Below are 56854 nucleotides of genomic sequence, written 5' to 3'. Positions count from 1 at the left end.
CGCCTGGCGGGCGTCGGCGTAGTCCGAGGTTGCCGGAATGCCGTTGGCGCCGATCGCCCAGACCGGCTCGTAGGCGAGCAGGATCGGCGCGGTCTTCTGCGCGGCGCCGAGCCTGGAGAGTGCGCCGCGCACCTGCTTGGCAAGCACCTCGCTGGCAAGGCCGGCCTCGCGCTCGGCCAATGTCTCGCCGATGCAGATCAGCGGGATGAGGCCGTGGCGCATCGCGGCTTGCGTCTTGAGGCCCACGGTTTCGTCGGTCTCGCCGAAATGCTCACGGCGCTCCGAATGGCCGAGCTCGACGATATCAAGGTTGCAATCCCGCAGCATCACCGGCGAGATCTCGCCGGTCCATGCCCCCTCGTCGGCCCAGTGCATGTTCTGCGCGCCAACCTTGACGGACGTATCCTTCAGCATCGCCTTGACCTCGCGCGCCGCCGTGAAGGGCGGGATGACGAAGCGCTGGACACGCGGGTCGCCTTCCGGATCGGTAAGCAGCCCGCCGGCAAAGGCGCGCGCCTCGGCCAGCGTCTTGTTCATTTTCCAGCTGGTCCCGATCCAGAGCTGAGGCATCTGTGTCATTGGTCAGTTCCCTGGCGACAGCGAGCCGGAGGGGCGAGAGTGCGGCACGGTGCTGTCAATTGCCGAGGCCATCACGAATGGCTGAAAAATAACGATCGGCCCCGACCTGCCCGCCCTTCAGCGCGACCTCCAGCCCGTCGATCGCGGGTATGCTCGAATGGGCGACGCAAAGCGGCGAGCCGGGAGAGGACGGCAGCGGCATTCTCATTGTCAGCGCGTCAACGCCCATCTGTCCAAGCGCGTGGCTGGAGGTATCGCCTCCGGCGATGATCACGCGCTGCAACTTCTGCTCCACGGTCAACGCGCGCAGCAGTTCGCCCAGGCCGCGTCCAAGCTTGTGGCGGGCGCCTTCCTGGCGATCGATCTCGGCGCCGCGGTCAGCGGCGGGGCCAAGTGCGGTGTAGAGAATGACGCTGCGTCCGGCCTCAAGGCTGGCCTTGCCGGCTGCAGCCGCGCGCGCCATCGCCTTCTCGGAATGCTCCGAGACCAGCTCGACCGGGTCGACCTCAATGCCGTCGAACCCGTCGCTCATCGCATGGCGGATCTGTCGCTCCGTCGTCGGCGAGCAACTCCCCGACACCACCGCGATGCGGTCGGCCGCACCCGGGGGCGGGAATATTCCATCGCCCGGAACGGTATCGCCAGCCCATTGGCAAAGAAGCGCATATTCAATGCCGGAGGAACCGACGACGAAGTGGCCGCCTGGCGTACGGGTGCGCCATATTTCCCGGCCAGCAAGCGCTTGCGTTTCGCGGCTGTCGACATCGATAAGCACGATGTTGCAGTCCCGGAGGAGGCGGTCGAGAGCCTCCGATCGAGATGGCGATTGCGCCGTCGCCAGGTCGAGCAGCCCCAACGCAAGCTTTGTCTGCCGCGACAGATGCACCAGAAGGTCGGATTCGTCCATCGGCGTTGCCGGATGGCGGCTCATCACTGGATGGCGGTCGATGCGGTAGTATTTGTCACGATAGGCCGCGAAGAGATGACCGAAGGCTGTGTAGCGCTTGAGCTGCGGCGCGCCGACCACCAGCGGCACGCAACCCTGTTCGAATACCGCGCGGCCGATCTCGATCGCGCGACCGATGCTGCCGATCGTCGGGCTGGAATCGAAGGTGGAGCAGACCTTGTAATGGCAGAGCTCGGCTTCCAGCGTTTTCAGCCAGGTGAAAGCCTCTTCCAGATGCGTATCCATCCAGGCCGGCGACTCGCTGCGGCTGGTGCCGGCGAGCCCGACGGCACGGCAATGCGCGAAGCGCGCCAGCAGTCCGGCAGCCGGCTTGCGCATGAACAGAACGGTCGGCACGCCGCCGAGCTCCAGCGCCTCCATGACGTCGGTCGAGCCGGTCAGGTCGTCGCCATAGTAGCTGAGAAGCAGCTTCTGCATGCTCACGCCGCCTTGCCGTCGGCGAATTTCTCGATCGAGTGCGCCAGTTCCGCATGGTCTTTGGCAAACTCTGTCAGCGGAATGCCCTCGACCGCTGCCTGCCATGCCTGGAGCACGGCGCGCACGCCGCCTGCTGGCCCGTCTGGATGGCTGACAATGCCGCCGCCGCATAGATAAAGCAGGTCGATCGTGCGCCCTGTGCGTCGATAGGTCTCCGGCGCCTGGCCGCCCCACTGACCGGAGCAGGCCACAGGCAGCGCGCAATCCTCTGGCGAAAACATCGGCGTCGTCACCGCCTGGAATGAGCGGATGAACGAGTCATCAGGTTCCCAGTATTTCGAGGCGATTCCATTGATCTGGAACTGGTCCACCCCGAGCAGCCGCCAGAATTGCTGCCAGACCTGGAAATCCATGCCGAGCCCCGGATGGCGGGTGAGGATATCCCAGCCATTGCGGTGTGCGTGCAGCACCAGTCCGGAGCGTTTGCGCAAGAAAGCCATGCCGCCGAAGCCGATGGAGTTGATGTTGATGACGGCGCAATTACCGCCGGCTTCAAGCACCAGATCGTGGTTGCGCATCATTTCGTCCGGATCGGCATGCGATATGCCGAAAGCGTACATCACCTTCTTGCCGGTCTTCTGCTCATGATCCAGGATCAGCGGCATGATTGCCTTCACCCGCTCCGACAGCGGCGAATATGCCGGGCTCATCAGCTTCTCGTCGTCCTTGATGAAATCGACGCCGGCCTCGATCAGTTCGCCCACCATCGCGGCCGTCTCGTGTGGTCTCAAGCCAAGCGCCGGCTTGACAATCGTGCCGATGATCGGGCGGCCTTCGACGCCGGTCAGCCTGCGGCTGCCGGAGACACCGAATCGCGGGCCGGGATGGGCGCCCCTGAATTCCTCCGGCAACTTCATGTCGACGACGCGGATGCCGGACAATCCCCTGATCGAAAAGGTGCCGCCGATCGCAATTGTCATGAGCGCCGCCAGATCGGTGCCGATGGCGTCCAAAGGGAAGGCGATGTCGATATCGGCGCGCTTGAAGGGACCGCCGCCGGCCTCTGGTATTGAAGGTTGCGCCGCGTCCGGCAAATGGCGGATCGCTAGCACGCGCGCCGCAACCCGCGTCTTCAGCTCCTCGGTTTCGCCGGGCACAGCGACGAACGTGCCGGTCGACTGGTCGCTCGCGATCTTGGCCGCCAGCGCCTCGATGCTTCCCGAGGTTTCGATCCGGTAAGTGAGAGTGATCATGGCCGGCTACTCAGTCGAAAGGCAGGAAAATAATTCCCTGCGCGTCAAATCTGGTATAATGAGTACATAAGCATTGCAAGTGTTATCATGCCCGCGCAGCGTGTGGACCGACAGGCATTCCGGTTCTTGCGCGTGCAGTGCTAAAACGGAAACTGGGTCTAGGGAGTGATTCGCGCAGATGAACCGTTCGGAGCCGATCGTCCGGCGCAAGCTGTCCGATGAAGTCTTTGTCAGGTTGAAGCGCCTCATCACCAGCGGCGAGTTGCAACCGGGCGACGACATGCCGTCCGAGCGCGAGCTGATGGAGCGCTTCGAGGTCGGTCGTCCAGCAATCCGTGAGGCGATGCAGGCGCTGAGCAACATGGGCCTGGTCGCCATCTCGCATGGCGAGCGTGCCAAGGTACTGCAGCTCACCGCCAAATCGATCATCAAGCAGGTCGACGGCGCCGCGAAGATCATCCTGTCTTCGTCGAAGGACACGCTGGAGCATTTGAAGAGCGCACGCATCTTCTTCGAGCGCGGCATGGTCAAGGAAGCGGCGGAGAAGGCTACCCCCGAGGACGTGCAGCGGCTCAAGGCAACGGTCGCCGAGCAACGTGGCGCGCGCGGCGATGCCGAGGCATTCATCTCCGCCGACATGAAGTTTCACACCCAGATCGCGGCGATCTCGGGCAATCCGATCTATGTCGCGGTCAGCGAGGCGATGCTCGGCTGGCTGAAGGAATACCACACGGAAATGCTGATCTGGACCGGCAAGGAAAAGTTCACGCTGACCGAGCACGAAGAGATCGTCAGCCGCATCGAGAAGGGCGACGCCGAAGGCGCCGAAAAGGCGATGATCAAGCACCTCGAACGCTCGCGCGCCCTCTACGCGATGAGCTCTGAGAAGTAACTTCGCTCAGCCCATTCTGGCTATGGCGTAAGCCGGCATGGTGATGTGCCTTGAACCCGCGCCGGGTTCAAGCGTGTGCTCACCTGCTGCGTCCCAGACGCTGACCGGGCCTGCCGCTTCGGCGAGGACGGACGAGGCGTCGACCGCGACATTGTGCGGCGTGAAATTTGCCAACCAGGTTGTGATGGCACCAGTCGGCGAACGTCCTGCAAGCACTGCCACGCGATTCTCATCAGTTGAGCGCATCGCAATATGCGTGTGGCCAGCCAGCGCAGCGAGGCCCTGGATCGCGTGGAACATCGGACGCGGCGTTCCTTCCTGCGCCGGTTCGCCGGCGGCGGCCAGCAGGCCGAACGACCCTGTGAAGCTGGAGAGCGTCAGCATCTCCAGCCCGGTCGACGCCACGCGCGCGGCATAGCCGATCGTCCAGGCGGCAGCGAACAGGCCGGCATGGCGCGGATCGCGGTTGGCCATGGCGATGCGCTGGCCGTCAAAATTGTCCTTGGTCGCGCCGCCATAGGGGTTCTGCCGCATGGCGATGGTCGAGGGCCCGATGCGATAGGGCTTCGCGCCGTAGATCGCCCGTGCCGACTGGGTGATGAATGGCAGCGCTTCCAGCGATTGCATGACGCTGAGATCGTCGGCCGCATGCACGATCGGGCAGGTGCAATGGCTGACGAAATCCAGCGCGCCGGCCGGAACCCGCTTGCGGTTGAGCTCGGTGAAATAGCTGAACATGCCGCCGCCGAGCCGGATGCCGGGGAAGGCGCGGCGAGCCGCGGCATAAACATCCTCGAGCGGCGGGCAGGCCGGCCAGGTGCTGCCGGGTGGCGTCGACTGCCGGTCGACCGAAGGCGAGACCGCGATGGCATCGAGCCGCAGGCCTGCCTTACGCACCATCTCGGCGACGCCGGAGAGTTCGACGTCGAGATCGCCGGCGCAGGCGACGACGCATTCGAGGGTCGTCTCGGCGGGGAATGCGGCTGCAAGGCCGGCATGAGCGTGCAAGGCCTCCAGGCCATGGCCACGCGTCGGATCGTAATGGAGGAGAAGCTGTTGGGGGCCTAGCTTGCTAAGCAGCGGCAGTTTGCCCAAAGCCGCCTCGACATCTTCCGGATAGATGACCACGCCGATATCGGGCAGCTTCGCTCCGGCCTCGCCAAGTTCGATGCATACCGGCTCGGCTGCGGTTGCCGCGCCAGCCATCTTGGAGCCGCCCGTTATGTGCAGGGTGATGGTCTGTCGATTTGTTTGTCCCGCCGGCAGCATATAAGGCCATGGCAGCGCCAGTGGCCGCACATAAGTCTTGTATGAGGCGTCCGACCAGTTGCGTTGGTCCTCCATCTCGAAAACGTCGCCTTCCATGCGGCATTCGGCACTGACCCCCGGCCGCACCTGATGGGTGATGGCGCGCATATCCTTGAACGGCTGCCATGGGTCGATCAGCAGCGGCAGCTCAGTGTGCACCGCGCTGCCGTCGGAGTGCTCGATCTTCACCGGGCTGCCGGCGAGTCCGGCAATCGGATGCAGGATGCAGAAGCCGCAGCGATTGGTCTCGAAATCCGTTTCGGAAAACGCGCTCACATCGAAAACGAGACGGCCATCGGCGTGTCCCTCGATTGTGGCGCGGAAATCGAGCCGGCTGCCGTTCGGTCCCTCGCAACCGGCCGAATAGCTTACCGAGAAACTGTCGTCGGCCTGCTCGACGAGCAGATCCGTCAGTGTCGGCTCATAGGTGCCCCAGTCGCGATCGCGCACAATATAGGCAATGGCGCGCAGCACCTCGATGCCGTCGTGACGGATCGTGCGTAGATTGCCGTTGACGAGATCGGCGCTGAGCGGGCCGGCGCTGAGTCGGACCGGTTCGGCTTCGACGGCGCGGGTGCCGTAGAGTAGGAATGGATCGTTGGTCATCTGAGCAGGTCGTTGATACGCACTGGTTCGCGGCTGGCGGCACCGGCATAAGCGGCCTCGACCAGAGCGAATGTCTTGAGATTGTCGGCGCCGGAGGTTGCCGGCTCCTTGCCGCTGGCCAGGCACGCGACCCAGTGCTTCTGGATGGCCAGGACGCTTTCCTGGATGTTGTGCCAGGGCCGGGACGCCCAGGGGAGCAGTTGCGGTGAGACATCGGTGACATGGGTGCCGCTCTTGCCGGTCACGGTGAGCTGATAGCCCAGCGATAGCCGGATCGTGCCTTCGCTGCCGTCAAGTTCGACCAGCGTCTCGGGGAACGGTTCGGTGGCAAGCTTCGTCGCATAGCTGCAATCAACCACGGAGGTTGCGCCGCTTTCATGGTCCATGAGTATCGTCGCGACGTCTTCGCCGGCGATGCTCGAATTGATCCGGGCGGTGCGGGCGGTGAGGCTCGACACGTCGCCCAGCAGGAAGCGGGCGATGTCGAGGATGTGGATGCCGAGATCCTCGATGATGAATCGTTTTCCTGTCGCAAGGTAGGGCTGGCCGGAAAAGACGTCATAGCCGGAGCGGAAGGAGATGCGGCCGAAGAACGGTTTGCCGATCTCGCCGCTGTCGAGTACGGCCCGCACGGCCTGGATCGGCGACTGCCAGCGGAAGTTCTCGTGCACCATCAGCGGCACGCCGGCGTCGGCGCAAGCTCTGACCATAGCGATTGCATCGGCAAGCGTCGGTGCGAATGGCTTCTGGCAGATCACCGGGACGCGGTTGGCGGCCGCCAGTTCCACCAGCGGCCGGTGGCTGCCGACGGTGGTCGCGACGTCGACGAAGTCGAGCTTCTCGCCGGCAAACAGCGCGGCTGCATCAGTGTAGCGCCGTGCTACACCGAACTGATCGCCGACGATCCTGAGCCGCTCGGGATCGCGGTCGCAGATCGCGACGATCGAGGCGCCGGCGATGTCGCGCCAGCCATGCATCTGGTTGATGGCGAAAAAGCCACAGCCGATCAGCGCTCCGCGCAATGCCATGATTAGCCCGCCTTCGCCATCTGTATCAGCGTCACGCGGCTCTGCAGCCGGCGCTGCGCCTGATCGACGACGACTGCGACGATGATCACAAGACCCTTGATCACCATTTGCCAGAATGAGCTCACGCCCATCATCACCAGTCCGTCTGAGAGAATGCCGATAACGAAGGCGCCCACGATGGTGCCGCCGATCGTGCCGCGTCCGCCCGACATCGAGGTGCCTCCGAGCACGGCCGCCGCGATGGCGTTGAGCTCGAAGCTCTCGCCAGTGGCGGGGTGCGATGCCATCAGTTCCGACGAGATGATGAGGCCGACGATCGCTGCGCAAAAACCGGAGAACATGTAGACGAACATCTTCACCATATTGACGCGAACGCCTGAAATCCGCGCCGCGCGCTCGTTGCCGCCAACCGCGAAGATGTGGCGGCCGAGCGGCGTAAACCTTGCGAGATAGGCCGCACCCAGCGCGACCACGACCAGGATCCAGATCGAGACAGGGAGGCCGAGCAGCCTGCCGGCACCGAGATAGCCGAAGCCGGTGGTGCCGAGTTCCGGCTTGCCGACGAGGTTGGGGAAGGTGCGGCCATCCGATGCCAGCAACGCCAGGCCGCGCGCGACATAGAGCGTGCCGAGCGTGGCGATGAAGGGCGCGACGTTCAGCCTGGTGATCAGCAGGCCGTTGACGGCGCCGATCGCGATGCCGACCGCAAGTGTGATGAGCGCGATTTCCACGACGTTGAAATAGACCGTGTAGCCGATCTCAAGGTCTATGCCGTTGAGCACCAGGTAGCCGGCGACCATGCCGCACAGGCCGACGATCGAGCCGACCGACAGGTCGATGCCACCGGTGATGATGACGAAAGTCATCCCCATGGCGAGGAAGGCGTTGAGTGCAACGTGCTTCGCCATCAGGATCAGATTGGCGGCCGAGAGAAAATTCGGCGCCGCGATCGAGAAGACCACCAGCACAGCGATCAGCGCGATGAAGGTCCGCAGCTTCATCAGCGTAAGCAGCAGCGAGCCGCTGGATGCGGAGGAGGCGGGCGCCTTGGCCGAAACGTCAGTCATGGGCGTTGTTCTCCATATTCGGGCTGGGTCCATGGCCAAGCGCCGATGCGGCGATGATCGCCGCTTCGGTCGCCTCGGCGCGATCGAACATGCCCGTCAGCTTTCCGTTACTCATCACCGCGATCCGATCCGACAGCGCCATCACCTCGTCGAGATCCGAAGTGGCGAAAAGGATGCCCAGCCCATCACGCGAAAGCTTGCGCATGGTGCGGAACACATCGGCCTTGGCGCCGACATCGATGCCGCGGCTGGGCTCGTCCATCAAAAGCACTTTCGGCCCGGTGAGCAGCGCCTTGCCGATCACCACCTTCTGCTGGTTGCCGCCCGACAGAGACGACACTTCCTGCGCCGGATCGGCGACCTTGATCGCCAGCTCGCGCACCATCTGCGCCACCGCCTGTCGCTCGGCGCCGCCGCGGATGTGGAACAGGCTGACGAAGCGCGACAGGCTGGCCAAAGTCAGATTGCTTGCCACCGACAGGATTGACACCAGACCCTCGCGCTGCCGGTCTTCCGGGATCAGAGCCAGGCCGCGCTGGATGCGCCGTGCCGTATCGCGCTCCCGGATCTGCTTTCCGTCGATAAAGATTTTGCCGCTCGCCTGCCCGTGGCGTCCCATGATGCAGTCGAACAGCTCACTGCGTCCGGCGCCCATCAGCCCGTAGATGCCGAGGATCTCGCCGGCGCGCAAGGAGAGCGAGACGTGGTCGACGGCCAGTCCCCCGCTGACGCGCGGCAGGCAGATCTCCTCGGCGCGGAACACCTCCGCGCCGGGTTGATGGCGGTCGGCCTTTGCGAAATCCTTCGCGTCCGAGCCGATCATCTGCCGCACGATCCACTGTGTGTCGACGTTTCGCATCTCCTCCTGGCCGGTGATGCGTCCGTCGCGCAGCACGGTGATGAAGTCGCCGATGCGGATCAGCTCCTCCAGCCGGTGAGAGATATAGACGATGGCGACGCCACGCGCCTTGAGATCGGCGATCACCTTGAACAGTATCTCCACTTCCGCCGCGCTCAGCGCCGAGGTCGGCTCGTCCATGATCAGGATGCGCGCGTCGAGCGAGACCGCCTTGGCGATCTCGACCAGCTGCTGCTGACCGATACGCAAATCCTCAACCAGCATGTCCGGTCGGATCCCAGCTTCCAGCTGTTCGAGGAATTCGGCGGCGCGCCGTTCTTGCTCCTTGTGGTCGATCTTGCGGAATGCGTTGGTGATCTCGCGCGTGGCAAAAATATTTTCGGCGACCGTGAGGTTGCCGAAAAGGTTCAGTTCCTGGAACACCATGCCGATGCCGCGGCTCACGGCGTCTGCGGATGACGAGAAGGAAACCTCGTTTCCGTCGAACACGATGCGGCCTGCGGTTGGCCGCTCGACGCCGGCGATGATCTTCATCAGCGTCGACTTGCCTGCGCCGTTCTCGCCGACCAGCACGTTGACTGCGCCCTTGCGCACCCCGAAATTGGCATGCTTGACCGCCACGGTACCGGCATAGACCTTGGAGATATCCTCCAGCTTGAGGATGACGTCCTGACCCGGCGAGGAACTCACGGCTTGGGCCCGATCTCGGCCTCCGCCGGCGTCACCAGCGGCAGGTCCTGCCCGCCTTCGATCGTGTAAGCGCCGAGCACCTTGGCGGTGCGGCCCTCCAGCCCGTCGCGCGGCAACTTGGACAACACCGTCTTGTCCACATAGGCATTGAAAGCCTTGCCGAACTGGGCGAAGTCGATCTGGTTGGTGAAATCGTTGAACTGTACGAAGTCGAGGCTGTCGCGCAGGGCGGTGCCGCGCATGGCCGGCCCGATCTGCACCCGCGCATCCGCCTTGCCGTCGCCATCGACGTCGACGTCGATGGTTGCCGCGCGCGACTGTGTGTTGGCGGCGACGACCTTGCCTTCGAGGCGCACAGCGAAGGTCCATGGCGAATTCGCCTGTTTCTTCGGATTGCCGTACTTGGAACCGGCAGCGGCGGGATCGATTTTGGCGAGTGCATGGACCTGTGCAAATGGGCCTGCCTTCTGCTGCAGGTAGGGGATGACTTTCGAGGCCCAGATATCTTCGACCATCTTGTCGGGATTGAAGGCAGAGCTGCTGGCGTTATCGCCGCCTTGCGCGGACGGCGTCGGCAGAATCTTACAGGCGCTGAGGCCGACGGCGGCTGTGAGCGCAATTAGCAGCCAACTCTGCTTGGTCATGGGAATCAACAATACCCGACAGTGAAATGGAGGCGAGGGACGAACGTGCGTTCGTCCCTCGCAGCTTGCATCGCGCCAGCTCAGTTCTTGAGCGCGAAGGTCTCCAGCTTGGGAGCATTGTCGCCGTTGATCAGGACGCAGTCCATGAGCTGCTTTTCCTTCTCGGGAGACTTCTTGTTCTTGATGTAGTCATTGGCCTGCTCGACGGCCATCTGCGCCTGGGCGAAGGCCGGCTGGAGCACCGTCGCCTTGATGCCGCCTGAGGTAATGGAGTCGCGAACGTCGTTCGAACCGTCGAAGCCGACGACGATGACATCCTTGCGGCCGGCGGCTGCCAACGCCGCGTAGGCGCCCATTGCCATGGTGTCGTTGCCGGAGATCACGCCTTTGACGTTCGGGTTGGCCTGCAGGATCGATTCCATCTTGGAATAGGCCTCAGTCTGGCTCCAGTTGGCCGACTGCTGCGCCACCATCTTCAGATCTGGATAGTCGTCGATGACGTCGTGATAGCCCTTGGAGCGGATGCCGGCATTGGTGTCGGATTCCTTGCCGACCAGCTCGACATAATTACCCTTCTCGCCCATCAGCTTGACGAACTCCTGCGCCCCGAGCTGGGCGCCCTGATAGTTGTTGGAGACGATCTGTGCGACGGCAACGCCGGTGGCGTTGATCTCGCGGTCGATCAGGAAAGAGGGGACCCCCGCGTCCTTGGCCTTCTGCACGGCGGCAACGGTGGCGTCGGCGCCGGCATTGTCGAGGATGATCGCCTTGGCGCCGCGGCCGATCGCCGTGTCGATCAACTGCGATTGCTTGTTGGCGTCGTCGTCATGGACCAGCACCAGCGTCTCGTAGCCGAGTTCCTTGGCCTTCGCCTCGGCGCCGACGGCCTCCGCCTTGAAGAACGGATTGTCATGCGAAGGTGTGATGATCGCGATCAGGTCCGCCGCATAGGCGGGCATCGCCGTGCCGATAGCCAGCATGCCGGCAAAAGCCGCCAGCGTCATTCTGCGAGTGAGTTTCATGATGTCCTCCCGTTGAAAAACCCTGCCTCGAAACGGTCCGAGGCGGTTGTCTGCGTTTGAATTCGTCAGGCGGGTGCAGGCTGCACCGTTCAGATTGACGACGTTCGCCGGCTTTTATCCGAACCAATCCGCGCTGCCGGCACCCCGATATTCCTCCGCTCGTCCAGCTGCGGATTCCCAGCGACCCCAAGCAGGATCAGCTAATGCCAACTGGTATAATGAGTCAACCACAAATTCAGGTGACATGTACCTGGCGATCTCAGGTGATGCGCTGAATGCTTGCGGCGATCTCCTGCGGCTCAAAAACGCGCTTCCAGTCGTCGCGCATCAGCGCCGGCTTGCCGAACTCGATCGCCTTGTTGCAGGCGTCGGAGAACACGCCCTTGGTTTCGCCGAAGATGACGGCGCCGAGCACGTTCATATGGCCAAGCAGGAAATCCAGCGCCGCCTGCCGGTCGACGCCGCGCGCCACAACCTCGTCGAGGGCCTCCTTCATGACGACGAGCAGCGAAGCGCACACCGTTTCGGAGAGCCCCGGCTCAAGCAACGCCATCTGCTCAACGGTCACGCGGTGCGAGCGCATCACCGGGGCCCAAATGATCCGGGCGATCCTTTCGCCCTTGGCGTAGTCCTCTTCCGGTCCCTGCAGCAGGGCGCTCACGAAATGCTGCTTGGCCTTTACGCCACCGAAGAAGTCCTTCTTGGCCGCCATGTCGGTCTCGTCGTTGAAGATTGGCGGATGGCAGGGATGTGTGACGAAGTAGGTGAGGTCGGGACGGTTGGGCAGGTGGCCGGCGAAAGGTGCGGCTGCGTCGAGAACTATCACCATTGTGCCAGGCGAAAGCTTGCTTTCGATGCCGGCGGCAACCTTGCCGATATGTGTATCAGGAACTGCCAGGATGACGGCGTCGGCGCCGTTTAGCGCCTGGTCGACGCCCACCGTGTCGATGCCAAGGCCCGATTTCAGCCGCTCCTGACCCGTCTCGCTGATTTCGACATGGCGGATTTCATAAGGGGAACCACGAAAATTGGTGGCCAATCGATAGCCCATTTTCCCGCCCGCACCAAAAAGCGCAATCGTTGTCATCGAACCCTGCTCCTGATGTTCAGACGATCGACCGCGGCCGATTCATCATCTTCATACTGGTATGATCACCCTACCACATTGGCAAGAGGAATCGTGTATCGCTGCCGTTATTCGGGTCGGGTCGGCGCGGCCCCAACCGCTGTCTTCGCCGAGGTCTGCTCGCTCTCAGCGGAATCGACGGATGCGCGCCGCGCCAATGCCTGCCGACCCGCCAGGGCCAGCACGAAGATGACAACGATGCCCTGCACGATGTCCTGAACGCCAGGTGGCAGGCCGATGATCTGCATGGTGGTGACGATCAGGATGAGCAGGACGCTGGCAAAGAGCGTGCCGAGAGCGGTCGCCGCGCCCCCGAAGATCAATGTCCCGCCGAGCACAACTGCTGCGATCGATTGCAACAGATAGGGCTGGCCCATCTCGAGGAAGGCTCCGCCAATATAGGCGCCGAGCAGCAGGCCATCGAGTGAAGCCAGCACCGAGGAGATCACGAAGGCTGATGCGATCACCGGTCCGTTGCGGATTCCGGCAAGCCGCGCTGCGGCTCGGTTCTGGCCGACTGCCGAGAGGAGCTGTCCGAACACGGTGTAGCGCAGCACGAACGACGTTGTGGCTACGCCCAGGATGGCCACTATAGCCATGATCGGCACATCGCCGATGCGTCCCGTCGCAACATCCTTGAGAGCAGGGCTCACCGCAAAGCCCGGTATCGCTTTGTTCGACAGCAGCGTCGCGGTCGCAAGCACATAGCCGGTCGCGAGCGTTGCGATGATTGCTGGAATGCCAAGCACGACGACAAGCAGTGAATTGAGCGCTCCGATCGCAAGGCCAAGCACGATGGCGATGACAACGCCAATGGCGAGGTTCGCATCCTGACCTTTGACGGTGAGCAGCGCTACGAACGCGCTGAGCGTGATCACCGACGCCACGGACAGGTCGATGTTGCCGCGCCCGGTGGTCACCACGAACATCTGGCCGATGCCGACAACCGTTAGGAACGATGCGGACAGCATGACGCCCGACAGGCTGGACAGGCTGAAGCGGCTGGTCACGAAGGAAAGCAGCAGCCACAAAAACAGCACTCCGATCGCCGACCACACCCAGCGGTTCCGCTGCGCCCAGATGCCGAAGCCGGCGAGTGCGTTCATTGCTCGCTCCTGCGATCGGCGGTCAGGCTGCGCAGCGTCAGCAACGCGATCAGGATCAGCCCTTGCGTGGCGGCGTTGTAGTCGCTGCTGACGCTCAGCGTGCCGAGCAACGCACCGATCAGCGACAGCGTCACCGCGCCGGCGACGGCGCCGACCGGCGAGATGATCCCCCCGAGAAGCGAGCAGCCGCCCATCACGACCGCGGCGACGCTGAGAAGCGTGTATGAATTGCCCGAATTGATGTCGCTTGCAGTGTTGATGGCCGTCAGCGATAGACCGGCGGCGGCAGCGAACAATCCGGCGATGAGATAGCGCACCAGCGCATAGCGCGTCGGCGACCATCCCGACCGTATCATCGCCGCGGGATTGTTGCCGAACCCGCGCAACACCACGCCAAGCGGCAACCGGTCGATGGTCAGTATGATCAGCGCCACAGCCGCGATGAGGATGATCGAAGTTGGCACGAAGCCGACCGACCAGTTGAAAAGGCTCGACAGCCAATCCGGACTCGTGCCGCCCGGCGTAGGTTGCAGGGCATAGCCTATTCCTACCCAGATGAAGGACGCGCCGAGCGTGACCACGATCGCGGGGATCTTGCGCGCTTGAATAAGCCCGCCAAGCCCGGCATAGGCAGCAACGGCCGCCGCCAACGTCAGCGCGCCAAGCCATGGCTGATCGTAGAGCAGGGTGGCGCTGAGCACACTAACCAGTCCGGCGAAGGCGCCGACGCCGAGATCGATCTCGCTGCCGCCGACGATGAGCATCTGCGCAGCCGTTACCAACACCAGCGACAATGCTGGCATCAGCAACAGATCGACCCCGAAAGTCGAGGCGACCGCCGGATTGATGGCGATCATGATGGCGAGCACTGCGGCAAGCCCAATGAATGGCGCAGCGTTGACCAGCTTGCGACCGAGCCCGGCCGTTGCGGTCTGGCTTCGCGCGATGCTTGCCCGTTTATCCGTCTCCTGTACGAAGGAGGCCCCGACGATCGCCGACTCGGTGATTGCGTCGCCTCGCAATTCCTTCACGATCCGGCCGCCGGAGAACACCAACACGCGGTCGCAGGCCAGCAATTCGGTGTCTTCGGTCGTGTGCCAGACCAGCACGCGGCCGCCGCGCGCGACCTCATTGCAGAGGCGATAGAAGTCCTGCTTGGTGGCGATGTCGACGCCCCGCGTCGGATCGTCGAGCAGAACGATCGGCGTGTCGGCCACCAGAGCCCGCGCCACCAGCGCCTTCTGCTGGTTGCCGCCGCTGAGCTCGGTGATGTTGGACTGGAAGCGCCTGTCGTCGAGCCGCAGGCGGCTGGCGGCGCCCGAGGCCTTGGCGTGGTTGGCTTTGTCGGAAACGACGCCAAGCGCCGAACGACGGACAACCGCGCCGATGCTGATGTTTCCAAGCACGCTCCACAGCGGGAACACGCCTTCCTTCTGTCGATCGCCGGCGATGAAAGCCGCGTCCGCATGCCTGGTGACGGGCGCGTGTTGCTTCCGGTCGGGTTTGAAGATCGCGTGCAGCAATTCCTTCTGCCCGGAGCCTTCGAGACCTGCGAGTCCCACGATCTCGCCGCGCACGATTTCGACGTCATGGCCGAGCCCGGACGTCAGCGGCCCGGAGAGCCGCACCAGCACATCCTGCGAGGATGCGGTGGACACTGTGTGCTGGTGGACCGGATCGGTGTCGCCGCCCATCAGTTGCACAAGCCGTCCTGTCGAGGCGTCCGCGGCATGGCCCTGCCAGGCGGTGCGACCGTTGCGCAACACCATCACCTGCGTGGCGATGTCGATGATCTCCTGCAGCTTGTGGCTGATGAAGATAAAGGACAGTCCGGCTTTTGCTTTTTCGCGAACAAAGGCCCTCAACTGCTTCGAGCGATCGAGATCGAGTGACGACGTCGGCTCGTCCAGCACGATGAGTTTGACGCCGGGGGTCGCCGCAGCGCGCGCTATCTCCACCATCTGTCGTTCGGCGATGGTGAGGTGTCCGACCTCGGCGTCGGCACTGATGCCGTTGCCGGGGAAGACGGCATCGAGCGCCGCGCGGGCGCGGGTGCGGTAGAGCGCACGCCAGCCCGGGCGGCTTGCCGAGTCGCCTGGGGTTTCCAGGAAAAAATTCTCGGCGACGGACAGGTTGGCGCACAGCGATAGCTCCTGGTGCACCATGCGGATGCCGCGCCGCTGCGCTTCGCCGGTGTCGTAGCCGGCGAAAGCCACCTCTGTCCCGGCAAAGGAAATCGAGCCGAGCGTCGGCCACATCGCGCCACACAGGATGCGCATCAGCGTCGATTTTCCGGCCCCGTTGCCACCGACCAGCCCGATCACGTCGCCTGCGCAGACGGTAAGATCAATTCCTGCATTGGCGAGTGTCGGTCCAAAACTCTTGGTGATCCCGCTAAGCGAAACCACACTTGGCCTGGCAAAAGCCGCATGCGTCGCTGATGCGGCGTCCTGACCGGCAAGGGCAGGGTGGGACATTCGTCCTCCGCTTTCTTCAAGGCTAGATCGGGCGCGCCTTTCGCTGACGCCCGATCGAAGTCGCCTGACAGCCTTATTTGCTGAGCAGGTTCTGCTTGACCCAGTCCAGCGAATAACTCGGGCTGATGATCTGGCCGCCCGGCAGCTTCGAATAGTCCTTGAGGTTGCTGGCATTGACCGTTGCCACCGGCATGATCATCAGCTTGGGCGCCTTGGCACCTTTCAGCAGCGACAGGCCAAGCCAGAATGCGGCGCCGCCAATGCCCGGCGTGGTGTTCATCGACACCGTCTGGTAACCGTTCTTGGCATTCTCCTCAGCCCACCACTTGACGAAATCGGTGCCGCCGCCGCCTTCGATGATCGGCATCTTGTTCTTGTACTCGCCGCCATACTGGATGAAGGCCTGTGTGATGCCGACATCGTCGCTGCCGCCCTGGCCAAGCACCGCGTCGACATGGGGCAGGGATGGCAGGACATTGGCGATGGCCGACTGCGCCACAGAGGCCGTTGCCTGGCCGTAGACCGTGGCCACCACCTTGATGTTGGGATATTTGGCCAGCACCGACTGCTGTGCGTTGAACATGTCGTTATCGGGCGCCGAGCCCTTCACGCCGCGTACCTGAATGACGTTGCCCTTGCCGCCGAGCATCTTGAAGACGGCCTCAGCCTGGGCTGCTTTGTAGCCCTTGAAGTCGAAATTGAGCTGGTAGTTGCATGGCGCCGAAGCAACCGAGTCGAAGGAGATGACGATTATGCCGGCCTTGCAGGCCTTCTCGATGACACCGTTGACTGCGGTCTCGGAAGCAGCATCGACGGCGAGCACATCCACCCTCTTCAGGATCAGTTCGGCAATCTGGCTGTTCTGCTGTGCCACCGACCCATCGCCGTTCATGATGATGTAATCGGCGATCTGCCCTTTGGCTTTGGCCTCCTTGGCCGAAGCCTCAAATGCTTCCACCATCTGATGGCGCCACGTATTACCATAATAGGCGTTGGCCAGCGCGATAACCGGCGCGTCGGGCGACGCCATGGCCGGCGCAACCGAAACGCTGGCAAACGCGGCGCCGGCGAGCGCCGCAACAACTGCAGACTTCATGATACTTCCTCCCAATTACACCGCCACACGGTCGGCCTTCTTACATTTCCCTACGGCGCCTCTCCCGAAGACACCATACCATCTACATGTTATACCAGCATACCTCTAAGAAGCAAGCCGGGCTGGTATCCTCGGTCGATCTGAGATGACGGCCCCGCTCAGGAGTGACGAGAGCGGCAGGCTTACTTCCGGGAGACTCATCTTCCCTGTCACCGACTCAGGGATTGGTTTGTGGCCGAGTTGGCCGAGCGCCGGCAACCAGATGGGCGAAGGCGGAGGGAATGAAGCAGATTGACTTCTTCTATTCGGGAGCGGCTATGCCTATCTGTCGGTGATGCGCAGCCCAACTCGCGACGGTGGGCAAGCAAGATTGACCAATTGATGCCGATAGTTGCTGAAACCAAGCAGCTTTCGACTGGCGAAATTCTTTTGGAAATCACGATCGAAAATCTCTGACGGATCGCGGAGACGGTTCTCCTTCACGTGCAAAAGATTTCGCGCTTGGAACTCAATTCGTTACCATCCCTTAGAACATCGAGTTGAATGACAGCGAGTACCGTGGAGTAGCATGGGGTAGCAGAGTAAGCGAATTGGAGGCCAGCGATAAATCAGCGACGCGGCTCCGCAGGCCGTAGAAAGCTAGGTCGTGTTCTCATCAGTCGGCCGGCCGACTGTTGGCCGTGATCCCCAATGCCAAGGAACCACATTCCCATTGGCCGGTTCACTTTCTACGGTGAAAGGAGCACGGGCCATGGCATCCATCCGATACATTGTGACAGACGTTGACAGTTCGGTCGCTTTCTATCGCGATAAACTCGAGTTCAAGGTTGACATGCACAACCCTGGCAAGTTCGCAGCGCTCATTCGCGATGATCTCACGCTTTACCTTAGCGCTCCGGGGGCAGGCAGTGGAGGAACTGCTGGCGGCAAACCAGAGCCGGGCGGATGGAACCGGTTCATGATCGTCACAAAAGACATAGACGCCCTCGTCGGCCGGTTGAACGATGCAGGCGCCAAATTCAAAGGAGAAATCAGCGAGGCGGGAGCCGGTCGCGCCAGACTTCTGGAAGATCCGTCGGGCAATCTGGTTGAACTGTTTGAGTTCAAGAAGAAATGAATGGGCGCGCAGATCGTCGACAACGACGTTCATGTTCATGCGCTTCGCAAAGTCCGACCGAATGCAGCTGTGACGGTCCGTCAGGGGGCGCTCATAATCAGCGCGTTACAATGCATAGAGACAATCGAGTTAAGGCGAGTATGGTGAAGTAGTATCGGATAGCAGAGGACAATCCAGCGAATCCAGGCCATCGATAGTAGTCGACAGATTCTAGGCGACCTGTAGATCTGTCGCTCTGTCGAGCATTAGCGGTGCTGACAGAAGCTATGGGAACTTTTGCTCCGCTGGCAATTTTTGGATATGCTGCAAATCAAATTGCCAGAAGGTCGCTACCCGGAAGGTCGCTGCTATGACGAAATATTCTGCAATCGCCGCGCTCATGCTTGTCACTGCGGCCATGATGGCGGGACCGGCTGCCGCGGGCGAACAGCATCGCTACCACGTTGTCCAACAGGAGCGTTATGTTCCGGCCAGAGACGACATCATCGAGACGCTATTCGGCGGTCCGCGCTATTACGATCAGCAGATGACCACCACGGGGGCGGGCGCCTGCGGGTATCACCGCGTCGGACCGGACGCGAATGCGGTGAACGACATCAACGATAACTATTGCGGGAAGTAGGATTCCCGGTGTGGCGTCCCCTCGGGGACGTTTTCGATAAGCCTCGACCCCTCTTGCGTTTATGGTCTCCGCGATCTTATCCGACTCGCCGGGTGGCCGTGGTTGGCCGGATACGGCCTCCATTGAATGCCGACCTCGGGGGAATGCCGATCTTCTCACGGGTCTGCGGGTCATCGCACACAGTCGATCCAGATATTGTATACAATAATAAAGAAAGATGTTGACAATCAGCCCCGGCCGGTTTCCCTTACGCTATACGCGCAGCCTACGAGCAAAACACAAAGCGCGATACCAAGGGGAACTGAAGCTATGATCAACCGTCGCTCGACTCTGAAATCAATGGCGCTCGGCGCCGTCTCGACCCTGGCGCTTGCCGCTCTCGGCATTTCGTCCGCGCAGGCTGAAAACAAGCAACTGAAGATCGGCTTCGTTGGCGTTACCAGCGGCCCTGCTGCCGCCTGGGGCACGTCGAACGTGCGCTCGATGCAGACCCGCGCCGCCTGGATCAACGAAACCGGTGGCGTCAAGATCGGCAATGACACCTACAACATCAACATCGTCACCTTCGACGACCAGAAGGATCCCAAGCGCGCCATCGCCGGCATGGAGAAGATGGCGCAGGAAGGCGTCCACTATGTCGTCGGCCCGAATGTCGATGACGGCGCCGCCGCGGTGCGCCCCGTCGCTGAGGCCAATGGGATCATCTATTTTCCCTACGCCTTCCCCAAGGCGCTCTACCAGAAGCCGGCCTCGAATGCGGTGCTCGGCATGATCGCCAACTACCAGTCCGGTCCGGCGATCTACAAATATCTCAAGGAAAACAAAGGCGTTAAGAAGATCGCCTTTGTCGCCGCGAACGAATCCGACCCGCTCAGCCAGCGCGACAGCGGCGTCGAGGCGGCGAAGGCACTTGGACTGGAAGTCGTCGCCCAGAACGACACCTACCAGAACGATACCCGCGACTTCACGCCGGTGCTGACGCCGATCGTCGCCTTGAAGCCCGACCTGCTCGTCCTGTCCGGCGTGGCGCCGGCCAACGCGCCGCTGCTCATCCGCGCCGCCCGCGAGCTTGGCTATGAAGGCCTGATCTCGACGGAAACCGCGCAGGACGCCAAGGTCCTGGAAGAGGGCGCCGGCGAATACGCCAATGGATTCATTTCCGTCGGCGGCGCCTCCACGCCGGAGATCGCCTCGGACGTGATGAAGGAATTCGTCGCCCGCTACACCAAGATGTTCGGCGAATACAACGACGAGTCCAACACCAAAGTCTATGCGCTCGAATACATCATCGAGACCTTAAAGGCCAATCCGGCGGCCATCAACGACGTCGCTGAATTCAAGAAGACCATGGACACTTTCTCGGCGCCCAATCCCTTCCTGAAGGGCGACGCGAAACTCAGCTATGTCGGCATGACGTCCTTCGGCCAGAAGCGCCAGCTTTCGGTGCCGATGGTGGTCAACGAATATAAGGATGGCGCTTTCCAGACCTTGTTCGTCGGCTCCGTCGACTAGCGCACCTTCGAGCGTCGTTTCCTCAAGCTTGCCGCGGGGTCCGACAGGTCGGACCCCGCGGAAGATCGAAGGTATCCATGGAACAGGTCATCGCCAACGGATTGTATCTCGGTGCCCAATACGCGCTGATCGCGCTGGGCTTGACCCTGATCTTCGCCCTGATGAACGTGCTCAATTTCGCCCACGGGCAGATGTATGTGTTGGGCGGGTTCATCACCTACACCGTCTACGGCCAGCTCGGCCTGCCTTTCGTGGTGGCGCTGCTCGCCTCCGGCGTCACGCTCGCCGTCATCGGCGCGCTGATGGAGAAATTCCTCTTCCGCACCGTCATCAGGCGCAGCCATCGCGAGGAGAGCACCATGCTGCTCGCCGCCGCGACGGCCTTTTTCTTCGACGCCGTCATCCTGCTTCTGTTCGGCGAAAAACAGCGTGGCGTTCCCAAGATCGTCAAGGGCGTCTTCAACGACGCCGGCATCATCATGCCTTACGATCGCATGGTCGTCGGCGTGCTGGCGATCGTCTTCATCGCAGCCTTCGTGCTCTATATGCAGTACAGCCGGGTCGGGCGCGCCATGCGCGCGCTTGCCCAGGACCGCGTCGCGGCCCAGCTGATGGGCGTCCGCGTCGACCGCTATTCGATGATCGGTTTCGCGATGGGCGCCATGCTAGCGGGTGTCGTCGGCGGGCTGCTGGTCACGATCACCGGCGTCAATTCCGGCATTGGCGGGCCGATCTCCATCAAAGCCTTCCTGATGGTGATGATCGGCGGCGCCGGCGTCGTCGGCGGGGCCATCGCCGGCGGCTTCATTCTCGGCATGATGGAGTCGGTCGGCCTCACCGTGCTGCGCGAATATGGCGACATCACCTATCTTGTCATCTTCGCCGCCCTGATGGTGTTCCTGTCGATCCGCCCCAACGGGCTGATGGGCAAGCCGTGGGGTTGATGGCGCCATGACCCGCAATCGCAACATGAAGATCGCGTCGGTCGCGGCCTTCCTGGCGATCGTCTTCATCGCCGTGCCGGCCACGATCTCGGCAAGCGGCCGCTTCGACCTCTATTACACGTTGACTTCGGTGGCGTTGCTCAGCATCGCCAGCGCCGGTGTCTGGCTCACCTTCTACATCGGCCGCATCAACATCGGCCAGGGCGCCTACGCGCTGATGGGCGGCTATGTCTCGGCCATACTGGTGATGAACTATGGCTGGTCGTTCTGGTTGACCTTGCCGGTAGCCGGACTTTTTTGCGCCGCTGCGAGCGTGCTGATCGGCCTGCCGATCCTGCGGCTGCGTGGCGTTTACTTCGCCATGGTCACGCTGGTGCTGACCGAGGTGGCGCGGCTGCTCGCGCTGGCGCTGCCGATCACCAACGGCGCCAAGGGCATCGTCAGCATCCCGCTGCCCGGCGCGCTGTCGGTCTTCGGCCTGACCATCATTCCGGATTTCGCCACGCTGCAGAATTCGCGGCTTGCCTTCTATCTCCTGGCGGTCACGCTGATGGTGGTCTGCTTCGGGGTCATGTACCGGCTGGTCAATTCGCGCATCGGCAAGCTTTGCCAGTCGCTGCAGCAGAATGAGGAACTGGCCTCCTCGATCGGCGTCAACATCGCTTATCTGCGCATCATCGCCTATGCCGTGTCGTCCTTCTTCGGCGGTGTGGCCGGCGCCATCTTCGCCGCCATCTCGCAATCGATCTATCCGTCGAGCTTCACGGTCACCGATTCCGTCAACTTCATGCTGAACTGTTTCCTCGGCGGCCTCGGCTATGTGTTCGGGCCGATGCTCGGCACCCTCGTGCTCTATTTCGGCTGGGACCTCTTGTTCCAGACCGGCCGGTTCCAACTGCTCATCTATTCCGGCCTGATGATCGTTCTGATGCTGGTGCTGCCCAATGGCCTGCTCAGCCTCGCGGCTTCGATCCGGAAAAAGGCTTGAGCCATGGCCGAGATGCTCGAAGTCTCCGGTATCACCAAGCGCTTCGGCGGTCTGGTCGCGGTCAATAACATCTCCTTCTCGGTGCGCGAGAAAGAGATCCTGTCGGTCATCGGTCCGAACGGCGCCGGCAAGTCGACGCTGTTCAAGTTGATCTCGTCGTTCCTCAGGCCGACATCGGGCGAGGTGCGCCTGAAGGGCGAACGCATCTCCGGCATGGCGCCGCATATCGCCGCCCGCAAGGGCGTCGTGCGCACCTTCCAGGAAACGACGATCTTCAAGAACATGAGCGTGCGCGACAACGTCGTCATCGCGCATCACCTGCGCTCGAAGGCGAGCCTTCTCGGCTTCTTTCTCGGCACCGGCGCGGCGAAGGCCGACGAGGTGGCCTTCGGCGCCTCCGCCGACGAAATCCTGGCGCTGCTCGGCCTCTCCTCGCTTGCCAACGAGATCGCCCGCAACCTGCCGCACGGCCATTTACGGGCGCTGGGCATCGCCATCGGCCTTGCCACCGATCCTTCGATCCTGCTGCTCGACGAGCCCTTCGCCGGCATGAACCACGACGAGACGATGCGCATGGTGGCGATGGTGCGGCGCCTGCGCGATCTCGGCCTCACCATCCTGCTCGTCGAACACGATATGCCGGCCGTGATGAAGATCTCGGACCGCATCGTGGTCCTCAATTTCGGGCAGAAGATCGCCGAGGGAACGCCGTCGGAAATCCAGGCGAACGAGAAGGTGATCGAAGCCTACCTGGGCAGCGAAGACGAGGCGATCGGCCTATGAACCAGATCCTAAACTTCGCCAATGTCGAGCTCTACTACGATCATGTCTATGCGCTGAAAGGCGTCTCGCTCGAGGTCAACGAGGGCGAGACTGTCGCGCTGATCGGCGCCAACGGCGCCGGCAAGTCGTCGATCCTTCGCGCCATCACCGGCTTGCGCAAGATCAGGTCAGGCGAGATCCATTACGGCGGCAAGCGCATCGACGGCGCCGCCCCCGACGAGATCGTCAAGATGGGCATCGCCATGGTGCCGGAAGGGCGCCGCGTCTTCCCCTTCATGTCGGTCAGGGACAACCTCCTGATGGGCGCCTTCACCCGCACCAGCAAAACCGAGATCGCCGCGTCGATGGAGATGGTGCTTGGGCGCTTTCCGCGACTGAAGGAGCGCTTCTCGCAGGCCGCCGGCACAATGAGCGGCGGCGAACAGCAGATGCTTGTCATCGGCCGCGCGCTGATGGCGAAGCCGAAGCTTCTGCTGCTCGACGAGCCGTCGCTCGGCGTCGCGCCAAAACTTGTTCAGGACATCGCCCGCTCCATCGTCGCGATCAATCGCGACGAGAAGGTCAGCGTGCTCCTGGTCGAGCAGAATTCGCAAATGGCGCTGCGTATCTCGCAGCGCGCCTACGCGCTGACCACCGGCAGTGTCGCATTGAGCGGCAACTCCGCCGAATTGCTGACCGACGACCGGGTCAAGCGTCTTTATCTCGGCGGAGAGATCTGAGGCTGATTTCAATGCGCATTCTCGTCATCAACCCCAACACGACCGCCTCGATGACCGCCAAGATCGGCGAGGCCGCGAAAAGCGTCGCTTCCGCGGGAACCGAAATCATGGCGGTCAATCCGGCCGACGGTCCCCCAAGTATCGAGGGCTACTTCGACGAGGTCTTCGCCGTGCCGGGCATCATTGCCGAGATGCGCAAGGCGCCGGCAGCCGATGCCTATGTGATTGCCTGTTTCGACGACACCGGGCTCGACGCGGCGCGCTGTGCCAGCGGAGCCCCCGTCATCGGCATCGGCGAGGCCGCGTTCCATATGGCGAGCCTGATCGCCGGCAAGTTCAGTGTCGTCACGACGCTTGCCCGGTCGGTACCCGCGATCGAGCACAATCTGGCGAAATACGGTCTCGCCTCGCGCTGTGCCAAGGTACGCTCGTCGGAGGTCGCCGTGCTTGAGCTCGAACGCCCGGGCTCGAATGCAAGGCACAGGATATCGCGGGAGATCGCCCGCGCCATAAGCGAGGATCACGCCGAGGCCATCGTGCTCGGCTGCGCCGGCATGGCCGACCTTGCCAACAGCCTTTCGGAAGAACATGGGGTCCCCGTGCTCGATGGCGTCGTCTGTGCCGTCACGCTGGCTGAGGGCTTGTGCAAGGTGGGATTGAGGACATCGAAGATCGGCGGCTATGCCGCGCCGCGCGGCAAGCGGTTCGCCGGCATGTTCGCACCATTGTCGCCCCCGGAAGTCGAGATCACCTAGGCGGCTTCATGCTGCCGGACGACCGCCAGCGCCCGGACAGGTGGGATTGACCGCCGCGCGAGCGATACTAGATTGGACGGGCTGCCGGCGATTTGGGGGGCAGATCGGGCCATTTCGGGCCCGCGCATTGAAAGCATGTTGACGGTACTCAAGGAAGAAGATCGGGACGACAAGCCGGCCGCGCGCTGGTCGCCGATCTATTATGGGCTGAGGGACGCCATCGTCAGCCACCGTCTCGCGCCGGGCACCAAATTGCCGGAAGACGAGCTGGCCTCGATCTATTCGGTGAGCCGCACGGTGGTCCGGTCCGCGCTGCAGGCCCTTGCCCATGACCGGCTGGCGCGGCTGGAGCCCAACCGCGGCGCCTTTGTCGCGCAGCCGTCAAAGATCGAGGCCCGGGAGGTGTTCGAGGCGAGGGCGCTGATCGAACCCAAGGTGGCCGCGCTCGCCGCCAGGACGGCGGTGCCGTCCGATATCGTGCAATTGCGGTCACACCTGGAGAAGGAGCACGAGGCGCTGCAAGCCGGCCGCGACAGCGACGCCATCATGCTGTCGGCGCGCTTCCATGTCGGCATCGCCGAGATCGCCGCGCATTCGGTGTTCACCAATTTCGTGCGCGACCTCGTCTCGCACTCCTCGCTGATCATCGCACTCTACTGGAGGCGCCGCGACGCCACCTGCGAGAAGCACGCTCATCACGCGCTGGTCGACGCCATCGAAGCCGGCGACAGCGCTGACGCCGCCGCCCTGATGAACAGCCATCTGGTCGACCTGCTGTCCGGACTCGACCTTACCGACAAGGTGGAGAAGTCCGACAGCCTGTCGGATCTGCTTCGACTAGAGCGAGCAGCGGTCCAGCCGGGTCGCTGAACCGCCGAGGTTGGCTAGGCCGCTGCGGCTTGCGAATAATCCATCCGCTCGAGGTCGGCGATGAGGCCGGGTCCGGTCGGCTGCCAGCCGAGATGCGCGCGCGTCCATTCGCTCGACGCCGGCATGTCGAGGCCGGCGAACATGGCAAGCCATCCGAAATGGTCCGCTGCCTCTTCCTGCGAGAGCGAGACCACCGGCACGTTGAGCCCGGCGCCGATCACTTCCGCGATCTCGCGCACCGGGATGCCTTCCTCGGCGACGGCGTTGTAGCGAACGCCGGCTTCCTGCTTGTCCAGCACCAGACGGTATAGCTTCGCGACGTCCAGCACATGCGCCGCCGACCACCGGTTGCGCCCCTCGCCAAGATAGGCCGACACGCCCTTGGCGCGCGTCTGCGCGATCAGCGGTGTGATCAGGCCTTGCTTCACCGTGTCATGCACCTGCGGCAGCCGCACCACCGACACCTTGACGCCCTTCTCCGCCATCGCCGCGCCGGTAAGCTCCGACAGGATGCGCGGATTGGGATGGTCGGTATTGAATACATCTTCTCTCGCCGGCTGTCCGTGTTCGGCGGATCCCATACCTACACCCGACGTGATGATGAGCAGCCGGTCCGAGCCGGCGAGCGTGCCGCCCAGCGCTTCGATGACGCGTTTGTCCTTCTCGCAATTCGCCGCGAAGTTCGAGAAATTGTGGTCGAAGGCGGTGTGGATCACCGCATCCGATTTCGCCGCGCCGTCGCGCAGGCTGTCGAGGTCTTCGAGGTCGCCGCGATGCGGCTCCGCACCGGCGGCGACAAGCGCCCGCGCGCCGGCTTCGGAGCGGGTCAGGCCAAGCACCTGATGGCCGGCTGCAAGAAGTTCGGGCACGATCCTGGAACCGATGAAGCCGGTCGCGCCGGTAAGGAATACACGCATGGGAGGGTCTCCTGTGGTTGTTCGGAGGCCTTATTGGCGCTAAAATCATTCTCTTAAAGTAGTGACTTTATCATGGTATAATAGTCAACGGGATCGCAATGTCCGTCGAGACGTCCAACAAGCTTGGCACCTTTTTGCGAGATCGCCGCATGCGCCTCGATCCCGCCGCCTTCGGCTTCGCCACGGGTCGCCGGCGCACACAAGGGTTGCGCCGCGAGGAAGTGGCGCAGCGCGCCAATATCAGCCCGACCTGGTACACCTGGCTGGAGCAGGGGCGGGGCGGCGCGCCGTCCGCCGACGTGCTGAACCGCATCGCGACCGGGCTGATGCTGACCGAGCCCGAGCGCGAGCATTTGTTTATGCTGGGTCTCGGGCGGCCTCCGGAAGTTCGCTACAAGAGCGTGGACAGCGTAACGCCGCGCCTCCAGCGCGTCCTCGATGCCTTGGACCCCAGTCCGGCGATCATCAAGACCGCGACATGGGATGTGGTGGCCTGGAACCGTGCCGCGGCGGCAATGCTGACAGACTATTCCAAGCTGCCGCGCGAGCAGCGCAACATCCTGCGCCTGATGTTCGGCAACCCGCGCGTGCGCCATGCGCAGGACGACTGGCAGAGTGTCGCGCGTTTCGTGGTCGGATCCTTCAGGGCCGACGCCGTCCGCGCCGGAGCCGGCGCGGAGGTCACGGAACTGGTAGAGGAGCTTTCCAGGACCAGTCCCGAGTTCGCGGCACTCTGGCGCGACAATGACGTCGTTGCGGCGCATGGCGAAGGCGTGAAGCGTCTGCGGCATCCCGAAATCGGGCTGATCGAGCTGGAGTTCTCGGTCTTCGCGGTCGACGGCCGCCCGGAGCTCGGCATGATCGTCTACAATCCGGTCACGCCGGCCGATGCGGAACGTATTCGATCACTGATCGCGGCTCGTTCCGCAGAATGATGGCCGCCATGTGCGGTGTTCCGCCAAGGTGCGGCGGCGAAGCGGAAAAGGCGACTCGGTTAGGATAATATCCACCGCCCGAGTCCTTCGTGGAAGATGTCTATGACCTTGAATGAGCTTAGTTGGTCGCCCCCGAAAAGAAAGTTGCCCGCGCCGCATATGACAAGGCTCTTGAGAGGGCACTGGCCAGCATCATGGCCGAATTCAAAAGACGGGCAAACGCCGCGACCACACCCTCCGAGATGTGGGAGGTCGAGGACTATCTGAAGGAGCAACGTCGCGATTTGGATCGGACGTTCGACTATCGCTATTCGCAACTGACCGTCGTTTTCGCAACTCTCATCCGGCAAGGATATCTGGACGAGGACTTACTCTCGGGTCTGTCGGAAGAAAAACGCGAGGAGATCCGTAGAATGCTTGCGTGGCACAAAGGATAAGGGTCTAGAAGGCGTTACCTTCGCGCCCTCGCACGCCGGATCGCTTGCGGTAGTTGGCCGAAGCTCCTCATGAAAGCGCGGCGCATGCGGCCGGCATCGCCGAAGCCGCTCTGGTCGGCGATGCGGCTCGTCGCCTGGTTCAACCGCCTTCACCGGGTCTTCGAAGCGTCAGCTTTGCCGCCGCCTGCCCGATCGCTTCGGGGGAGCGTCAGCGCCGCCCGGCTGCCTGATGTGGTCGATGAAAGCGCGCAGCTTGGGCAGCACCTGGTGTCTTTCGGGATAATAGAGGAAAACGCCCGGCGTGGTGACTGCGAAGCGGCCGAGCAGCGCCTGCAGACGCCCGTCGGCTATCGGCGCTTCGGCGATCGGGCTAGGCACCTGGGCCAGCCCGATACCCTGGATCGCCGCGCCGAGCAGCGACGGATAGTCGTGCGCGATGAGCGGTCCCGATACGATTGCCTCGACGGACTTGTTGCCGTCGACAAAGGACCAGGGCGCGACCGAACCATTCGAGCGGCGCAGGCGCAGGCAGGCATGGTCGCGCAGGTCCTCGATGCGCTCGGGCGCCGCGCGCCGGCGCAAGTAATCCGGACTGCCGACGACGACCATCGGAAAGGAGGGCGTCAGGCGGACCGCGACCATGTCGGGCGCGATCAGATCGCCCATCCGGATGCCGGCGTCGAATCCTTCGGCGGCGAGGTCGGCGAGCTCGCCGCTGGCGACGATCTCCAGCTCGATCTCAGGATAGGCCTGGCAGAAGGAGGCGACCATCGGCTCCAGCAGCATCGGCACCACGGCCGGGGGTACCGAGAGGCGCAAGAGGCCCGCCGGCCGCTGGCCCATCCCCCGCGCGATCTCGCTCGCGGCGATCAGTTCCTCGAAGGCGGGCCAGGCGCGGGCGAAAAAGCGCTCGCCGGCTTCAGTGAGACCGACGCTGCGCGTCGTGCGGATGAAGAGCGGGGCGCCGATGCGCGCCTCGAGCGTTCGTATCGCCTGGCTGATCGCTGACGGGGTGACGGCGAGCTCGGCTGCCGCCTTGCGGAAATTGCGATGCCTTGCGACGCTCAGGAATGCTTCGACGCCGTCGAGCGCGCCGTGCCTGACTGTGAAGTTCTGCTTCATGACCCATCGACATTATCGTGGATAGTGGTTCGCGGAAAGCGGCCGTATTTCTTCCATGACTTTGGAAGCCTGAAGGGAAACGGCAATGACTGATGAACTCGATCGCGTGCGCGATCACTATCGCGCGACCGGCTTGACCGATCGATTGAAGACCGCACTGGCGGTGTTTGGGCCTGAGCAACAGCGGCTGAAGCCCGAACAGCTGGCGACCCTCGACCAGTTCCATACCCGCGGGCTGGCCGCGACGGCGGAGCTCGCCAATCTGGCGGCCATCAATGCCGATATGTCCGTGCTCGACGTCGGATCGGGCGTCGGCGGGCCTGCCCGGTTTCTTGCCGAGACCTATGGCTGCGAGGTGGTGGGCGTCGATCTCAGCGAACCTTTTGTCGAGGCCGCGCGTTACCTGACCACGCGCACCGGCCAAGACGCCAAAGTGTCGTTCGAAGCCGGCAGCGCTCTGGCGCTGCCTTTCGAAGACAGCCGTTTCGATGCCGCGCTCTTGCAGCATGTGGCGATGAACATCGCCGACCGGCCGTTGCTCTACCGCGAGATCAGGCGCGTTTTGAAGCCGGGCGGAACATTCGCGACATTCGACGTCGTGCTGAATGGTGGCGATCCGCACTATCCGGTGCCCTGGGCGAAGACGCCGGGCGAAAGCTTCCTGCTGACGGCCGAGGCGACCTGCGAAGCAATCGAAGCCGCCGGCTTCGGCACGCTCGTCCGCCGTGACGATACGGCTGCCGCGAAAGCCTGGTTTGCCGAGCTCCGTGCCTCCGGCCCGCCGCCTTTGCTCAATCTCGGGGTCGTCATGGGCCAGGGTTTCGCCGACTTCGCCACCAATCTCGGGCGCAATCTCATGGAGGGACGGCTGGGCATTCTGACGGCAGTGTTCGAGGCCGTTCCGGCCAAGGCTTGAGGGGGCGAAGATGTCACCTGCGATGATCTTCAACATCCATCTCGTGCTCGGCTACGTGCCGTGGCTGCTTTGTTTTGCCGCCTATATCTGGCCAAGGCTGCGGTCGATGGAGCCGATAGAGGCGCAGCGCGCGATAGCAACGCTGCACAGCTTCCGCTTCTTCGGGCTCGTCTTCCTCATCCCGGGCGTCGTGGGCCCCGATCTTGCTCCTGCCTTCGCAAGCTTTGCCGCCTATGGCGACTTCGCCACCGGCCTGCTTGCCATGCTGGCGCTGGTCGCGGTGAGGAGGCCCGCGATCTTCTGGCCGTTGGTCGTCGCCTTCAACCTCGCGGGCGTGGTGGACCTTGTCGGCGACTACTATCTCGGCACCGTGCTCGACCTTCCTGGCCATGCCGGACAGTTGGGCGCGACGTATGCGATCCCGATCCTCTACGTGCCGCTGCTGATGGTCACGCATGTCGCGGCGTTCTATCTGCTGGCGCGTTCCGGGCGCCACCAGATCGCGGCGACTTAATAAACCGGTGTCGCCATATGCTTCGGCGCCGGCCATTCGTTTGTGATCTCGGGCTGCACCGGCCGCTCGAGATAGGTCGAGAGCACCACATAGCTGCGCGTCGAGGTGACACCGGGCGTGTCGTAGAGACGAGCCAGCAGGCCCTCCAGCGCGCGCGTGTCCTCGGTGCGCACCTTGAGCAGCATGCAAGTGTCGCCGGCGACCGTGTGGATCTCCTCGACCTCCGGATATTTGGAGACCGCCATCAGCTCCGGCGTCTTGCCCCAGCCCCTGGTGTCGATATGCACGAAGGCAAGCAGCGGCTTCTTCACCGCCCTCGGATCGATGATCGCCGATGTGGCGCGGATGGCGCCGCTGCGCTTCAGCCGCTTGACCCGCTCATGCGCCGCCGGCGGCGACAGGCCGACGCGTTCGCCGAGCTCGGCATAGCTGATGGTCGCGTCCTCGACGAGGACGCCTAATATCTTTCGGTCGATAGGGTCGACCTCCCGGGCAGGATGCTTGTTCCGCTGAATGTCATCTGTTTCTGTGTCCATACGGAAATTCTCCATTGATGCGGAATTCAATTCGGCCATTATGATGATATGTCGAACAGCAATCAATCAGCAATTATAACCGAGGCGCCCCGCGCGCCGATTCCGGCCACCGCCTATCTGCTGACCGGCTGCATCGCCGTCATCGGCTCCAATTCCCTGGTTCTGGGACCGATCGCGCCCGCCGTCGCAGCGTCGTTCGGCGCCAGCGTGCCGGCAGTGATGACGGCTGCCGCCGCCTTCGGCCTCGGCACGTCGGCCAGCGCGCTCTTCCTTGCCCGCTACATCGACCGGATCGGCGCGCGCCGCATGCTGCAGGGCGCATTGCTGCTGCTGGCAATCGCGCTGGTCGCCAGCGCCCTGGCGCCGACGGTGACGATGCTGGTGGCCGCCCAGCTGGTTGCCGGCATTGCCGCCGGCATCGCCATGCCGGCGATCTATGCCAGCTCGGCCGCGATCGCGCCGCCCGGCCGCGAAAGCGGCACCATTGGGGTGGTGCTGACCGGCTGGACGCTCTCAATGGTCGCCGGCGTCTCGCTGTCGGCCGTCATTGCCGATCTTATCCACTGGCGCGCCGTCTTCGCGGCCGTTGCACTGCTCGCTGGAGCGGCCGTTGCCGGCCTGGCGATGAGTTCGCTGCACAACACCGGGAAAAGCGGCCCCGCGCCGTCGCCGCTTGGCGCGCTCGCCGTTCCCGGCATCCTGCCGCTCCTCATTGCCTGCGGCGCCTTCATGACCGCTTTCTATGGCGTCTACGGCTATCTCGGCGATCATCTCCACCAAGCCCTCGGCGAGCCGGTCAGCGCCAACGGCCTGGCGGCGGTCGCCTATGGCCTCGGTTTCGGCGCGGCCGCTCTGCTCGATGGCGTCATCGACCGGCTCGGCGCCCGCCGCGTCATGCCTTTCGCCTATCTGCTCGTCGGCGCTGTCTATGTCGCAATCGCGCTGGCGAGCGGCGGCTTCGGCCCGCTGATCGCGACGATCGCCGTCTGGGGCCTCGCCAACCATTTCGGGCTGAACGTGCTGGTCATGCGCCTCACCGCGCTCGACCCGGCGCGCCGCGGCACCATCATGGGCCTGAACAGCGCGGTCACCTATCTCGCCGTCACAGTCGGCACGGCAGGCTTCGGCCCGCTTTACACGAACCTCGGTTTCGCCAACTGCGCCTTGATCGCCGCAGGATTGATGCTGGTGGCGGGCGCAGCGGCTTGGCGGTCAGTCGGTCCTCGGTGACAGGCTCGCTCCTCGCTCGCGGCCGGAAAACCGTTTCGCACTTTCCCTGGAATTGCTCTAAGGCTGGCTCGCGAACCGGAGTCGCAGCCGATGAAGACGACGCTCGAGATCACCGCCGAGCCCTCGCCGCAGGACCTCGCTTTCCTGAGCGGAAGCCTCACCGCTTTCAACGATGCCGATGTCGGAGCGTCAGGCCGAAAGTCGCTCGCGGTTTTCGTGCGCGGGGAAACCGGCGCCCTCGTTGCCGGTATTTCCGGCTACACCGCCTGGGGGTGGCTCTACGTGCAGTGGCTGTGGGTCGACGAAAAACTGCGCGGAAAAGGCATTGCCGCGGACATGCTCGACGCCGCCGAACGGGAGGCGATCGCGCGCGGTTGCCATGGCGCCTGGATCGACACCTTCAATCCGATCGCCGAAAAGGTCTATCGGCGCCAGGGCTACAAGCCGTTCGGCGAGCTGCCGGATTTCCCGGCCGGCCGCAGCCGCACCTTCCTGCAAAAGAAGCTGTCGTCCTGATCAGCCCGCCAGTTTTCCGCCGCGCAGCGGCTCGGGCGCGCCGGTGGTGCTCGGAAAGCTGATCGCCAGGCCGCGCAGCACGCGGACGGCGAGGAAAGCGAAACATTCCGCCTCGACGGCATCGCCCTTCCATCCGAGCGTCTCGGCCTGCACCACTTCGACGCCGGCGCGGCTTTCGAGCATTCCCATCATCGTCGGATTGTGGCGGCCGCCGCCGCTGACCGCGAGCCGATTCGGGCGACGCGGCAACAGGTCGAGCGCCTTGCCGACGGCCGACACGGTGAAGGCCGTCAGCGTCGCCGCGCCATCTTCCGCGCCGAGCCCCTCTGCCATCGCCGCGGTGAAGTCGAAGCGGTCGAGCGATTTCGGATAGGGCTTCGTCAGGTACGGATGCCGTAGGAGCCTGGCGAGCCGTTCCTCGTCGACCTTGCCGGCGGCGGCCAGCCTGCCGTCGCGGTCCATCTCGCCCAGGCCTTTCGACTTGATGAAATCGTTGACCGGCGCATTCGCCGGACCGGTGTCGAAGGCGACGATTGCGTCTTTGCCGTCCCACCATGTGATGTTGCCGACACCGCCGAGATTGAGCACCGCGGTGTCGCCGCTGGCGTCCGCCTCTTTAAGCAACGCGGCATGATAGGCGGCGGCCAAAGGCGCGCCTTGCCCGCCGGCCGCGACATCGGCCGAGCGGAAATCATAGGCGACCTTGGTGCCGAGCAGCGAGGCCATCAGCTCGCCATCGCCGAGCTGGCGGGTGCGGCCGATGCGTCCCGGCTGCGGGGCGCGATGCAGCACGGTCTGGCCGTGGAAGCCGACGACGCCGATATCGGCCATGCTCATGCCCTGGCTCTCCACCAGATCCCTGACCGCCGCCGATTGCGCGCGCGTCAGCGCCTCCTCGGCTTCGCGAAAAATCGCCGGCTCCGGCCCTTCGAAATTCCAGGCGCGCGCCTGGCGCAGCGTTTCTTCCAGCAGGGCGCCGATCGATTGCGGATAGGGGGCCAGCGTGTAGGTACCGGTGTCGGCGATGCGCTCTCCGTCCGTCTTGATCAGCGCCACGTCGATATTGCCGTCGAGCACCGTGCCGGTCATCAGGCCGACGGCCCAGATTGGTTCCATGGTCGTTCCTCGAATCGCCCTTCATTCACGTGTCGGACGGATCGGCGCGGCAGGCAAGTGTCTCGCTACACCCGAGCAGGCCGGCGCATAGACCGACGGCTTTTTGCATCGAATGGTGAAAACGGAGCAACGCCGTTCTTGCCTCTCGGCGAAGAAGGCGCGAGGCTGCGAACAAGACCATCGGCCGGGCGACTGCCCGGATGGACTATCGCAAGGAGAAAACGCCATGGCAGCCAACGTCGCAGTGATCGCGGGCGCCGGTTCTGGATTAAGCGCCTCACTGGCACGGCTTCTCGCCAAGCAGGGTTTCCGTGCCATCCTTGCCGCCCGCAACGTCGACAAACTGGCCGCGCTGGTCAAGGAAACCGGCGCGCAGGCCCTCGAAACAGACGTATCGGACGCAGCCTCCGTGGAGCGCCTCTTCGAGACGGCCGACAAGGCAGGTCCCCTCGAAATTGCCGTCTTCAACGCCAGCGGCCGCACGCGCGGCCCAATCGCCGAACTCGACGCGCAAGCGGTCAAGCAAGCCCTGCTCGTCGGCGCCTATGGCGGCTTCCTTGTCGGCCAGCAGGCTGCGCGCCGGCTTCTTGCACGTGGTTCCGGCTCGATCCTGTTCACCGGCGCCAGCGCAAGCCTGAAAGGGTTCTCCGGTTCCGCCGGTTTCGCCATGCCGAAATTCGGCCTGCGCGGGCTGGCGCAATCGATGGCGCGCGAGCTCGGCCCGAAGAACATCCACGTCGCCCATTTCATCATCGACGGCCAGATCGAGCCGGCCGGACAGGTGCCCGAGTCCGACCGGCCGGATCGTCGCCTCTCGCCCGATGCGATCGCCGAGACCTATCTCTCCGTCCATCGCCAGCATCGCAGCGCGTGGAGCTTCGAGGTCGAGCTGAGGCCCTGGGTCGAGACGTTCTGACGATCCCTCGCACGAACCGGGCAACAACACGCCCCGCCGCGGACTCTTTATTTTAGAAAGTATGCATGTATCCTGAGGCCATTTCGGCCGATTGCAATGTAAAAAAGCGCAAAACAAAAGATACCTTTACTTAACTTCGACGTGCATACTGCGCATCGGTCAGAATTGTTGTCCGGCTCTCCTGCACGATAGAGAAATGCGCATGCCGCTTACACGTCGCACGCTGTTTGCAGCCGGAGGCGGAGGGCTGCTGCTCGCGCAGGCGCAAGCCCTGGCCACGCCGGCCCAGGCGCAAGACGCTGCCAAACCCATCGTCAGCGACAACAAGCTACGCATCGCCATGCCGGCTTTCGCTTCCGATCCCTTCTTCCCGGCCGACGGCTCTGGGGACAGCGGCATCGATGTGGGCTTGGCGCGTGGCATAGCCGCGGAACTCGGCGTCGAACCGGTGTTCGACCGATCAGCCGGGACCTTCGACGCCATGGTGCAGCAGCTGACGTCGGGCCAGGCGGACCTGGCGATCGGCAAGCTGAGCCGCACCCTGCGGCGCGGCCGCTCGATCCTCTATTCGCGGCCTTACGCCATGCTGCACCAGGGGCTACTGGCGAACCGCGTCAACCTGGCCCGCATCACGCAAGGCAAGCCGCCTGAGCAGATCATCCGCGACTTCTCCGGCGACCTCGGCGTGATCGAAGGCTCGTCCTTCGCCACCTACGCGGCCGCCACGTTTCCGCACGCCACGATCCAGCGCTTCGCCGGCTGGAACACGGTCATCGATGCGATCCGCAACGGCACGATCGACCTCGCCTATCGCGACGATTTCGAGATCAAGAAGCTGATGGTCGACGATCCGTCGATGACGGTGGTCGCACGCTCGATCACGCTGACCGACAAGGTCGACACGATCGCCGTCGGCATCAGTCCGGACAATCCGCATCTGGCGGCCTTCGTCGATCTCTATCTCGATCTCGCGCGAGGCCAGCAGGTCCTCAACACAGACGAGATCATCGCGCGTTATCGCCAGCGGAGCAAAGTCTGACAATGGCCGTCTCGGATGTAGCCGCAGCCATGCCTTTCGATTGGCGCTTGGCGGCAAAGCGCATCCTGCGCTCGCCGGCGACGACGATCATCATGATCCTGGCTGGGATCCTGTGCGGCCTCTATTACCCGGCCTTCGCCCATGCGATCAGCCCCATCGCGCAGGTCTACCTGAATTTCCTCAAGATGGTCGTCCTGCCCTACCTGGTCTCGTCGGTGATCTTCTCCATCACCGCGATGGTCCAGGACCCGAAATCGGTCCGCTATCTCGGCAAGGTCGGCATAGCGGTACTGGTCGTGTCGTTCCTTGCCGTGCTGGTCAGCGGCACATATTCGCTGATCCTCAAGCCCGGCCAGATCGAGAACCCGCAGTCGCGTATCGAGCTCGGCGAGTTCATCAATTCGCAAGGCAGCGTCTCCACCGATCTCGCATTCCCCTTCCAGCCGCCGCCGTCGACCGGGGATCCGAACAGCGGACATTCGATCTTCCTGGATCTGGTGCCGAACAACGTCTTCAACGCGCTGGCCTCGGGCCAGACCATCCAGGTCCTGTTGTTCTGCCTGCTTTTCGGGCTTGCAATGGGCAGGATTCCCCAGCCCTCGTCGCTCAGCCTCTCTCAGGCCCTCAACGCGGTGTACAAGGCCTGCACGGTGCTGACCAACTGGTTCGTCTGGGGATTGCCCTTCGCGACCTTCATCCTGATCGCCGACCAGACCGCGTCGACCGGCATCAAGCCGCTGATGCTGATGGGCGGCTACCTGCTGGTGATGGGCCTTTCCTGCGTGACATTTCTCGCCGGCGCGTTTGCCGTCATCGCCATACGCTCGCGGCGGAGCTACTGGGCTACGATCAAGACCCTTCAGCCGCTTCTGATGGTGGCCATCACAACGCGCTCCACGGTCGCCTCGCTGCCCTGGGTCATCAACCTTTTGACAGAGCGCCTGAGGTTCAACCTGGTGGTGGTCGAGCTGCTCGTGCCGCTGCAGGCTGCGCTGCTGCGGACCGGCCCGGCGCTGGTCTACACCTCGGGCGTCCTGTTCATCGCCCAGCTCTACGGCCATCCCCTGGCGATACCGGACCTCTTGCTTGTCGGCGTCGTCTCTGCGCTTCTGGCACTGACCACAGGCGGCATGGGCAGCCTGCTCATCCTGTCGCAGATGTCCATTGTCTGTGGCTATCTGAAGCTTCCCTTCGAGGCGGCGTTCGTCCTGTTCGTCGCGGTGGACGCGGCCGTGGACACGCTGATGACGCTGTCCAGCGTCTCCACCGTGGCCGCAAGCACGGCAATGATCGCGCCCAGCCACCGGGAAGCGGCGCAGGCTGCTGAAACAGTCGCACAAGAGCTCGAACCCGAGCCCGCCCGATGATCGACGACGGCATCCGTCCGCAGCTCGGCATCATCGGTGGTCTCGGGCCGCTCGCATCGGCCGACTTCTACTTTAAGCTGACCCGGATGACCGGGGCGCTGCGCGACAACGAGCATGTGCCTTCCGTCATCCTCAGCGTGCCGCAACTGCCCGACAGGACCGAAGCGATCCTGGCTGGTCATGACGGGCCGCTGGCGCCGCTGCAAGCTGCGGTCTCGACGCTCAACGCGCTCGGCGTTTCCTGTATCGCCATGCCCTGCAACACCGCCCATCATTGGTACGACAGGCTGGCGGCGAACTCGCCAGCCGAGATCATCCACATCGGCGACGCGGTGGTGGCGGAGATCCGCCGGAGCCTGGACCGGGGCAGAGTTGCGAACCTCGCAACCCGGGGCACGCTTGCCTCCGGCTTTTATCAGGACAGGATTTCGCCGGCGGGGTCGAGGTCTGCGTTCCGGCAGACGCGGAATTCCAGGAACGCGTCGACAGCGCGATCAATCTCGTAAAGGCAGGCTCGATTGCGGAAGCCGCGGCTGAGACTGAGCGCGCGCTCGATCTCGCGCAAATGGCCGGCGCCGATGTGGCACTTCTCGGCTGCACCGAACTGTCCGTGGTGGCCGCCAGCCTCAACGATTCGGCCGGAGTATTGGTCATCGACAGCAATGCGGCCCTGGCGCGGGCCTGCCTGACCCGATTGGGCTTTGCCACGCAGGAGGCGCGCGGCTTGCCGTCCGTCTCGTCGCTGCCGGGAGGCGACCGATTGCCCTTGCGCCTTGCCCGGCGCGCTTCATAGGCGCTGCCGCCTTTACGATATCGAACATCCGCTCACCGGGCGTGCTCCAAGTCATCAAATCTTTGAGAGAATATTTCCCGCACTCCGCTTCAGAGGAAATGCGCTTCTTTGCCCAGCCGGGCAGCATTGGTGATGCTGAGAACAAGGCTTCGCATTCCGCCGGGCCGAACTGATTTCAGGATTGCAAGGAACGCATCATGTCCGACGCTTCAAAGTCTCTCGTTACGTCAATCACCAGGCGCGCCGGACTTGGCGTGCTTCTCGCCACGACATTGGCCGTCATCGGCCTTGGTATGCCGTCGCCATCCTTCGCCGAGGACAAGAAGTCGATCAAGGTCGGCATCATCAGCGGCGAGGATGAGGATGTCTGGCGTGTCGTCACCGCCGAGGCGGCCAAGAAAGGGCTGACCATCGAGACCGTCGTCTTCAACGATTACACCCAGCCCAACGAGGCGCTGGAGCGGGGCGAGATCGACGCCAACGCTTTCCAGCACAAGCCCTATCTCGACAACCAGATCAAGACGCAAGGCTACCACATCGTACCGGTCGGCTATACCGGCGTCTGGCCGATCGGGCTTTATTCGAAGAAGCATGCCAAGGTCGCCGACCTCCCGGAAGGCGCGGTGATCGGCCTGCCGAACGACCCGTCCAACGAAGGGCGCGCGCTGCATGTCCTGGAACATGAAGGCCTGATCGAGCTCAAGGACGGCACCGGCATCCTGGCAACGACCGCCGACATTGCCGACAACCCGAAGAAGCTCGAGATCAAGGAACTTGACGCCGGCATCGTCGGCCGCTCGGTGGACGATCTCGACGCTGCCGTGGTCAACACCGACTGGGCGCTGAAGAGCGGCCTCGGCCCTGAAAACCGCATCGCGCAGGAGCCGGTGGCCGACAATCCCTATCGCAACTTCATCGCTGTCAAAGCGGGCAGCGAGAACGAGCCGTGGGTGAAGACGCTGGTCACCTCCTATCAGAACGAGACCGTCAAGGCCGAGTTCGACAAGGTCTACAAGGGCACCGGGATCAGCGCCTATTGATCGGGGCCTGGCTGGCACAAATAGGCGGCCCACTGCTGAGCGGGCCGCCGTCGCGTTTGCACGGCACAGAAACGGACATAGAAATGAACCAGCATGTCACGGCCCAACGCGCCGACCCGGTCCACATCCAGCCGACCGGGCGGGAAGACGTTATCCGCCTCGCCGGCCTGAAGCGCCGCTTCGGCGCGACGCCGGCGCTCGACGGCGTCTCGCTGACTGTTCAGAAGGGCGAAATCCTCGGCATCATCGGCCGCAGCGGCGCCGGTAAGTCGACGCTGATCCGCTGCCTGAACGGGTTGGAGCGGGCCGATTCCGGCGAGGTCTTCATCGAGGGCCGCGAGATCGGCCGTCTGAGCGAGCGCGAGCTGCAGCCGCTGCGCCGCCGCATCGGCATGGTGTTCCAGCACTTCAACCTGCTGTCGGCCAAGACAGTCGAGGAGAATGTCGCGCTGCCGCTCAAGATCGAAGGCCGCCCGCGCGCCGAGCGCTTGGCGCGCGCGGCGGAACTGCTGCAGCTCGTCGGTCTGTCGGAGAAAGCCAAGGCCTATCCGGCCTCGCTGTCGGGCGGACAGAAGCAGCGTGTTGGCATCGCCAGGGCGCTTGCCGCCCGACCGGCGCTGCTCCTGTCGGACGAGGCGACCTCGGCGCTCGATCCGGAGACGACGCGCTCGATCCTGGCGCTGCTCAAGGACATCAATTCCAGGCTGGGTCTCACAATCCTGCTCATCACCCACGAGATGGAGGTGATCCGTTCGATCGCCGACCGCGTGGCGGTGATCGATGCCGGCCGCATCGTCGAGGAGGGCGCCGTCTGGCAGGTCTTCGCCAATCCGAAATCCGAGATCACCCGCAGCCTGCTCAGTAGCATCCGGCCGCAATTGCCGCCCGAGATCGCGACCCGGCTGGTTCCGGGCGAAGGTGCGGAAACGATTCTCCGGATCGATGTCGCCGGCGAGACGGCGCGCGGTGCTTTGCTTTCCGATCTTGCCGCGGCGGTGCCAGGCCAGTTCCGCCTGGTGCAAGGCGGCGTCGATCATGTCCAAGGCCAGCCCGTCGGCACGCTGTTCCTGGCCGTTGCCGGCGCTGAAGCCACGCGTCTTGCGCGGGTGACGACATTCCTGAACGACCGCGGCGCGCGGGTGGAGGTGCTTGGCCATGTCGCCGGTCTTGTTTGAACTCCTGCTTCGCTCGATCTGGGAGACGGTGCTGATGACCGGCGCGTCGGGTCTCATCTCGCTGGTCTTCGGCCTGCCGCTCGGCCTTGCCTTGGTCGCCACCGACCGCGGCGGCATCGCCGAAAGCCTTTGGGTCAACCGCAGTCTCGGCGCCATCATCAACGGCTTCCGGTCGGTTCCTTTCATCATTTTGCTGGTGGCGCTGATCCCGGTGACGCGGCTGATCGTCGGCACCTCGATCGGCACATGGGCGGCAATCGTGCCATTGTCGATCGCCGCCACACCCTACTACGCCCGCATCGCCGAAGTGTCGCTGCGCGAGGTCGATCACGGCCTGATCGAGGCGGCGCGCGCCATGGGCGGCAACCGCTGGACGATCATCCGCGAGGTGCTGGTGCCGGAGGCGCTGCCGGGCATCGTCGCCGGTTTCACGGTGACGCTCGTGACGCTTGTCGGCGCGTCGGCCATGGCCGGCGCCGTCGGCGCCGGCGGTCTCGGCGACCTCGCCATCCGCTATGGCTATCAGCGTTTCGAGACCAGCGTGATGGTCGCCGTGGTCGTCGTGCTCATTGTGCTCGTCTGCGGCATCCAGTGGATTGGCGACCGCCTTGTCGCTCGGCTGGACCATCGCGGATAGAGCGCGGACACGGGATGGCGGCGCGAACGCAATTTGCCGCAAAAGCCGGGAATTGAGCGCCGGCTTGCTTCGTTTGCAACGAGATTGGGTGGTGCGTTTCTTCACCCGCAATGGCGCGCATGTCATCGTGCGACGGGGTCGCTAGAGCAATTCCAGGAAAAGTGCGTAGCGGTTTTCCGTTCGGAATTGCGCCAAAACTAAAGAGAGCAATTCCGGGAAAGTGCGCAGCGGTTTTCCGTCCGGAATCGCAAAAAAACAAAGAGTTGCCGCCCAGAGGAGCCTGTCCATGGCAAGGACAATTCCGGTGCTCGATCTCGACCGCCTTGAGCAGGGCGCATCGGAACTGCGGACATTCTTGTTCGATCTGCGCACCGCCGCCCGCGATGTCGGTTTCTTCTATCTGAGCGGCCACGGCATCACCCAGCGGGAGATCGACGCAGTGCTGGGCGCCGCCCGCCGCTTCTTCGCCTTGCCGGAGGCCGACAAGCTCGACATCGAAATGGTGAAGTCGCCGCAGTTTCGCGGCTATACGCGCGCCGGCGGCGAGCTGACCAGGGGCAAGGCCGACTGGCGCGAGCAGCTCGACGTCGGCGTCGAACGCGCGACCATTCCGCAAGGGCCAGGCGTGCCGGCCTGGACGCGGCTGCAGGGCCCGAACCAGTGGCCGGCCGCGCTCCCCGATCTCAAGCCCGCGCTGCTTGCCTGGCAGGCCAAGGCGACCGATGTGGCGATCCGGCTGCTCAAGGCCTTCGCGCTGTCGCTCGACCAGCCGGAGCACGCTTTCGATCCGATCTATCGCGGCGAACCGAACCATCGCATGAAGATCGTTCGCTATCCCGGCCGCGATGCCACCGGCGACGACCAGGGCGTCGGCGCGCATAAGGATGGCGGCTTCCTCACGCTTCTGCTGCAGGACGAGAACAAGGGCCTGCAGGTCGAATATGACGGCAGCTGGGTCGATGTCGACCCGATCCCGCGAACCCTCGTCGTCAACATCGGCGAGCTGCTTGAACTCGCCTCGAACGGCTATCTCAGAGCCACCGTGCATCGCGTCGTCACGCCGCCGGCCGGCGTCGAACGGATTTCGGTGCCGTTCTTCTTCAGCGCCCGGCTTGACGCCACCGTCCCGCTGCTCGATCTGCCCGAGGAACTGGCGGCCGAAGCGCGCGGCCCGGCCAGCGACCCCGACAATCCGCTTTTCCGCAATGTCGGGACCAACGTACTGAAAAGCCGGCTGAGGTCGCATCCCGACGTGGCGCGGCGTCACTATGCCGATCTTCTGGAAAAAGCATCGGTCGCCGACTGACGATTCCTGATGATTGAGCGAGATTTTTTCGCGATTTCGCTCTTTTTTGGAATTCCGTTCGTGGAAAATACGCCGTTCAGGCCCCAAATAAAGGGCATCGCTCGGTGTTTTCCTCCCATTGCGCCGGGCGATGTTCCCCTCTGAAGGTTATGACCTTCATACTTTGGCCGGGCCGCTTTCGCGCCCGGCCTTTTTCTTATCTGCCGTCGGAATCCGCCGATCAGACCGGCGATGCGCTCCGGCCTGCATATGGATGTCGATCCCTTCACCCGCTCCGGCCCGGTCGGCGGCCGTCTGCTCGCTCGAACTTCAATTTCGTCGCCATCCATCCTGACATGAATGCGCGAACCGTTGTGCTACGGTGCTGATGATGTTCACGGCATCCGCTCGGGCCTGCCGTGAGATGAAGAGGAGAGTTCACCACGTCCAGGATCAGCCGTCGCGCCTTGCTCTTTCATTCCGGCTGCGCTGTCGTCGCCTCGACCGTCGCAGCAAACGGTCACGGCACAAAGGCGCTGAGGCGCAACCGGCAACCGTCCAGGGACCTGGTCGCCCTGATTGAGGCGCACAAGGCAACTTACGCAGCGTTCGGCAAGGTCGTCCACAAAACGGGCAGCCACAGCCGTGACCACATCGAGGCCGGCCTAGCGGAGGAGAGGGCGCTGTTGGCCATCTGCGCCTATCGGGCGGTCAAGCAAGGCGACCACTTGGCCAAGGCCCGATATCTTCTGGAGATCGAGGCGCGCGGCGAGCTCGATCTGCCAGAACACATGCAGGCTCTTCTGCGCTCTACAGTGTGAAAGGCATGAGACTTCCAGCCGCATAGACGGTCAAACCCGCCGCAATGCTGAAGGGTTTCGGGTCGATCATGCTGGCGATACTGTTCCTACCGAAGGGGCTGACGCCTTCGGTGTGATGCAGTGACTGAAATCGGCGTAGAACTAGTTCATCATCTTTGGCAATCCCGCCGCCAGCGTGTCGACGGCCAGCCGCACTTTCAGCGGCAGGTGCGGCGTCTGCAGCCAGAGCGCATGGCAGTCATAGAGGTAGTCGCGTTGCTCAGGCAGCAGGCGGACCAGTGTGCCGCCCTCGATGCGTTCACGCACCAGCCAGTATGGCAACCAGGCCAGTCCCATGCCGTCGGTTGCCGCGTCGGCGATGGCGTCGAGGTCGTCGAGCCGCAGCCGGCCGGCCGGGACGATCTCGTCGACCGAACCCTCGTCGCGCGTAAACAGCCATGGCTGCAGCACATGGCCGAGCCGCCGGTAGACGATCGCCTGATGGCTGGCGATGTCTTCGGGCTGAAGCGGTCGGCCGAAGCTTTCGATATAGAACGGCGACGCGCAGACGATCATGCGCTGCCGCGCGACGCAGCGCGCGATGATGCCGGCCCTGTCATCCAGCGTGCCGGTGCGGATCGCCAGGTCGAAACCGTCCTCAATGAGATCGGCGAAGCGATCGCTGAGCGACAAGTCCAATTCCAGCGTCGGATAACGCCGTGCCAGCTCGATTAGGATCGGCGTGACGCAGTGGCGACCGAAATGCGCCGGCATCGTCACGCGCAGTGCGCCGCGCGGCTCGGACAACCGATCGGCTGCCAATGCATCGGCCGCTTGCGCTTCGGCCAGCACGATGCGGCAGCGCTCGTAATAGGCGCGCCCGAAATCGGTTAGGCTCTGTCGGCGCGTGGTGCGGTTGATAAGCCGCATACCGAGCCGCTCTTCGAGGAAGCGGACATGCTTGCCGACCATCGGCCCCGACAGGTCGAGCGCCGCCGCGGCGGCCGCGAACGAGCCGAGATCGACAGCCTTGACGAAGACCTCCATGCTTTCGAGGCGATCCATATTCAAAACCAATCGTTTCGACTGTTCTGCCTGTGTGCCGATTTACCGGTTCTCGATACCGCTGCATAGTCCATTCCATCGGTAGGGTTTGGAGTTTCAGGCATGGCAAGGGTTGTTCGCTTTCACAGTCACGGCGGTCCCGAGGTGCTTCGCATCGAGGATATGGATGTTCCGTCGCCGGGACCCGGCGAGGTGCGGATCCGCGTCAGGGCGCTGGGCTTGAACCGCGCCGAAACCTTGATGCGCAACGGCTCTTACATCGAGACGCCGACGCTGCCGTCGGGCCTCGGCCTCGAAGCGGCGGGGATCCTCGAGGCGGTGGGAGCCGGCGTGGAGGTCTTCGCATTGGGCGATGCGGTCAGCATCATCCCGCCGCGCTCGATGGCGCGCTGGCCGGCCTATGGCGAGCTCGTGAATTTCCCGGCCGAGCTTGTGGTGAAACATCCGCCATCGCTCTCGTTCGAAGCCGCCGCTGCGACATGGATGCAATATCTCACCGCCTATGGCGCACTGGCCGATACCGCGCGTCTCGGCCCTGACGAGCCTGTCGTCATCACCGCCGCGTCGAGCAGCGTCGGACTGGCCGCCATCCAGATCGCCAACAGAATTGGCGCGGTGCCGATCGCCGTCACCCGAACGTCGGCCAAAAAGATGGCGCTGCTCGATGCCGGCGCGGCGCATGTGGTGGCCTTGGCCGAGGAGGATATCGAAGCGAGGTTGAGGAAGATCGCACCGCAAGGCGTTCGCGTCGTCCTCGACGCGGTCGGCGGCCCGATCTTCACGCCGCTGACGGCGGCGATGGCGCGCGGCGGCATTCTCATCGAATATGGCGGCCTTAGCCCCGAGCCGACGCCGTTCCCGCTGTTCGATGTCCTGACGAAAACGTTGACGCTGCGCGGCTACCTCGTCCACGAGATCACCGGCGATCCCGCCCGGCTTGAAGCCGCCAAGGCCTTCATCCTCGACGGCCTCGCCGCAGGCGCGCTGAAGCCGGTCATCGCCGGGACGTTTCCGTTCGAGAAGATCGCCGAGGCGCACCGTTTTCTGGAAGCAGGCGAACAGTTCGGCAAGATCGTGGTGACCGTTTGAGGCTCTCTTCAGCCGGAAAAGCGACTATCCGCTTGGCAAGCGGTGCTGCGCCGGGCCAAACTGGTCGTTCCGCATGCCTGCCTCAAGGAGACTTCGAAGATGACCGCCAATGTTTTTTCCGGCTGCATGCCGGCGCTGATGACGCCTTGCACCGATGACCGACTTCCCGACTTCGACGCGCTGGTGCGCAAGGGGCGCGAGCTGATCGCCGCCGGCATGTCGGCCGTCGTCTATTGCGGCTCCATGGGCGACTGGCCGCTGCTGACCGACGCGCAGCGCATGGAAGGAGTCGAGCGCCTGGTGAAGGCCGGCGTTCCGGTGATTGTCGGCACAGGCGCGGTCAACACCGCCAGCGCCGTGGCGCACGCCGCCCACGCGCAAAAGGTCGGCGCGCGGGGCCTGATGGTCATACCGCGCGTGCTCTCGCGCGGGCCGTCGGTGACGGCGCAGCGCCATCATTTCAAGGCGATCCTTGCCGTCGCGCCCGACCTGCCGGCCGTCATCTACAACAGTCCCTATTACGGCTTTGCCACCCGCGCGGACCTCTTCTTCGCGCTGCGCGCCGAGCATCCGAACCTGGTCGGCTTCAAGGAGTTCGGCGGCCCGGCGGATTTGCGCTATGCGGCGGAAAACATCACCAGCCGCGACGATGAGGTCGCGCTGATGATCGGCGTCGACACCGCCGTCTTCCACGGCTTCGTCAATTGCGGAGCATCCGGCGCCATCACCGGCATCGGCAATGTCCTGCCCAAGGAAGTGCTGCATCTCGTGGGCCTCAGCCAGGCAGCGGCCAAGGGCGATGCCGAAGCGCGCCGGCTGGCGCAGGAATTGGACGCGGCGTTGGCCGTGCTGTCCTCTTTCGATGAGGGTCCGGACCTCGTGCTTTATTTCAAGCACATGATGGTGCTGAAGGGTAACCCCGAATACAGGCTGCACTTCAATGAGACGGATGCGCTGAGCGACAGCCAGCGTGGCTATGCCGAGCAGCAGCTCAAGCTGTTCGACACCTGGTATGCGCAGTGGTCGAGGCAGCCCGTCATGGCAAGATACACGGCCTGAGCCGGCGATCGCGCTGACGAAATCTTCGGCGGTGCAAGCTGCACCGCCGCTCAGCCAAAGTGCCTAATAGGCCGCGGCGGAGTCCGGCATAGCCTGGAGCCGCTCGATGTCCTGACGGGGCGGGGCACCGAACAGGCGCCGATATTCGCGGCTGAACTGCGACGGGCTGTCATAGCCGACCGCGAAACCGGCCGTGCCAGCGTTGGCGCCGTCGGCCAGCATCAGCCTTCGCGCTTCCTGCAGGCGTAGCTGCTTTTGATATTCCAGTGGAGTCATGCGCGTGATCGCCTTGAAGTGAGCATGAAGCGACGACGCGCTCATGCCTGACGCCGCGGCAATCTCGTCGATCCGCAATTGCGCCTGGAAGCCGTTCCGAATCTTAGCGATCGCACGGCTCACCTGGTTCAGGTGGCTATCCACGGTTCCCATTTGACGAAGCGTTGCGCCATGCGGACCGATAAGCAGACGGTAGAGGATTTCGCGCTCTATCAGCGGGGCCAGAACATCGATGGTTTCGGGGCGATCGAGTAGCTTCACCAATCGGCTCGCGGCATCGATCAGGTCCGGGTCGCTTGGATAGACCGCAAGCACAGGCAAGTCCTTCTCGTAAGAAGCCCGCCGCTCCGTCACCAGCAGGTCGGCAAGTGCCGCGAGGTCGAAGTCGATCTTGCAGCATAGATATGGTGCGGCCGGACTGGCCTCGAGAACATGGCCGACCAGAGGCAGGTCGACCGAAACAAGAAGATAGCTCGATGCATCATAGACCACGCTCTGGTCTGCCAGCGAGACGCGCTTCGACCCTTGGGCGATTATGCAAAGCGAAGCTTCATAGACCGCCGGCACCGGCGCGCTGGACCGGTCGGCACGAATGAGCGTCAGCCGGGGGATCGCGCTGCTTGAAATGCCGGGATCCCTGGCATGCCGGGCAATCAGCCCGGCCAGTTCGGTGATTTTTTCCATGCCGCATAAATCTGCATGACGCGGAATGTTGCAAGGCTTGTCCGCCTCGTTTGGAGGATTGTGCAAACTCTTTGGACGATCACACTACCGGTCTTCGCCTGTGCGGCGCCATTTTCCATCCCGTCACCGCAAGCCAAAAAGGACCGATCATGACGGGACTGAAAGACAAAATTGTACTCATCACCGGCGCATCGAGCGGCATCGGCGAAGCGACGGTGCGAGAGCTTGCCGCGGCCGGCGCCAGACTGTTCATCGGAGCCCGGCGCGCCGAGCGTCTGAAAGCGCTGGCCGGGGAAATCGGTGAACGCGTCGCCTGGCGCGAGCTCGACGTAACGGATGCCGAGAGCTTCGAAGCTTTCGCCGACGCCGCTCATGCCCAATTCGGGCAGATCGATGCGCTGGTCAACAATGCCGGCGTCATGCCGCTGTCGCCGCTTGCCGCGCTGAAGCGCGATGAGTGGGCGCGCATGATAAACGTCAACATCTTTGGCGTGCTGAACGGGATCGCTTCGGTGCTGCCGCGCTTCATCGCGCAGAAAAACGGGCACATCGTCAATGTGGCGTCCGTCGGCGCGCATCTCGTGCTGCCCACCGCGGCGGTCTACTGTGGCACGAAATATGCGGTGTGGGCGATCACCGAAGGCCTGCGGCAGGAGCACGACGACATCCGCGCCACGATCATCTCCCCCGGCGTGACCGCGACCGAGTTGGGCGACGACATCAGCGACCCGCAGGTCGCAGCGGCCTTGAAAGAGTGGCGGCAAAAGTCGCTGACGCCGGACGCCATCGCCCGCGCTATCCGCTTCGCGCTCGACCAACCCGACGGCGTCGACGTCAACGAAGTGATCGTGCGCCCGACCGCGGCCAACATGTAGAGGCTTATCCTGCTGGTCGGCTTGCGGGCGAGGAGCTCCCTGTGCCACGCAGGAGCGCGTGCAGCTGTCGGTAGGGATCAGTTCGCCCTCAGTGCACCACCATGCGCGCCCGCTCCCGCAGTTCCCTGGGCGCGATGTCATAGTTGCTTTTGAACGGCAGCGATTGGCAATGAACAGGCCGGAGCTTGTTGCCGGCCTGTTCGCGCCCACGGTCAGGCGGCCTTGACCTTCAGTTCTTCGTCGCCGCGCACCATCCTGCTCACGCCGGCGAAGTCGAGCTTGCCGGAACCGAGCACCGGCACTTTCGCCACGACACGCACTTCGGCCGGCACCATCAGGTCCATGGCGCCGTTCGCCTTGGCGAAGGCCAGGAAGTCGGCGCGGGTGGCGTTGGGCGCTTCCGTGATCAGGATCAGCTTCTCGCCCTTGCGCGCGTCCGGCACCGCAGCGACGGCCGACAACGAGCCTTTCCAGAGTTCGCCGGCCAGCGCCTCGACCGCCGCAAGAGAGACCATCTCGCCGCCGATCTTGGCGAAGCGCTTGGCGCGGCCGCGGATCGAGATGAAGCCCGCGTCGTCCACGGTCACGACGTCGCCGGTGTCGTGCCAGCCATTGGCGAGCGGCTCGATCACGCCCGGATTCTCGGTGCGCAGATAGCCGGCCATGACGTTCGGGCCGCGCACGAAGAGCCGGCCGCCTTCGTCGACTCCGGGCACCGGCTCGAGGCGGTACTCCATGCCGGGCATGATTTTGCCGACGCTGCCCGACTTGTTGTACATCGGCGTGTTGATGGCGATCACCGGCGCGGTCTCGGTCACGCCATAGCCCTCCAGGATGCGCAGGCCGAACTTCTCCATATAGGTCGTGCGCGTGGCGGCCTTGACCGGTTCCGCGCCGGCGAAGCAGTAGCGCACCGAACGGAAGTCGTACGGATGCGCCGTGCGGGCGTAGCCCGAAAGGAACGTATCGGTGCCGAAGATTATCGTGGCGTTCGAGGCATAGATCAGTTCCGGCACGATGCGGTAGTGCAATGGCGAGGGGTAGAAATAGACCGGCACGCCGGAGATCAGCGGCAGCACCGTGCCCGCCGTCATGCCGAAGGAGTGGAAGATCGGCAGCACGTTGAACACCTTGTCGCCCGAATGGAAGTCGATGCGCGAGGCGGCCTGGGCGGCATTGGCCAGGATGTTGCGATGGGTGAGCACCACGCCCTTGGGCGTGCCTTCCGAGCCCGAGGTGAACAGGATCGCTGCCGGATCGTCCGCCTTGCGCGCCACCCGCGGTGTCGTCTTGCGCAACAGGCCGAGCAGCTTGTCCTTGAGGCCGATCGTGGCCCGCAGATCGTCGAGCCACACGATGTCGACCGAGCGGCCGATCTCCTCCACCACCGGCCCGAGCTTTGCCTGTTCGACAAAGGTGCGGGAGGTGAGCACGGTCCGCACCTCGGCCGCCTTGCAGGCCGACAGGATGTTCGCTGCACCTGCGGTGAAGTTGATCATCGCCGGGACCTTGCCGGCCGACATCACGCCGAGAAGTGCCGCGCAGGCACCATTGGCATTGGGCAGCATGACGCCCAGCGTCTGCTGGCCGGCATAGAGATGCTCGAACTTCTCGCCGAGCACCGCGGCGGCCGTCAGCAGCTTGCCGTAGCTCAGCGAACCAGTGACCGGATCCTGAACGGCGAGCTCCTTCATGCCACGCTCGTTAGCCGTCTCGATGATTTTCTCCAGCACCGTCTTATCGATGTCCTGGGTGCGGAAGACGAGGTCCGACATCACCTGGTAGAGCGCGGAGCCCGCCGCGGCGCGACGCTGGCGGCCCTTCAGTTCCTCCGCGACTTCGAGCTTCACCGGTTCCAGGATGGTCACCTTGACCTTCGGGAACAGGCGATGGCGCACATGCTGCGAGGTCAGCCGCGAGAAATAGCTCTTCTCCAGCCCCTCGATGCGCACCGGCACCACCATAGAGCCCGTCTTGTCGGCAACCATGGCGGCGCCGTCATAAACCTTCATCAGGCCGCCGGTGACGGTGATGCGTCCCTCCGGGAAGATCACCAGCGGATCGCCGCCCTGCACGACCTTGATCAGCGTGCGGGTCGACATCGGCTTCGCCGGATTGAGCGGCAGCGCCCGGGCGAGCTTCATGAACGGCTTCATCCACCAGGCCTGGGCGATGGTGTAGTCGATGGCGAAGACCGGCTCCTCGTCGGTCAGCGTCAGCGCCAGCGGGCCATCGAGGAAGCTGACATGGTTGAGCGCCAGGATCGGCGCCTTGCCGGCCGCCTTGAGGTTTTCGATGCCCTCGACCTCCAGCCGCAGGAAGGCGCGGAAGAGGATGGAGACGAAGTCGCGGAAGGGGTTGGTCGGCAGGTATTTCAGCATCAGCCAGGCGGCGATGGCGTTGGCCGCGACAAGGCCGAACAGAATGCCCGCAATCGAGACGCCCGCAGCCTGGATCGCGGCGACGAGGATGCCGCCGACGGTCATGAAGCCGGCATTGACGATGCTGACCGCGGCAACGACCCGGGCGCGGCGCGCTTCCGGCGACCAGGCCTGCACGGCGGCGAAGGTCGGCACCACCAGGAAGGCGGCGGCAATGGCCATGCCGGCGAGGTCGATGGCGACACGGATGGTGTTCGGGCCGGCGAAGAAGGCGGCAAGCGTCACGGCCTCCGGCGAAGGCTGCATGCTGCCGACGGTCCAGGCCAGATGCAGGCCGAACAGCGCAAGCAGCGCGGTGCCGACCGGCGCCGGCAGCAGCACCATGCGCCCTTTCGACATCCAGGCGGCGATGGCCGAGCCGATCGCAATCGAGACGGCGAACACCGCAAGATAGGCGGTGACGGCGATCTCGTTGCCGCCGAGCGAATCCTTGATCATCGCCGGCAGGATCGACAGCACGATCGCGCCGACCAGCCAGAACCACGAGGTCATCAGGCCGGCGCGCCAGATGCGCGTGTCGGTGCGCAGTTCGGCGACCTGGCGCCAGGTCGAGCGGAGGATGTTCTTGTCGATGGCGAGGTTGGGCGCGGCCGAACCGGTGGCGGGGATGTAGCGGCTGACGAACCAGCAGCCGACCGCCAGCGCCATCATGATCGGCCCGAACACCGCGACGCCGACGCCGTCGGCGGAGACAACGCCGCCGGCAATGGTGCCGCCGAGGATCGCGGCGAAGGTCGCCGACTCGATCCAGGCGTTGGCCTTGGGCAGTTCGTTGCGCTCGAGATGATCCGGCAGGATGCCGTACTTGATTGGCCCGAACAGCGCCGAGATGATGCCGAACATCAAGAGCGCCGTCATCAGCACCGGGATCGACGACAGCGCGATGCCGAGGACGGCGACGGCGGCCGCGGCGATCTCGGTGAATTTCAAGCGGCGCGCGATCAGCGCCTTGTCGAAGCGGTCTGCGATCTCGCCGCCAAGCGCCGAAAGCAGCAGGAAGGGCGTCATGAAGACAGCGCCGGCCAGCGTCACCAGCGACGCGGCCTGATCCTTCGCCAGCGTGAAGAGAATGAGGAACACCAGCGTGTTCTTCAGGAAATTGTCGTTGAAGGCCGAGAGGAATTGCGTCCAGAAGAGAGGCGCGAAGCGCCGCGACATCATCAGATGGGTGTTCATGGCAACTTCCATTGGGCAAGTCCGGCTGGCAATCCGATTGGACTGGCGGACACTTGCGCGGTTTGAGCCTTGTTTATCGGAAAGCCGTTAAGCTTCGTTACTGCGATTCAATCCAATCCATTTATTTCTTCTTCTTGGTGCCTGGAATCTGTCGCCCATGATCGGCTTCCGGGCCTTCCAGGCACTCGACTGTTTGCGGACTTGATTGTCGGCGAGCATCGATATGATCCTTTCGTTTCAGGGTGAGTGTGGCTCGGCACAGGCTTGTTTCAGGTTGGATACATTTCCTTGAACATCGTTCAAGGATGCACCATAGCACATCGTGAACGCCGTTCAAGAAAAAAATGAACGGCGTTCACGTTGCCCCGAAGCGTGGTTAATAAGCGAAGAGGCAGGTATGGAAGGCAGGGCTTGTCTTCCGGCGTTCTGGGACAATCGGTTGGGGCGTTCCCCTTTCCGTCTCGGATTCGCCGGGGGGAACCTCCCTCATCTCATGGGGCGGGGAACCGCCGAGGACATCGCATCCTGCTGTCTGTCCTTGCCTCCGACAAGGGTCGTTCGTCACCGGGGCGGTGCTGGTCGGGGATCGTGGCCGCCGCGCACCGGTGTGGAAACAGGGCAGTGTGAACCCCTCAGAACGACCTCTCGCCGGTCATATCGAACCGCTCGACCGTGCAATGCTCGCCGACCACGCCCAGCACGTCGGTCGAGGGCTGGTCCGCTTCCGGCTGCTTCCATCGGATTTGGAAGGAAAACACGAAACGGTTGCCGCTGGGGTCGTGCTCCATGCTGACAAGGCGAGCCTCGTAGCCGAGCGTCCGTATCATGCCCTGGAGGTCGGGTGGGGAGTTTTTCGGCCATGAGACCGACAGGATCGCCTTGTGGTCGCGTGAAATCTTGAGGTCGACCCACTTCAAGCCCTGAAGCGTCACCAGTGTCAGCACCGTCGCGATCGCGCCGAGGCCGAACTGACCGCCGCCGAAGGCCAGCCCGATCATGGTCATGATCCACATCGTGGCGGCGGTGGTGACTCCGGTGACGAGATCGCCGCGCCGCAGGATGGCGCCGCCGCCGATGAAGCCGACACCGGTGAGCACGCCGAGCGCGAAACGCATCACGTCCATGCGCACGAAAGAGTCCGGCCCTTTGCCGGAGACATCGAGCAGCATGTTGGCCTGGATCATGGCCACACATGCCGCGAGGCCGACCAGGATTGTCGTGCGCAATCCGGCGGAGTGGCCGCGCGCTTCGCGGTTCAAGCCGATGAGAAAACCTGCGACCAGTGTCGCCAACAACCGCGCGACGAGGTCCGGCCAGGTTGGATGAAGCGGCATGTCGCAGCAAAGCGGCTCGAACATCGTCGATCAGGGCGGCCTAAGCCCCTCCGTTGCGTCCTGGAACGTTCAACTAGGCTTGGCCGCCGATGGTTCCGTGGCCGGGGGGGTTCGATCCCGGGGCGCGAACGGTCCTTCACCGGACGGCGATGCTTAGCACCGGTGCCAGCACGACGATGCCGACAAGCCCGGCGATAAAAATGATGCGGCGTGCGCGCGTGCGCAGGATGGTCTCACCCTGTCGAGCATCTTGCCCGGAATGACCCGGCCTTCCTTGTCGCGATCCTTGCTCATGAAGCGCCCCTTGCCTGGGCATGGGCGTGTCAGGGCAGGAACCGATCTGCCGGGATGCGGTTCCGCGAACCGCCCGGCTGAAAGTGTTCCCGCGACCGGATTTGGTCGGCCGCGGGAAATTTGGCTCAGCCGAATTTCGGGTCGAGGCTGCCCGACTTGTAGCGCTTGGCCATGTCGGCTAGCGGGATCGGCTTGATGTTCGGCGCGTTGCCGGCTGTGCCGAACTGCTCGAAGCGCTCCTTGCAGAGCTTCTTCATCGCCGCCATCGCCGGCGTCAGATATTTGCGCGGATCGAACTCCGACGGGTTCTCGGTCAGCACCTTGCGGATCGCGCCGGTCAGCGCCATGCGGTTGTCGGTGTCGATGTTGATCTTGCGCACGCCATGCTTGATGCCGCGCTGGATCTCTTCTACCGGCACGCCCCAGGTCGGCTTCATCTGGCCGCCATATTTGTTGATGATCTCCTGCAACTCCTCGGGTACCGAGGACGAGCCGTGCATGACCAGATGCATGTTGGGCAGGCGGCGGTGGATCTCCTCGATCACGTTCATCGCCAGCACCGCGCCATCCGGCTTGCGCGAGAATTTATAGGCGCCGTGGCTGGTGCCCATGGCGACGGCCAGCGCGTCGACATGGGTGTCGCGCACGAACTGCTCGGCCTGCACCGGATCAGTCAAAAGCTGGTCGTGGCTGATCGCGCCCTCGACGCCGTGGCCGTCTTCCTGCTCGCCGCCGCCGCTCTCCAGGGAGCCGAGCACACCGATCTCGCCTTCCACCGAAACGCCGCCCCAATGCGCCATATCGACGACACGGCGCGTGATGCCGGAATTATAGGCGTAGTCGGCCGGCGACTTGCCGTCCTCCTTCAGCGAGCCGTCCATCATCACCGAAGTGAAGCCGTACTGGATGGCGGTGACGCAGGTCGCTTCGTTGTTGCCATGGTCGAGATGCATGCAGACCGGGATGTCGGGATGGATCTCGACCAGCGCGTCGATCAGCTTGGCCAGCACCACGTCATTGGCGTAGGCGCGCGCGCCGCGGCTGGCCTGCAGGATGACCGGCGACTTGGTCTCCTCGGCCGCCTCCATGATGGCGAGCCCCTGTTCCATATTGTTCATGTTGAAGGCAGGCACGCCATAGCCATGTTCGGCGGCATGGTCGAGCAATTGTCTCAGTGTGATGCGAGCCAACGAATAGTCTCCCGTATCTGGTTCGAGCCCGTGTTTGAAAAGGCAGCCCGGGCGTCGGGCGGCCTCGTTGCTTCTGGCGGGATTTCGCATCTACCGCAACCTTTCGCAGCCTTTTCGGCCGCAATTCTTGTTGCAGTGCTGAAATCAGGCGCTTTCGGACTTAGGCGGCGATCTTTTCGCGCGCGGCGAGGATCTCGACGCAGGCTTTCGCCGCTTCCTTGCCCTTCACGGCGAAATGCTCATGGAAGAAGCGGTGATGCTCGGGGCTGTCATGGTAGTTGTGAGGCGTCAGCACGGCCGACAGCACCGGCACGCCGGTCGCGAGCTGCACATTCATCATCCCGTCGATGACCGCGCGCGCCACAAAGTCGTGGCGATAGATGCCGCCATTGACGACGAAGGCGGTGCCGAGGATCGCGGCGTAGCGACCGGTCTCTGCAAGCGTCTTGGCATGCAGCGGGATTTCGTAGGCGCCCGGCACGTCGAAGACCTCGACGGCGAAGCCGCCGAGCGCGGCAAGCTCCGCCTCGAAGGCCTGCACGCATTGGTCGACGATATCGGCATGCCAGCGCGCTCGGATGACGGCGACATGACGGACAGTAGGGTCTTTGGGGAAATGCTGATTCATGGGTCCTTCCTTCCGTTTCGAACCAGAACCAGGACGCACGACGCAAAAAACACCGCCCGCGCGAGCGGACCGTCTCCTGCGATCGTTCTCTTCCATCCGGACTGTAACCGTCGGCTCCGGAATCGCACCGGATCTGCTGACCCTTCCGATAGGCCGGAAGGCGCTCGCGGGCTTGAGCCGAGGCTCTTACCGCCGGTGGGGACTTTCACCCCGCCCTGAGAACTTTGACGCGGGTTTTATGGGAGAGCAGGGTGGTGCTGTCAATTGGCGACTAGCTAATCTGCCCCATGAGAGGGGAGATTAGCTGCGCTCGGGAAACATCGCCTTCAGCCCTTCGCGCGAGGCCTTGGCCACGCCGCGCTCGGTGATCAGCCCGGTCACCAGTCTTGCCGGCGTCACGTCGAAGGCCGGGTTGGCCGCTGGCGTCGCATCCGGCGAGACGCGCACCTGCGCGACCTTTCCGTCGGCCATCTTGCCCCATACCAGCGAAACCTCGTCGCCGGAGCGCTCCTCGATCGGGATTTCCTTCAGCCCGTCGGCCACGGTCCAGTCGATGGTGGGCGAGGGCAGCGCGACATAGAAGGGCACGTCGTTGTCGGCGGCGGCCAGCGCCTTCAGATAGGTGCCGATCTTGTTGCAGACATCGCCATTGGCGGTCGTGCGATCGGTGCCGACGATCACCATGTCGATGTCGCCATGCTGCATCAGATGGCCGCCGGCATTGTCGACGATCAGTGTGTGCGGCACGCCGTGCCCGGCCATCTCCCAGGCGGTCAGCTGGGCGCCCTGGTTGCGGGGCCTGGTCTCGTCGACATAGACATGCACTGGAATGCCGGCTTCTGTCGCCAGGTAGATCGGCGCGGTGGCGGTGCCGTAGTCGACCGTCGCCAGCCAGCCCGCATTGCAATGGGTGAGGATGTTGACGCTCTCGCCCGGCTTCTTCTTCGCCGCGATCTGCCTGATGATCGCAAGCCCGTTTTCGCCGATGGCGCGGTTCAGCCCGACATCCTCATCGGCGATCTCCGCGGCCCGCCTGTAGGCCGCTTCAGCGCGTTCCTCCGGCGCGAGCGGCTTCAGGTACCGGCGCATCTCGTCCAGTGCCCAGCGCAGATTGATAGCCGTCGGCCGTGTCTTGTGCAGCGTCTCCCATACCGTGTCGAGCGCTTCGTCCGACGGATCGTCCATCATCTGGACGGCGACGCCATAGGCTGCGGTGACGCCGATCAGCGGCGCGCCGCGCACCCACATGTCGCGGATCGCGGTGGCGATGCCGGCGACGCTTCCGATCTTTTCGATGCGGAACTCATGCGGCAGCCAGCGCTGGTCGATGATCTCGACCGAGCGCTTGTCGTCGCTGAGCCAGATGGTGCGGTAGTGGCGTTCGCCGACGTTCAAAGGCTCTTCTCCTGTTCGATCCGCGCGGCCAGATTGTTGACCTCGTCGATGCTGTGGATCTGGCGTCGGTTGACGGCGATATGGCGTCCGAAGCGCAAAGCCTTGGCCTCACATCTGGCGCGCAAATCGGCATTGGCAATGGTCTCGAAATCGGCATTGTGGGCCAGCCCAAGGATGCGCCGGTGTATCTCGATGCCGGCAAAGCCGAGCAGGTCGGTCCAGATCGAATGCAGCATGTGGTCGAGCGCCTGTTCGGAGCCGAGCAGGTCGCCCTGATCCTCGAACAGGCTACTCTGGTAGAGAATGCCGCTGCGCTCGGTCCGCCACAGATGCGAGAACTCGGCGCGGAAGGTCGCCCAGGTCTCGGCCGTGACGCCGAGCAGATAGGCGCGCATCGAGTAGCGGCTGCCCTTCTCCTCGTGGCCGCGCTGCGAGAAGAACGCCATCCAGAAATTGGCAAGAAGCATCCCGACGTCGAAGGCGATCGGGCCGTAGAAAGCGAATTCCGGATCGATCATCCGGGTCTCGCTGTCGGTCACCATGATCGAGCCGGAATGCAGATCGCCATGCAGCAGCGTCTCGGCATTGGCGGCGAAGAGATGCTTCAGCC

The 56854-nt window shown here is 63.7% G+C and carries 53 protein-coding genes, 1 pseudogene and 1 riboswitch (1 of these 55 running past the window's edge); of the genes and pseudogenes, 28 read left to right on the top strand and 26 right to left on the bottom strand.

Annotated features, from left to right (window positions below; all coding sequences use genetic code 11):
* From LB528_RS17740 to oiaX, 3 genes are all read right to left on the bottom strand, one after another.
* Nucleotides 1–570: triose-phosphate isomerase (locus LB528_RS17740; RefSeq protein WP_224715748.1), on the bottom strand; the 570-nt coding region annotated here is incomplete at its 3' end.
* Nucleotides 571–634: 64 nt separating this feature from the next.
* Nucleotides 635–1963 carry a four-carbon acid sugar kinase family protein gene (locus tag LB528_RS17735; RefSeq protein ID WP_224715743.1) on the bottom strand — a complete coding sequence of 443 codons (1329 nt, stop codon included), beginning with the start codon at nucleotides 1961–1963 and terminating at the stop codon, nucleotides 635–637.
* Between the two features lie 2 nt (nucleotides 1964–1965).
* Nucleotides 1966–3216, bottom strand: coding sequence for a 3-oxo-isoapionate-4-phosphate decarboxylase OiaX (gene oiaX / locus LB528_RS17730; protein ID WP_224715742.1), 1251 nt, complete (start codon nucleotides 3214–3216; stop codon nucleotides 1966–1968).
* Nucleotides 3217–3394: 178 nt separating this feature from the next.
* Between oiaX and LB528_RS17725 the strand changes: the two genes are divergently transcribed.
* Nucleotides 3395–4108, top strand: a complete 714-nt coding sequence (locus LB528_RS17725; RefSeq protein WP_224715741.1) for a transcriptional regulator NanR — start codon at nucleotides 3395–3397, stop codon at nucleotides 4106–4108.
* A gap of 6 nt (nucleotides 4109–4114) precedes the next feature.
* Here the strand turns inward: LB528_RS17725 and LB528_RS17720 are convergent, their stop codons facing one another.
* The 10 genes from LB528_RS17720 to LB528_RS17675 all read right to left on the bottom strand — a co-directional run bounded on the left by LB528_RS17720 (nucleotide 4115) and on the right by LB528_RS17675 (nucleotide 17137).
* Nucleotides 4115–6022 carry a hypothetical protein gene (locus LB528_RS17720; protein WP_224715740.1) on the bottom strand — a complete coding sequence of 636 codons (1908 nt, stop codon included), beginning with the start codon at nucleotides 6020–6022 and terminating at the stop codon, nucleotides 4115–4117.
* Nucleotides 6019–7053 (bottom strand): Gfo/Idh/MocA family protein, encoded by a 1035-nt coding sequence (locus tag LB528_RS17715; RefSeq protein ID WP_224715747.1) that lies wholly within the window; start codon nucleotides 7051–7053, stop codon nucleotides 6019–6021. The genes LB528_RS17720 and LB528_RS17715 overlap by 4 nt, the downstream gene beginning before the upstream one ends.
* Entirely contained in the window at nucleotides 7053–8117 is a 1065-nt protein-coding gene (locus LB528_RS17710; protein WP_224517822.1) for an ABC transporter permease, read from the bottom strand. The genes LB528_RS17715 and LB528_RS17710 overlap by 1 nt, the downstream gene beginning before the upstream one ends.
* Nucleotides 8110–9666, bottom strand: a complete 1557-nt coding sequence (locus tag LB528_RS17705; protein ID WP_224715739.1) for a sugar ABC transporter ATP-binding protein — start codon at nucleotides 9664–9666, stop codon at nucleotides 8110–8112. Before LB528_RS17705 ends, LB528_RS17710 begins: the two co-directional genes overlap by 8 nt.
* Nucleotides 9663–10310, bottom strand: a complete 648-nt coding sequence (locus LB528_RS17700; protein ID WP_224715738.1) for a DUF2291 family protein — start codon at nucleotides 10308–10310, stop codon at nucleotides 9663–9665. Before LB528_RS17700 ends, LB528_RS17705 begins: the two co-directional genes overlap by 4 nt.
* Before the next feature lie 80 nt (nucleotides 10311–10390).
* Nucleotides 10391–11332 carry a D-ribose ABC transporter substrate-binding protein gene (locus LB528_RS17695; RefSeq protein WP_224517828.1) on the bottom strand — a complete coding sequence of 314 codons (942 nt, stop codon included), beginning with the start codon at nucleotides 11330–11332 and terminating at the stop codon, nucleotides 10391–10393.
* A gap of 259 nt (nucleotides 11333–11591) precedes the next feature.
* Complete coding sequence (locus LB528_RS17690; RefSeq protein WP_224715737.1) at nucleotides 11592–12419, bottom strand: phosphogluconate dehydrogenase C-terminal domain-containing protein; 828 nt, start codon at nucleotides 12417–12419, stop codon at nucleotides 11592–11594.
* Between the two features lie 107 nt (nucleotides 12420–12526).
* Complete coding sequence (locus LB528_RS17685) at nucleotides 12527–13564, bottom strand: ABC transporter permease (protein WP_224715736.1); 1038 nt, start codon at nucleotides 13562–13564, stop codon at nucleotides 12527–12529.
* Entirely contained in the window at nucleotides 13561–16041 is a 2481-nt protein-coding gene (locus LB528_RS17680; protein WP_224715735.1) for an ATP-binding cassette domain-containing protein, read from the bottom strand. Before LB528_RS17680 ends, LB528_RS17685 begins: the two co-directional genes overlap by 4 nt.
* A 73-nt stretch (nucleotides 16042–16114) precedes the next feature.
* Entirely contained in the window at nucleotides 16115–17137 is a 1023-nt protein-coding gene (locus LB528_RS17675; RefSeq protein WP_224517837.1) for an ABC transporter substrate-binding protein, read from the bottom strand.
* A 751-nt stretch (nucleotides 17138–17888) separates the two neighbouring features.
* Here LB528_RS17675 and LB528_RS17670 point away from each other — a divergent pair.
* The 9 genes from LB528_RS17670 (at nucleotide 17889) to LB528_RS17630 (ending at nucleotide 25447) form a co-directional block, all read left to right on the top strand.
* Nucleotides 17889–18254: a VOC family protein gene (locus tag LB528_RS17670; protein WP_224715734.1), complete on the top strand. Its 366-nt coding sequence runs from the start codon at nucleotides 17889–17891 to the stop codon at nucleotides 18252–18254.
* 349 nt (nucleotides 18255–18603) lie between these two features.
* Nucleotides 18604–18876 (top strand): hypothetical protein, encoded by a 273-nt coding sequence (locus tag LB528_RS17665; RefSeq protein WP_224715733.1) that lies wholly within the window; start codon nucleotides 18604–18606, stop codon nucleotides 18874–18876.
* A gap of 309 nt (nucleotides 18877–19185) precedes the next feature.
* Nucleotides 19186–20388: an ABC transporter substrate-binding protein gene (locus LB528_RS17660; protein ID WP_224715732.1), complete on the top strand. Its 1203-nt coding sequence runs from the start codon at nucleotides 19186–19188 to the stop codon at nucleotides 20386–20388.
* 77 nt (nucleotides 20389–20465) lie between these two features.
* Complete coding sequence (locus LB528_RS17655; protein WP_224715731.1) at nucleotides 20466–21332, top strand: branched-chain amino acid ABC transporter permease; 867 nt, start codon at nucleotides 20466–20468, stop codon at nucleotides 21330–21332.
* A 7-nt stretch (nucleotides 21333–21339) separates the two neighbouring features.
* Nucleotides 21340–22320, top strand: coding sequence for a branched-chain amino acid ABC transporter permease (locus tag LB528_RS17650; protein ID WP_224715730.1), 981 nt, complete (start codon nucleotides 21340–21342; stop codon nucleotides 22318–22320).
* A 3-nt stretch (nucleotides 22321–22323) separates the two neighbouring features.
* Entirely contained in the window at nucleotides 22324–23103 is a 780-nt protein-coding gene (locus LB528_RS17645) for an ABC transporter ATP-binding protein (protein WP_224715729.1), read from the top strand.
* Nucleotides 23100–23822, top strand: coding sequence for an ABC transporter ATP-binding protein (locus LB528_RS17640; protein ID WP_224715728.1), 723 nt, complete (start codon nucleotides 23100–23102; stop codon nucleotides 23820–23822). Before LB528_RS17645 ends, LB528_RS17640 begins: the two co-directional genes overlap by 4 nt.
* An 11-nt stretch (nucleotides 23823–23833) precedes the next feature.
* On the top strand, nucleotides 23834–24577 hold the full coding sequence (locus tag LB528_RS17635; RefSeq protein ID WP_224715727.1) for an aspartate/glutamate racemase family protein: 744 nt from the start codon (nucleotides 23834–23836) through the stop codon (nucleotides 24575–24577).
* Nucleotides 24578–24712: 135 nt separating this feature from the next.
* Nucleotides 24713–25447, top strand: coding sequence for a GntR family transcriptional regulator (locus tag LB528_RS17630; RefSeq protein WP_224715726.1), 735 nt, complete (start codon nucleotides 24713–24715; stop codon nucleotides 25445–25447).
* A gap of 14 nt (nucleotides 25448–25461) precedes the next feature.
* On the opposite strand, the gene LB528_RS17625 is transcribed toward LB528_RS17630, so the two are convergent.
* Nucleotides 25462–26364, bottom strand: coding sequence for an SDR family oxidoreductase (locus tag LB528_RS17625; RefSeq protein WP_224715725.1), 903 nt, complete (start codon nucleotides 26362–26364; stop codon nucleotides 25462–25464).
* Nucleotides 26365–26462: 98 nt separating this feature from the next.
* Between LB528_RS17625 and LB528_RS17620 the strand changes: the two genes are divergently transcribed.
* Together LB528_RS17620 and LB528_RS17615 are read left to right on the top strand one after the other, a co-directional pair.
* Nucleotides 26463–27299: a helix-turn-helix transcriptional regulator gene (locus LB528_RS17620; protein ID WP_224715724.1), complete on the top strand. Its 837-nt coding sequence runs from the start codon at nucleotides 26463–26465 to the stop codon at nucleotides 27297–27299.
* 122 nt (nucleotides 27300–27421) lie between these two features.
* A complete protein-coding gene (locus tag LB528_RS17615; protein WP_224715723.1) occupies nucleotides 27422–27736 on the top strand; it encodes a hypothetical protein in 315 nt (104 codons plus the stop codon).
* 168 nt (nucleotides 27737–27904) lie between these two features.
* Here the strand turns inward: LB528_RS17615 and LB528_RS17605 are convergent, their stop codons facing one another.
* The gene (locus LB528_RS17605) at nucleotides 27905–28858 is read right to left on the bottom strand and encodes a LysR family transcriptional regulator (protein WP_224715722.1); all 954 of its coding nucleotides are present in this window, start codon (nucleotides 28856–28858) and stop codon (nucleotides 27905–27907) included.
* An 85-nt stretch (nucleotides 28859–28943) separates the two neighbouring features.
* On the opposite strand from LB528_RS17605, the gene LB528_RS17600 reads away from it, so the two are divergent.
* On the top strand, nucleotides 28944–29774 hold the full coding sequence (locus tag LB528_RS17600) for a class I SAM-dependent methyltransferase (protein WP_224715721.1): 831 nt from the start codon (nucleotides 28944–28946) through the stop codon (nucleotides 29772–29774).
* A gap of 10 nt (nucleotides 29775–29784) precedes the next feature.
* Complete coding sequence (locus LB528_RS17595) at nucleotides 29785–30288, top strand: hypothetical protein (RefSeq protein WP_224715720.1); 504 nt, start codon at nucleotides 29785–29787, stop codon at nucleotides 30286–30288.
* Here the strand turns inward: LB528_RS17595 and LB528_RS17590 are convergent.
* The gene (locus LB528_RS17590) at nucleotides 30285–30824 is read right to left on the bottom strand and encodes an Lrp/AsnC family transcriptional regulator (RefSeq protein WP_140785449.1); all 540 of its coding nucleotides are present in this window, start codon (nucleotides 30822–30824) and stop codon (nucleotides 30285–30287) included. The two genes, LB528_RS17595 and LB528_RS17590, sit on opposite strands and share 4 nt — an antisense overlap.
* 48 nt (nucleotides 30825–30872) lie before the next feature.
* Between LB528_RS17590 and LB528_RS17585 the strand changes: the two genes are divergently transcribed.
* Entirely contained in the window at nucleotides 30873–32054 is a 1182-nt protein-coding gene (locus tag LB528_RS17585; protein ID WP_224715719.1) for an MFS transporter, read from the top strand.
* A gap of 90 nt (nucleotides 32055–32144) precedes the next feature.
* Nucleotides 32145–32570: a GNAT family N-acetyltransferase gene (locus LB528_RS17580; RefSeq protein WP_224715718.1), complete on the top strand. Its 426-nt coding sequence runs from the start codon at nucleotides 32145–32147 to the stop codon at nucleotides 32568–32570.
* Here the strand turns inward: LB528_RS17580 and LB528_RS17575 are convergent, their stop codons facing one another.
* Nucleotides 32571–33686: an anhydro-N-acetylmuramic acid kinase gene (locus tag LB528_RS17575; RefSeq protein WP_224715717.1), complete on the bottom strand. Its 1116-nt coding sequence runs from the start codon at nucleotides 33684–33686 to the stop codon at nucleotides 32571–32573.
* A 226-nt stretch (nucleotides 33687–33912) separates the two neighbouring features.
* On the opposite strand from LB528_RS17575, the gene LB528_RS17570 reads away from it, so the two are divergent.
* From LB528_RS17570 to LB528_RS17540, 7 genes and pseudogenes are all read left to right on the top strand, one after another.
* The gene (locus tag LB528_RS17570; RefSeq protein ID WP_224715716.1) at nucleotides 33913–34602 is read left to right on the top strand and encodes an SDR family NAD(P)-dependent oxidoreductase; all 690 of its coding nucleotides are present in this window, start codon (nucleotides 33913–33915) and stop codon (nucleotides 34600–34602) included.
* Nucleotides 34603–34804: 202 nt separating this feature from the next.
* Entirely contained in the window at nucleotides 34805–35641 is an 837-nt protein-coding gene (locus tag LB528_RS17565; protein WP_224715713.1) for a substrate-binding periplasmic protein, read from the top strand.
* Between the two features lie 2 nt (nucleotides 35642–35643).
* Nucleotides 35644–37008 (top strand): dicarboxylate/amino acid:cation symporter, encoded by a 1365-nt coding sequence (locus LB528_RS17560; protein WP_224715711.1) that lies wholly within the window; start codon nucleotides 35644–35646, stop codon nucleotides 37006–37008.
* Nucleotides 37005–37801: pseudogene (locus LB528_RS30570) on the top strand (aspartate/glutamate racemase family protein). The gene LB528_RS17560 and the pseudogene LB528_RS30570 overlap by 4 nt, the downstream one beginning before the upstream one ends.
* Before the next feature lie 197 nt (nucleotides 37802–37998).
* Nucleotides 37999–38841 carry a MetQ/NlpA family ABC transporter substrate-binding protein gene (locus LB528_RS17550; RefSeq protein WP_224715709.1) on the top strand — a complete coding sequence of 281 codons (843 nt, stop codon included), beginning with the start codon at nucleotides 37999–38001 and terminating at the stop codon, nucleotides 38839–38841.
* An 83-nt stretch (nucleotides 38842–38924) separates the two neighbouring features.
* Nucleotides 38925–40016 carry a methionine ABC transporter ATP-binding protein gene (locus LB528_RS17545; RefSeq protein ID WP_224715708.1) on the top strand — a complete coding sequence of 364 codons (1092 nt, stop codon included), beginning with the start codon at nucleotides 38925–38927 and terminating at the stop codon, nucleotides 40014–40016.
* Complete coding sequence (locus LB528_RS17540) at nucleotides 39997–40653, top strand: methionine ABC transporter permease (RefSeq protein WP_224715706.1); 657 nt, start codon at nucleotides 39997–39999, stop codon at nucleotides 40651–40653. Before LB528_RS17545 ends, LB528_RS17540 begins: the two co-directional genes overlap by 20 nt.
* A gap of 141 nt (nucleotides 40654–40794) precedes the next feature.
* Here the strand turns inward: LB528_RS17540 and LB528_RS17535 are convergent, their stop codons facing one another.
* Entirely contained in the window at nucleotides 40795–40941 is a 147-nt protein-coding gene (locus tag LB528_RS17535) for a hypothetical protein (protein ID WP_224715705.1), read from the bottom strand.
* Between LB528_RS17535 and LB528_RS17530 the strand changes: the two genes are divergently transcribed.
* The gene (locus tag LB528_RS17530) at nucleotides 40940–41959 is read left to right on the top strand and encodes an isopenicillin N synthase family dioxygenase (RefSeq protein ID WP_224715703.1); all 1020 of its coding nucleotides are present in this window, start codon (nucleotides 40940–40942) and stop codon (nucleotides 41957–41959) included. The two genes, LB528_RS17535 and LB528_RS17530, sit on opposite strands and share 2 nt — an antisense overlap.
* A gap of 446 nt (nucleotides 41960–42405) precedes the next feature.
* Entirely contained in the window at nucleotides 42406–42759 is a 354-nt protein-coding gene (locus tag LB528_RS17525) for a hypothetical protein (protein WP_224517882.1), read from the top strand.
* 141 nt (nucleotides 42760–42900) lie between these two features.
* Here LB528_RS17525 and LB528_RS17520 read toward each other — a convergent pair whose 3' ends face one another.
* The gene (locus LB528_RS17520; RefSeq protein ID WP_224715702.1) at nucleotides 42901–43803 is read right to left on the bottom strand and encodes a LysR family transcriptional regulator; all 903 of its coding nucleotides are present in this window, start codon (nucleotides 43801–43803) and stop codon (nucleotides 42901–42903) included.
* A 102-nt stretch (nucleotides 43804–43905) separates the two neighbouring features.
* On the opposite strand from LB528_RS17520, the gene LB528_RS17515 reads away from it, so the two are divergent.
* Together LB528_RS17515 and LB528_RS17510 are read left to right on the top strand one after the other, a co-directional pair.
* The gene (locus tag LB528_RS17515; RefSeq protein WP_224517884.1) at nucleotides 43906–44892 is read left to right on the top strand and encodes a zinc-dependent alcohol dehydrogenase family protein; all 987 of its coding nucleotides are present in this window, start codon (nucleotides 43906–43908) and stop codon (nucleotides 44890–44892) included.
* A 99-nt stretch (nucleotides 44893–44991) separates the two neighbouring features.
* The gene (locus LB528_RS17510; RefSeq protein ID WP_224715701.1) at nucleotides 44992–45951 is read left to right on the top strand and encodes a dihydrodipicolinate synthase family protein; all 960 of its coding nucleotides are present in this window, start codon (nucleotides 44992–44994) and stop codon (nucleotides 45949–45951) included.
* 63 nt (nucleotides 45952–46014) lie between these two features.
* Here LB528_RS17510 and LB528_RS17505 read toward each other — a convergent pair whose 3' ends face one another.
* The gene (locus tag LB528_RS17505) at nucleotides 46015–46911 is read right to left on the bottom strand and encodes an AraC family transcriptional regulator (protein ID WP_224517886.1); all 897 of its coding nucleotides are present in this window, start codon (nucleotides 46909–46911) and stop codon (nucleotides 46015–46017) included.
* Between the two features lie 149 nt (nucleotides 46912–47060).
* On the opposite strand from LB528_RS17505, the gene LB528_RS17500 reads away from it, so the two are divergent.
* Nucleotides 47061–47786, top strand: coding sequence for an SDR family oxidoreductase (locus LB528_RS17500; RefSeq protein WP_224715699.1), 726 nt, complete (start codon nucleotides 47061–47063; stop codon nucleotides 47784–47786).
* Between the two features lie 212 nt (nucleotides 47787–47998).
* Here the strand turns inward: LB528_RS17500 and LB528_RS17495 are convergent, their stop codons facing one another.
* From LB528_RS17495 to mtnK, 6 genes are all read right to left on the bottom strand, one after another.
* Nucleotides 47999–51403 (bottom strand): acyl-[ACP]--phospholipid O-acyltransferase, encoded by a 3405-nt coding sequence (locus LB528_RS17495; protein ID WP_224715698.1) that lies wholly within the window; start codon nucleotides 51401–51403, stop codon nucleotides 47999–48001.
* A 632-nt stretch (nucleotides 51404–52035) separates the two neighbouring features.
* Complete coding sequence (locus tag LB528_RS17490; RefSeq protein ID WP_224517888.1) at nucleotides 52036–52737, bottom strand: MgtC/SapB family protein; 702 nt, start codon at nucleotides 52735–52737, stop codon at nucleotides 52036–52038.
* Nucleotides 52738–53156: 419 nt separating this feature from the next.
* On the bottom strand, nucleotides 53157–54221 hold the full coding sequence (fba, locus tag LB528_RS17485) for a class II fructose-bisphosphate aldolase (protein ID WP_224517889.1): 1065 nt from the start codon (nucleotides 54219–54221) through the stop codon (nucleotides 53157–53159).
* A gap of 160 nt (nucleotides 54222–54381) precedes the next feature.
* Nucleotides 54382–54849 (bottom strand): 6,7-dimethyl-8-ribityllumazine synthase, encoded by a 468-nt coding sequence (locus LB528_RS17480; protein WP_224517890.1) that lies wholly within the window; start codon nucleotides 54847–54849, stop codon nucleotides 54382–54384.
* Between the two features lie 80 nt (nucleotides 54850–54929).
* Nucleotides 54930–55076, bottom strand: a riboswitch (FMN riboswitch).
* Nucleotides 55077–55149: 73 nt separating this feature from the next.
* Nucleotides 55150–56244: an S-methyl-5-thioribose-1-phosphate isomerase gene (gene mtnA / locus LB528_RS17475; RefSeq protein WP_224517891.1), complete on the bottom strand. Its 1095-nt coding sequence runs from the start codon at nucleotides 56242–56244 to the stop codon at nucleotides 55150–55152.
* On the bottom strand, nucleotides 56241–56854 hold the end of the coding sequence (gene mtnK / locus LB528_RS17470; RefSeq protein ID WP_224715697.1) for an S-methyl-5-thioribose kinase. It continues 655 nt past the right edge of the window; only the last 614 of its 1269 coding nucleotides appear in the window; its start codon lies off the right edge, out of view — the gene reads right to left on this strand; the stop codon is at nucleotides 56241–56243. Before mtnK ends, mtnA begins: the two co-directional genes overlap by 4 nt.

It is taken from the genome of Mesorhizobium sp. CA4, from assembly GCF_020165075.1.
In the GTDB taxonomy this organism is placed as follows: Bacteria; Pseudomonadota; Alphaproteobacteria; order Rhizobiales; family Rhizobiaceae; genus Mesorhizobium.
The sequence above is the reverse complement of the archived record's forward strand: the minus strand, read 5'-3'. Positions and strand labels throughout refer to the sequence as shown.

Coding starts and splice junctions, on each gene's coding strand:
- LB528_RS17735 (WP_224715743.1), bottom strand. CDS start 1,963: ATGCAGAAGCTGCTTCTCAGCTACTATGGCGACGACCTGACCGGCTCG.
- oiaX (WP_224715742.1), bottom strand. CDS start 3,216: ATGATCACTCTCACTTACCGGATCGAAACCTCGGGAAGCATCGAGGCG.
- LB528_RS17725 (WP_224715741.1), top strand. CDS start 3,395: ATGAACCGTTCGGAGCCGATCGTCCGGCGCAAGCTGTCCGATGAAGTC.
- LB528_RS17720 (WP_224715740.1), bottom strand. CDS start 6,022: ATGACCAACGATCCATTCCTACTCTACGGCACCCGCGCCGTCGAAGCC.
- LB528_RS17710 (WP_224517822.1), bottom strand. CDS start 8,117: ATGACTGACGTTTCGGCCAAGGCGCCCGCCTCCTCCGCATCCAGCGGC.
- LB528_RS17700 (WP_224715738.1), bottom strand. CDS start 10,310: ATGACCAAGCAGAGTTGGCTGCTAATTGCGCTCACAGCCGCCGTCGGC.
- LB528_RS17695 (WP_224517828.1), bottom strand. CDS start 11,332: ATGAAACTCACTCGCAGAATGACGCTGGCGGCTTTTGCCGGCATGCTG.
- LB528_RS17690 (WP_224715737.1), bottom strand. CDS start 12,419: ATGACAACGATTGCGCTTTTTGGTGCGGGCGGGAAAATGGGCTATCGA.
- LB528_RS17685 (WP_224715736.1), bottom strand. CDS start 13,564: ATGAACGCACTCGCCGGCTTCGGCATCTGGGCGCAGCGGAACCGCTGG.
- LB528_RS17680 (WP_224715735.1), bottom strand. CDS start 16,041: ATGTCCCACCCTGCCCTTGCCGGTCAGGACGCCGCATCAGCGACGCAT.
- LB528_RS17675 (WP_224517837.1), bottom strand. CDS start 17,137: ATGAAGTCTGCAGTTGTTGCGGCGCTCGCCGGCGCCGCGTTTGCCAGC.
- LB528_RS17670 (WP_224715734.1), top strand. CDS start 17,889: ATGGCATCCATCCGATACATTGTGACAGACGTTGACAGTTCGGTCGCT.
- LB528_RS17665 (WP_224715733.1), top strand. CDS start 18,604: ATGACGAAATATTCTGCAATCGCCGCGCTCATGCTTGTCACTGCGGCC.
- LB528_RS17660 (WP_224715732.1), top strand. CDS start 19,186: ATGATCAACCGTCGCTCGACTCTGAAATCAATGGCGCTCGGCGCCGTC.
- LB528_RS17655 (WP_224715731.1), top strand. CDS start 20,466: ATGGAACAGGTCATCGCCAACGGATTGTATCTCGGTGCCCAATACGCG.
- LB528_RS17650 (WP_224715730.1), top strand. CDS start 21,340: ATGACCCGCAATCGCAACATGAAGATCGCGTCGGTCGCGGCCTTCCTG.
- LB528_RS17645 (WP_224715729.1), top strand. CDS start 22,324: ATGGCCGAGATGCTCGAAGTCTCCGGTATCACCAAGCGCTTCGGCGGT.
- LB528_RS17640 (WP_224715728.1), top strand. CDS start 23,100: ATGAACCAGATCCTAAACTTCGCCAATGTCGAGCTCTACTACGATCAT.
- LB528_RS17635 (WP_224715727.1), top strand. CDS start 23,834: ATGCGCATTCTCGTCATCAACCCCAACACGACCGCCTCGATGACCGCC.
- LB528_RS17630 (WP_224715726.1), top strand. CDS start 24,713: ATGTTGACGGTACTCAAGGAAGAAGATCGGGACGACAAGCCGGCCGCG.
- LB528_RS17625 (WP_224715725.1), bottom strand. CDS start 26,364: ATGCGTGTATTCCTTACCGGCGCGACCGGCTTCATCGGTTCCAGGATC.
- LB528_RS17620 (WP_224715724.1), top strand. CDS start 26,463: ATGTCCGTCGAGACGTCCAACAAGCTTGGCACCTTTTTGCGAGATCGC.
- LB528_RS17605 (WP_224715722.1), bottom strand. CDS start 28,858: ATGAAGCAGAACTTCACAGTCAGGCACGGCGCGCTCGACGGCGTCGAA.
- LB528_RS17600 (WP_224715721.1), top strand. CDS start 28,944: ATGACTGATGAACTCGATCGCGTGCGCGATCACTATCGCGCGACCGGC.
- LB528_RS17595 (WP_224715720.1), top strand. CDS start 29,785: ATGTCACCTGCGATGATCTTCAACATCCATCTCGTGCTCGGCTACGTG.
- LB528_RS17590 (WP_140785449.1), bottom strand. CDS start 30,824: ATGGACACAGAAACAGATGACATTCAGCGGAACAAGCATCCTGCCCGG.
- LB528_RS17585 (WP_224715719.1), top strand. CDS start 30,873: ATGTCGAACAGCAATCAATCAGCAATTATAACCGAGGCGCCCCGCGCG.
- LB528_RS17580 (WP_224715718.1), top strand. CDS start 32,145: ATGAAGACGACGCTCGAGATCACCGCCGAGCCCTCGCCGCAGGACCTC.
- LB528_RS17575 (WP_224715717.1), bottom strand. CDS start 33,686: ATGGAACCAATCTGGGCCGTCGGCCTGATGACCGGCACGGTGCTCGAC.
- LB528_RS17570 (WP_224715716.1), top strand. CDS start 33,913: ATGGCAGCCAACGTCGCAGTGATCGCGGGCGCCGGTTCTGGATTAAGC.
- LB528_RS17565 (WP_224715713.1), top strand. CDS start 34,805: ATGCCGCTTACACGTCGCACGCTGTTTGCAGCCGGAGGCGGAGGGCTG.
- LB528_RS17560 (WP_224715711.1), top strand. CDS start 35,644: ATGGCCGTCTCGGATGTAGCCGCAGCCATGCCTTTCGATTGGCGCTTG.
- LB528_RS17550 (WP_224715709.1), top strand. CDS start 37,999: ATGTCCGACGCTTCAAAGTCTCTCGTTACGTCAATCACCAGGCGCGCC.
- LB528_RS17545 (WP_224715708.1), top strand. CDS start 38,925: ATGAACCAGCATGTCACGGCCCAACGCGCCGACCCGGTCCACATCCAG.
- LB528_RS17540 (WP_224715706.1), top strand. CDS start 39,997: ATGTCGCCGGTCTTGTTTGAACTCCTGCTTCGCTCGATCTGGGAGACG.
- LB528_RS17530 (WP_224715703.1), top strand. CDS start 40,940: ATGGCAAGGACAATTCCGGTGCTCGATCTCGACCGCCTTGAGCAGGGC.
- LB528_RS17535 (WP_224715705.1), bottom strand. CDS start 40,941: ATGGACAGGCTCCTCTGGGCGGCAACTCTTTGTTTTTTTGCGATTCCG.
- LB528_RS17520 (WP_224715702.1), bottom strand. CDS start 43,803: ATGGATCGCCTCGAAAGCATGGAGGTCTTCGTCAAGGCTGTCGATCTC.
- LB528_RS17515 (WP_224517884.1), top strand. CDS start 43,906: ATGGCAAGGGTTGTTCGCTTTCACAGTCACGGCGGTCCCGAGGTGCTT.
- LB528_RS17510 (WP_224715701.1), top strand. CDS start 44,992: ATGACCGCCAATGTTTTTTCCGGCTGCATGCCGGCGCTGATGACGCCT.
- LB528_RS17505 (WP_224517886.1), bottom strand. CDS start 46,911: ATGGAAAAAATCACCGAACTGGCCGGGCTGATTGCCCGGCATGCCAGG.
- LB528_RS17500 (WP_224715699.1), top strand. CDS start 47,061: ATGACGGGACTGAAAGACAAAATTGTACTCATCACCGGCGCATCGAGC.
- LB528_RS17495 (WP_224715698.1), bottom strand. CDS start 51,403: ATGAACACCCATCTGATGATGTCGCGGCGCTTCGCGCCTCTCTTCTGG.
- LB528_RS17490 (WP_224517888.1), bottom strand. CDS start 52,737: ATGCCGCTTCATCCAACCTGGCCGGACCTCGTCGCGCGGTTGTTGGCG.
- LB528_RS17480 (WP_224517890.1), bottom strand. CDS start 54,849: ATGAATCAGCATTTCCCCAAAGACCCTACTGTCCGTCATGTCGCCGTC.